Origin of the sequence: Planotetraspora silvatica (assembly GCF_016863315.1) — a bacterium.
GTDB lineage: Bacteria > Actinomycetota > Actinomycetes > Streptosporangiales > Streptosporangiaceae > Planotetraspora > Planotetraspora silvatica.
The window spans coordinates 169,712-227,382 of the sequence record NZ_BOOQ01000013.1; the positions used below are offsets into that span (position 1 = coordinate 169,712).

45 protein-coding genes (2 of these 45 running past the window's edge) are annotated in these 57,671 nt (G+C 68.1%); 14 read left to right on the forward strand and 31 right to left on the reverse strand.

The genetic code is table 11. The features are described from left to right. The 8 genes from prmC to Psi02_RS11740 all read right to left on the reverse strand — a co-directional run. On the reverse strand, nt 1-438 hold the 5' portion of the coding sequence (gene prmC, locus Psi02_RS11705; RefSeq protein WP_203973473.1) for a peptide chain release factor N(5)-glutamine methyltransferase. Its footprint begins 417 nt before the window's first position; 438 of the gene's 855 nt are visible here — the first part of the coding sequence; it begins with the start codon at nt 436-438; the stop codon falls past the left edge of the window. Nucleotides 439-485: 47 nt separating this feature from the next. Continuing rightward, entirely contained in the window at nt 486-1,535 is a 1,050-nt protein-coding gene (prfA, locus tag Psi02_RS11710) for a peptide chain release factor 1 (RefSeq protein WP_203973474.1), read from the reverse strand. A gap of 103 nt (nt 1,536-1,638) precedes the next feature. Further along, the gene (gene rpmE / locus Psi02_RS11715; protein WP_203954945.1) at nt 1,639-1,857 is read right to left on the reverse strand and encodes a 50S ribosomal protein L31; all 219 of its coding nucleotides are present in this window, start codon (nt 1,855-1,857) and stop codon (nt 1,639-1,641) included. Nucleotides 1,858-2,077: 220 nt separating this feature from the next. After that, a complete protein-coding gene (rho, locus tag Psi02_RS11720; RefSeq protein ID WP_203973475.1) occupies nt 2,078-4,111 on the reverse strand; it encodes a transcription termination factor Rho in 2,034 nt (677 codons plus the stop codon). 413 nt (nt 4,112-4,524) lie between these two features. Beyond that, the gene (gene thrB, locus Psi02_RS11725) at nt 4,525-5,484 is read right to left on the reverse strand and encodes a homoserine kinase (RefSeq protein ID WP_203973476.1); all 960 of its coding nucleotides are present in this window, start codon (nt 5,482-5,484) and stop codon (nt 4,525-4,527) included. A 154-nt stretch (nt 5,485-5,638) separates the two neighbouring features. After that, on the reverse strand, nt 5,639-6,697 hold the full coding sequence (thrC, locus tag Psi02_RS11730) for a threonine synthase (RefSeq protein WP_203973477.1): 1,059 nt from the start codon (nt 6,695-6,697) through the stop codon (nt 5,639-5,641). A 540-nt stretch (nt 6,698-7,237) separates the two neighbouring features. Further along, nucleotides 7,238-8,668 carry an asparagine synthetase B family protein gene (locus Psi02_RS11735; RefSeq protein ID WP_203973478.1) on the reverse strand — a complete coding sequence of 477 codons (1,431 nt, stop codon included), beginning with the start codon at nt 8,666-8,668 and terminating at the stop codon, nt 7,238-7,240. Between the two features lie 130 nt (nt 8,669-8,798). Further along, the gene (locus Psi02_RS11740; RefSeq protein WP_203973479.1) at nt 8,799-10,034 is read right to left on the reverse strand and encodes a polysaccharide deacetylase family protein; all 1,236 of its coding nucleotides are present in this window, start codon (nt 10,032-10,034) and stop codon (nt 8,799-8,801) included. A gap of 481 nt (nt 10,035-10,515) precedes the next feature. Between Psi02_RS11740 and Psi02_RS11745 the strand changes: the two genes are divergently transcribed. Then, nucleotides 10,516-13,005 carry a glycosyltransferase family 2 protein gene (locus Psi02_RS11745; RefSeq protein ID WP_203973480.1) on the forward strand — a complete coding sequence of 830 codons (2,490 nt, stop codon included), beginning with the start codon at nt 10,516-10,518 and terminating at the stop codon, nt 13,003-13,005. Between the two features lie 291 nt (nt 13,006-13,296). After that, nucleotides 13,297-14,448: a class I SAM-dependent methyltransferase gene (locus Psi02_RS11750; protein ID WP_203973481.1), complete on the forward strand. Its 1,152-nt coding sequence runs from the start codon at nt 13,297-13,299 to the stop codon at nt 14,446-14,448. Between the two features lie 118 nt (nt 14,449-14,566). Here the strand turns inward: Psi02_RS11750 and Psi02_RS11755 are convergent, their stop codons facing one another. From Psi02_RS11755 to Psi02_RS11775, 5 genes are all read right to left on the reverse strand, one after another. After that, a complete protein-coding gene (locus tag Psi02_RS11755; protein WP_203973482.1) occupies nt 14,567-16,150 on the reverse strand; it encodes a glycosyltransferase family 2 protein in 1,584 nt (527 codons plus the stop codon). Nucleotides 16,151-16,284: 134 nt separating this feature from the next. Next, nucleotides 16,285-17,376, reverse strand: coding sequence for a glycosyltransferase family 2 protein (locus tag Psi02_RS11760; protein ID WP_203973483.1), 1,092 nt, complete (start codon nt 17,374-17,376; stop codon nt 16,285-16,287). A 134-nt stretch (nt 17,377-17,510) separates the two neighbouring features. Next, the gene (locus Psi02_RS11765) at nt 17,511-18,818 is read right to left on the reverse strand and encodes a homoserine dehydrogenase (RefSeq protein ID WP_239094805.1); all 1,308 of its coding nucleotides are present in this window, start codon (nt 18,816-18,818) and stop codon (nt 17,511-17,513) included. Nucleotides 18,819-18,860: 42 nt separating this feature from the next. Further along, nucleotides 18,861-20,243: a diaminopimelate decarboxylase gene (lysA, locus tag Psi02_RS11770; RefSeq protein WP_203973484.1), complete on the reverse strand. Its 1,383-nt coding sequence runs from the start codon at nt 20,241-20,243 to the stop codon at nt 18,861-18,863. An 87-nt stretch (nt 20,244-20,330) separates the two neighbouring features. Continuing rightward, entirely contained in the window at nt 20,331-21,005 is a 675-nt protein-coding gene (locus Psi02_RS11775; protein WP_203973485.1) for an anticodon-binding protein, read from the reverse strand. Between the two features lie 336 nt (nt 21,006-21,341). Between Psi02_RS11775 and treS the strand changes: the two genes are divergently transcribed. Next, nucleotides 21,342-23,012, forward strand: coding sequence for a maltose alpha-D-glucosyltransferase (gene treS / locus Psi02_RS11780; RefSeq protein WP_239094806.1), 1,671 nt, complete (start codon nt 21,342-21,344; stop codon nt 23,010-23,012). Nucleotides 23,013-23,091: 79 nt separating this feature from the next. On the opposite strand, the gene Psi02_RS11785 is transcribed toward treS, so the two are convergent. From Psi02_RS11785 to Psi02_RS11795, 3 genes are all read right to left on the reverse strand, one after another. Beyond that, nucleotides 23,092-25,359: an ABC transporter permease gene (locus tag Psi02_RS11785; protein WP_239094807.1), complete on the reverse strand. Its 2,268-nt coding sequence runs from the start codon at nt 25,357-25,359 to the stop codon at nt 23,092-23,094. 250 nt (nt 25,360-25,609) lie between these two features. After that, entirely contained in the window at nt 25,610-26,356 is a 747-nt protein-coding gene (locus Psi02_RS11790; protein WP_203973487.1) for an ABC transporter ATP-binding protein, read from the reverse strand. Between the two features lie 169 nt (nt 26,357-26,525). Continuing rightward, nucleotides 26,526-27,032, reverse strand: coding sequence for a PadR family transcriptional regulator (locus tag Psi02_RS11795; RefSeq protein ID WP_203954956.1), 507 nt, complete (start codon nt 27,030-27,032; stop codon nt 26,526-26,528). A 180-nt stretch (nt 27,033-27,212) separates the two neighbouring features. On the opposite strand from Psi02_RS11795, the gene Psi02_RS11800 reads away from it, so the two are divergent. The 6 genes from Psi02_RS11800 (at nt 27,213) to Psi02_RS11825 (ending at nt 33,465) form a co-directional block, all read left to right on the forward strand. Continuing rightward, nucleotides 27,213-28,475, forward strand: coding sequence for an ABC transporter substrate-binding protein (locus Psi02_RS11800; protein ID WP_239094808.1), 1,263 nt, complete (start codon nt 27,213-27,215; stop codon nt 28,473-28,475). 3 nt (nt 28,476-28,478) lie between these two features. Next, nucleotides 28,479-29,795: an ABC transporter substrate-binding protein gene (locus tag Psi02_RS11805; protein ID WP_203973488.1), complete on the forward strand. Its 1,317-nt coding sequence runs from the start codon at nt 28,479-28,481 to the stop codon at nt 29,793-29,795. A gap of 12 nt (nt 29,796-29,807) precedes the next feature. After that, nucleotides 29,808-31,214: an ABC transporter permease gene (locus tag Psi02_RS11810; RefSeq protein WP_203973489.1), complete on the forward strand. Its 1,407-nt coding sequence runs from the start codon at nt 29,808-29,810 to the stop codon at nt 31,212-31,214. Further along, a complete protein-coding gene (locus tag Psi02_RS11815) occupies nt 31,211-32,098 on the forward strand; it encodes a carbohydrate ABC transporter permease (protein WP_203954959.1) in 888 nt (295 codons plus the stop codon). The genes Psi02_RS11810 and Psi02_RS11815 overlap by 4 nt, the downstream gene beginning before the upstream one ends. Before the next feature lie 308 nt (nt 32,099-32,406). Next, the gene (locus Psi02_RS11820; protein WP_203973490.1) at nt 32,407-33,084 is read left to right on the forward strand and encodes a uracil-DNA glycosylase; all 678 of its coding nucleotides are present in this window, start codon (nt 32,407-32,409) and stop codon (nt 33,082-33,084) included. Nucleotides 33,085-33,108: 24 nt separating this feature from the next. Next, the gene (locus Psi02_RS11825) at nt 33,109-33,465 is read left to right on the forward strand and encodes a hypothetical protein (protein ID WP_203954961.1); all 357 of its coding nucleotides are present in this window, start codon (nt 33,109-33,111) and stop codon (nt 33,463-33,465) included. Between the two features lie 15 nt (nt 33,466-33,480). On the opposite strand, the gene Psi02_RS11830 is transcribed toward Psi02_RS11825, so the two are convergent. From Psi02_RS11830 to glgX, 8 genes are all read right to left on the reverse strand, one after another. Then, on the reverse strand, nt 33,481-34,029 hold the full coding sequence (locus tag Psi02_RS11830) for an MOSC domain-containing protein (RefSeq protein WP_203973491.1): 549 nt from the start codon (nt 34,027-34,029) through the stop codon (nt 33,481-33,483). A gap of 199 nt (nt 34,030-34,228) precedes the next feature. Next, nucleotides 34,229-35,110, reverse strand: a complete 882-nt coding sequence (locus Psi02_RS11835) for a hypothetical protein (RefSeq protein ID WP_203973492.1) — start codon at nt 35,108-35,110, stop codon at nt 34,229-34,231. Between the two features lie 307 nt (nt 35,111-35,417). Then, a complete protein-coding gene (locus Psi02_RS11840; protein ID WP_203973493.1) occupies nt 35,418-35,768 on the reverse strand; it encodes a hypothetical protein in 351 nt (116 codons plus the stop codon). A 217-nt stretch (nt 35,769-35,985) separates the two neighbouring features. Beyond that, nucleotides 35,986-36,300 carry a hypothetical protein gene (locus Psi02_RS11845; protein ID WP_203973494.1) on the reverse strand — a complete coding sequence of 105 codons (315 nt, stop codon included), beginning with the start codon at nt 36,298-36,300 and terminating at the stop codon, nt 35,986-35,988. 87 nt (nt 36,301-36,387) lie between these two features. Next, nucleotides 36,388-36,945, reverse strand: coding sequence for a GNAT family N-acetyltransferase (locus tag Psi02_RS11850; RefSeq protein ID WP_275415184.1), 558 nt, complete (start codon nt 36,943-36,945; stop codon nt 36,388-36,390). 15 nt (nt 36,946-36,960) lie between these two features. Next, the gene (gene treZ / locus Psi02_RS11855; protein WP_203973496.1) at nt 36,961-38,664 is read right to left on the reverse strand and encodes a malto-oligosyltrehalose trehalohydrolase; all 1,704 of its coding nucleotides are present in this window, start codon (nt 38,662-38,664) and stop codon (nt 36,961-36,963) included. A gap of 70 nt (nt 38,665-38,734) precedes the next feature. Beyond that, on the reverse strand, nt 38,735-40,915 hold the full coding sequence (treY, locus tag Psi02_RS11860; protein ID WP_239094809.1) for a malto-oligosyltrehalose synthase: 2,181 nt from the start codon (nt 40,913-40,915) through the stop codon (nt 38,735-38,737). 188 nt (nt 40,916-41,103) lie between these two features. Continuing rightward, on the reverse strand, nt 41,104-43,248 hold the full coding sequence (gene glgX, locus Psi02_RS11865) for a glycogen debranching protein GlgX (RefSeq protein ID WP_203973498.1): 2,145 nt from the start codon (nt 43,246-43,248) through the stop codon (nt 41,104-41,106). A gap of 590 nt (nt 43,249-43,838) precedes the next feature. Between glgX and mscL the strand changes: the two genes are divergently transcribed. Beyond that, the gene (gene mscL, locus Psi02_RS11870) at nt 43,839-44,273 is read left to right on the forward strand and encodes a large conductance mechanosensitive channel protein MscL (protein WP_203973499.1); all 435 of its coding nucleotides are present in this window, start codon (nt 43,839-43,841) and stop codon (nt 44,271-44,273) included. A gap of 142 nt (nt 44,274-44,415) precedes the next feature. Here the strand turns inward: mscL and Psi02_RS11875 are convergent, their stop codons facing one another. Further along, the gene (locus tag Psi02_RS11875) at nt 44,416-44,745 is read right to left on the reverse strand and encodes a hypothetical protein (protein WP_203973500.1); all 330 of its coding nucleotides are present in this window, start codon (nt 44,743-44,745) and stop codon (nt 44,416-44,418) included. A gap of 342 nt (nt 44,746-45,087) precedes the next feature. On the opposite strand from Psi02_RS11875, the gene Psi02_RS11880 reads away from it, so the two are divergent. The 3 genes from Psi02_RS11880 (at nt 45,088) to Psi02_RS11890 (ending at nt 46,670) form a co-directional block, all read left to right on the forward strand. Further along, complete coding sequence (locus tag Psi02_RS11880; protein WP_203973501.1) at nt 45,088-45,939, forward strand: helix-turn-helix domain-containing protein; 852 nt, start codon at nt 45,088-45,090, stop codon at nt 45,937-45,939. A 46-nt stretch (nt 45,940-45,985) separates the two neighbouring features. Next, complete coding sequence (locus tag Psi02_RS40690; protein WP_203973502.1) at nt 45,986-46,201, forward strand: DUF397 domain-containing protein; 216 nt, start codon at nt 45,986-45,988, stop codon at nt 46,199-46,201. A 259-nt stretch (nt 46,202-46,460) separates the two neighbouring features. Further along, nucleotides 46,461-46,670 carry a DUF397 domain-containing protein gene (locus Psi02_RS11890; RefSeq protein WP_275415185.1) on the forward strand — a complete coding sequence of 70 codons (210 nt, stop codon included), beginning with the start codon at nt 46,461-46,463 and terminating at the stop codon, nt 46,668-46,670. A gap of 216 nt (nt 46,671-46,886) precedes the next feature. Here Psi02_RS11890 and Psi02_RS11895 read toward each other — a convergent pair whose 3' ends face one another. The 6 genes from Psi02_RS11895 to Psi02_RS11920 all read right to left on the reverse strand — a co-directional run bounded on the left by Psi02_RS11895 (nt 46,887) and on the right by Psi02_RS11920 (nt 55,267). Next, nucleotides 46,887-48,875 carry a glycosyl hydrolase family 28-related protein gene (locus Psi02_RS11895; protein WP_239094812.1) on the reverse strand — a complete coding sequence of 663 codons (1,989 nt, stop codon included), beginning with the start codon at nt 48,873-48,875 and terminating at the stop codon, nt 46,887-46,889. Nucleotides 48,876-48,914: 39 nt separating this feature from the next. Beyond that, nucleotides 48,915-50,495, reverse strand: a complete 1,581-nt coding sequence (locus tag Psi02_RS11900) for a glycoside hydrolase family 13 protein (protein ID WP_203973505.1) — start codon at nt 50,493-50,495, stop codon at nt 48,915-48,917. Nucleotides 50,496-50,526: 31 nt separating this feature from the next. After that, nucleotides 50,527-51,510 carry a carbohydrate ABC transporter permease gene (locus tag Psi02_RS11905; protein ID WP_203973506.1) on the reverse strand — a complete coding sequence of 328 codons (984 nt, stop codon included), beginning with the start codon at nt 51,508-51,510 and terminating at the stop codon, nt 50,527-50,529. An 11-nt stretch (nt 51,511-51,521) separates the two neighbouring features. Further along, complete coding sequence (locus Psi02_RS11910; RefSeq protein ID WP_203973507.1) at nt 51,522-52,445, reverse strand: carbohydrate ABC transporter permease; 924 nt, start codon at nt 52,443-52,445, stop codon at nt 51,522-51,524. Between the two features lie 87 nt (nt 52,446-52,532). Then, the gene (locus tag Psi02_RS11915) at nt 52,533-53,912 is read right to left on the reverse strand and encodes an extracellular solute-binding protein (protein WP_203973508.1); all 1,380 of its coding nucleotides are present in this window, start codon (nt 53,910-53,912) and stop codon (nt 52,533-52,535) included. A gap of 254 nt (nt 53,913-54,166) precedes the next feature. Next, entirely contained in the window at nt 54,167-55,267 is a 1,101-nt protein-coding gene (locus Psi02_RS11920; protein WP_203973509.1) for a LacI family DNA-binding transcriptional regulator, read from the reverse strand. A gap of 290 nt (nt 55,268-55,557) precedes the next feature. Between Psi02_RS11920 and Psi02_RS11925 the strand changes: the two genes are divergently transcribed. Further along, nucleotides 55,558-57,671, forward strand: the 5' portion of a protein-coding gene (locus Psi02_RS11925) for a galactose-binding domain-containing protein (RefSeq protein ID WP_203973510.1). 748 nt of this gene lie beyond the right edge of the window; the window shows 2,114 of its 2,862 coding nt (coding positions 1-2,114); the start codon lies at nt 55,558-55,560; the stop codon falls past the right edge of the window.

Sequence of the window (57,671 nt, forward strand, 5' to 3'; positions counted from 1 at the left end):
CACCGGGTCGATCTCGACGGCGTGCACCTGTGCGAGCGCGACCTCCTGGGCTATCGACAGCGCGATCGCCCCCGAACCGGTGCCGAGATCCACGACGACCGGCGAGGTGACGTCCATCTCCCGCAGGCGGTCGATGGCCCAGCCCGCCACGACCTCGGTCTCCGGCCGGGGCACGAAGACCCCTGGACCGACCTCGAGCGACAGGTAGCGGAAGTAGGCGCGGCCGGTGATGTGCTGGAGCGGCTCGCGGGCCTCCCTTCGGGCGATGCCCTCCCAGAAGAGTGCGTCGAAGTCGGCGTCCTTGACCGTGTGCAGCGTTCCACGCGACACACCATGGACAAAAGCCGCAATTTCCTCGGCGTCCGTGCGCGGTGACGGAACGCCCGCCTCAGCGAGCCGGGCGGTGGCGTGGGCGATCTCGTCGAACAGGAAGGTCATGGTCTCTTACGGCATGGGCTCACGGGCGGTCTGGGAACGAGACGCCTCTACGACGAATGAGCAGCGAGCTTCTCCGACAGTTCAGCGTCCAGCAATGCCTGTATCACCGCATCGAGATCGCCGTCCAGGACTTGGTCGAGGTTGTAGGCCTTGAAGCCCACGCGATGATCGGAGATGCGGTTCTCCGGATAGTTGTAGGTCCTGATCCGCTCGGAACGGTCGACCGTGCGGATCTGCGACTTGCGCTCCGCCATGGCGGCGGCCTCGGCCTCCTCCTGGGCGATCGCGAGCAGCCGCGCACGCAGGATGCGCAGCGCCGACTCCTTGTTCTGGAGCTGGCTCTTCTCGTTCTGGCAGGAGACGACCACGCCGGTCGGGAGATGGGTGATCCGGACCGCCGAGTCGGTCGTGTTGACGCTCTGACCGCCGGGACCGCTGGACCTGAAGACGTCGATGCGCAGGTCGTTCGCATCGATCTGGACGTCGACGTCCTCGGCCTCGGGATAGACGAGCACCCCGGCCGCCGACGTGTGGATGCGGCCCTGCGACTCGGTCACCGGCACCCGCTGGACACGATGGACGCCGCCCTCGAACTTGAGCCGGGACCAGACGCCCTCCTTGCCCTTGATCGCGACCGTGACGTCCTTGTAGCCGCCCAGGTCCGAGTGCTGCGCGTCGATGACCTCGGTCTTGTAGCCGACCCGTTCCGCGAACCTCAGGTACATCCGCAGGAGGTCCCCGGCGAACAGCGCGGACTCCTGCCCGCCCTCACCCGCCTTGATCTCCATGATGATGTCCTTGTCATCGTTGGGGTCACGCGGGACGAGCAGGTGCGTCAGCCTCTCCTCCAGAGCCGGGATGCGGCTCTCGAGCTCGGCCGCCTCCTCCGCGAAGGCCTGATCCTCCGCCGCCAGTTCCCGGGCCGCGGACAGGTCCTCCCGGACGCTCTCCAGCTCGCGGTAGGTCCCGACGATGGGCGTCAGGACCGCGTAGCGCTTCCCGTACGTCCTGGCCTTCGCCTGGTCGGCGTGCACGGCGGGATCGGCGAGCCGCTGCTCAAGGTCCGCGTACTCACTGATGATCTCATCGAGGTTCACCGCACACTCCTTCAACTCAGGAATTCGCCCGTAATCGCCAAGGACGCCGGCTCCGGCGCGCTCTTGATCGACCGAGCGCGCCCGAACCGGCGTCCTGAAAGAGCTACTTGCTCTGGGCCTTCTTCCCGAAGCGCGCCTCGAAGCGCGCCACCCGGCCACCGGTGTCGAGGATCTTCTGCTTGCCCGTGTAGAACGGGTGGCAGGCCGAGCAGACGTCAGCGTGGATCACGCCGCTCGTCGCGGTGCTGCGCGTGGTGAAGGAGCTCCCGCAGGCGCAGGTCACGGTGGTGACCACGTACTCCGGGTGGATGTCGGGCTTCATGTCTGTTTCCTAACGCTCAGTGCGGTCGCCGGGTCGCTTTGCCTGGACGGCTTGCGCGCATCGGCACACTCATATGCGCGCGGCGGGAACCGGTACCGCTGCGGTTCGGGTTCCAGTGTGCCAGATCCTGCAACCTTCCCAGGCCATCGGCTATTCCTCGCACGCCGTACGTGACGACGCCCCGGGCGGCGGACCGCCCAGGGCGTCGATCATGTGAGAACTAGTCGCGGTCGTTGCTGACCGTGGTCTTCTGGACCTGGAGCAGGAACTCGGCGTTCGACTTGGTCTCCTTCATCTTCTCGAGAAGGAGTTCCAGAGCCTGCTGCATGTCCAGGGCGTGCAGCACGCGCCGCAGCTTCCAGACGATCGCCAGCTCGTCCCTGCCCATGAGGATCTCTTCCTTACGGGTGCTGGACGCGTCGACGTCCACCGCGGGGAAGATCCGCTTGTCGGCGAGGGACCGGTTGAGCTTGAGCTCCATGTTGCCGGTGCCCTTGAACTCCTCGAAGATGACCTCGTCCATCTTGGACCCGGTCTCGACGAGGGCCGTGGCGAGGATCGTCAGCGAGCCGCCGTTCTCGATGTTGCGGGCGGCGCCGAAGAAGCGCTTCGGCGGGTAGAGCGCCGTGGAGTCGACACCACCGGACAGGATTCGGCCGCTCGCGGGCGCCGCGAGGTTGTAGGCGCGGCCCAGGCGGGTGATCGAGTCGAGCAGGACGACCACGTCGTGACCGAGCTCCACCAGACGCTTGGCGCGCTCGATGGCGAGCTCGGCGACGGTGGTGTGGTCCTCGGCCGGACGGTCGAAGGTCGAGTGGATGACCTCGCCCTTGACCGACCGCTGCATGTCGGTGACCTCTTCCGGACGCTCGTCGACCAGGACGACCATCAGGTGGCACTCGGGGTTGTTGTGCATGATCGCGTTGGCGATCGTCTGCAGCACCATCGTCTTGCCCGCCTTCGGCGGGGAGACGATCAGACCACGCTGGCCCTTGCCGATCGGCGACACCAGGTCGATGATCCGCGTGGTCAGGATGTTCGGCTCGGTCTCCAGACGCAGGCGGTCCTGCGGGTAGAGCGGCGTCAGCTTGTTGAAGTCGGGCCGCTGACGCGCCTGCTCCGGCTCCATGCCGTTGACCGTGTCGAGCCGGACCAGCGCGTTGAACTTCTCGCGGCGCTCGCCGTCGCGCGGCTGGCGGACCGCGCCGGTGACGACGTCGCCCTTGCGCAGGCCGTTGCGGCGGATCTGGGCGAGCGAGACGTAGACGTCGTTGGAGCCCGGCAGGTAGCCGCTCGTCCGGACGAACGCGTAGTTGTCCAGGATGTCGAGGATTCCGGCGATCGGGATGAGGACGTCGTCCTCGCTGAGCACGGGTTCGTTGCTGTCGAAACGGTCGCGCCCGCGACGGTTGCGCTCGCGGAACCGGCCGCGGCGGCCACGGGGGTCGTCACCCTGCTGGTCGCCCCTGTCTCCACCGCGATCCTGCTGGTCGCCACGGTTCCCGCGATCACCGCGGTCACCGCGGCTCTGCTGGTCGCCGCGCTCTCCGCGACCCTGCTGGTCACGGCCGGGCAGGTCGTTGCGGCCCTGCTGGTCACGGCCACGGCTCTGGCCCTCGCCCGCGTCAGCGGCGACGCGCTGGTCGGCACGGCCGTCACGGTCGCCCCTGCGGTCGCCCCGCTCCCCGCGGTCGCGGTTGCGCCGCTCACGGCGGTCGCCCCGCTCACCACGAGCCTCGCGGCCCTCGCCCTGGGCGGCGTCGGCCTGCGGGTCGGCAGCGGAACCGGATGCGTTGTTCAGGGTCTCGGCCGGAGCGACGACGGCCGTGGACGTCGGAGCGCTGTCCACGCGCTCCACCGAAACACGGTCCTCACGGGTCACGACGGCGGGCGCGGCGGCCACGAGGTCGCCGGCCGGGGCCGCGACGGGCTCAGCGGCGGGCGCGGCGGAGCGGGAACGTTCCCGACGACCGCGAGTGGGGCGCTCGGCGACGACGGCGGTCTCCACCGGCGCCTTCGGCTCAGCGGAGGTGTCCCCCGATCCGCCCTGCTTCTCCTGGATGGCCGCGATGAGCTGGCTCTTGCGCATCCGGCCGGTCCCGCTGATCCCGAGGCCGCTGGCCATGGCCTGCAGTTCGGGAAGCACCATGCCGGCCAGGCCGGTGCCGGAGCGACGGCGCTGTCGGGCCGGAGCGGAATTGGGGGTGTCGCCGGCGGTCTTGCCGTCGGAGAGGAGTTCGGTGGTGTCGCTCAACTAAAGGTCCTTCCCAGGGGTCGGGCGCCAGACTTTTGCGTCCATGCGTCCCGGTGGTGCGACCCGGCGGGACAGACCGGGTCGGAATTCGCGAATCTCATGTGTCCATGACCCTCGGGACTCGCGAGCGGTAGGTGCCCGGGGATCAGCCCCCGGATTGTCGCCACCGACCAGGTGTCTTGGTGGTACGAACTCGCATGTCTCCGAGAACCCCGCCTCTGGTCATGCCACCCGGAGGTGTGCCGACTGGAGGTAACGGTTTCAGGGAAATCGCCCTGCCCACGTCGAAGGACGCGAGGCGAAGTGCAGCGATGTGCGAATGACAAGCACGCACCCAACACGGGGGCACCTGGTGCGGCTATCAGCCTAACATCACCAGCGCGCACAGCTATTCCCTGAAGGTCGAAGAGGCATCAGCGTGTCTCGGGAAACAGAACGCCCGCACCAACCGTGTCGATGTTCATTGGCTGGATTAGCCACTCCGTACCCACTTCTGGTGCGATCAAATCCTGCGTATCCCGTGTCGAAAACACGAGGATGGTGGGGCCCGCCCCCGAGACCACGGCGGGCACGCCCGCCGCTCGAAGCCGCCGCACCAGAGCCGCGGTCCGCGGCATCGCGGGAGCACGGTAGTCCTGGTGGAGCCGGTCCTCGGTGGCCGCCATGAGCAGGCCGGATTCCGGTCTCTGGGTGAGCGCCGCCACGAGCAGCGCCGCCCGTCCCGCGTTCGCCGCCGCATCGGAGTGCGGGACGTCCTTCGGAAGCAGGCCCCGCGCCTCCTCCGTCGACAGACGGAACGCGGGGACGAGCACGACCGGCCGCACATCCTCGTGCGGTTCCAGTTTGACCATACGCGCAGGTCCGGACAGCTCCGACCACGCGATCGTCAGCCCACCCGCCAGACACGGGGCGACGTTGTCCGGATGCCCCTCGAGCTCCGTGGCCAGCGCGAAGACGTCGGCGTCCGTCAGATCGCCGGCGCCCGCCGCCCACTCGTCTCGCGGGCCTGCCGTACCGGCCAGGGCCCGGGCCGCGAGGATGCCCGCGCAGATCGCGGCCGAGGAGGACCCGAGGCCGCGGGCGTGCGGGATGCGGTTGAGGCAACGGAGTCCGATGCCCGCCGGCTGCGCGGCGCCCATGCGGTCGAACGCGGCACGCATGGTCCTGACGATCAGGTGACCTTCGCCCTGGTCGAGTTCGCCGGCGCCCTCACCCTCGACGTGGACGCGTACGCCCTCGTCGGCGAGCAACGTGGCCTCCACCTCGTCGTGCAGGTCGAGCGCGAGACCGAGGCTGTCGAAGCCGGGACCGAGGTTGGCGCTGGTCGCCGGGACCCGCACGACGACGCGGGGACGATCGTTGGCTGTTGTCATTCATCACCTGAGCCGATGTGCATGATCACGAGCAGTATCTTGGCTGGCCGGACTGACATTTCACGAACCCGCGCATGATCACGACGAGGATTCCCCGCGGCGCCGGCGGGCCGATGCGAGGACCTGTGCGTGACCACGCGGGATGACGGGCGCGTCAGGCCAGTTCGAGGGCGGAGGCGGCCGCGAAGGCGTCGACGGGGATCGTCACCGGCGTCGGAGCACCGGAGATCGCCCAGTCGGGGTCCTTCAGGCCGTTGCCGGTCACCGTGCACACCACGCGCTGCCCGGGCACGAGCATCCCCTGCTCATGCGCCTGCAGCAGGCCTGCCACGCTCGCGGCCGAGGCGAGCTCCACGAACACGCCCTCCTCCTGGGCCAGCAGCTTGTACGCCGCGGCGATCTGGCGGTCGGTGACGGCCTGGATGGCCCCGCCCGACTCGTCGCGGGCGGCCTCGGCCAGGCGCCACGACGCCGGGTTGCCGATCCTGATGGCGGTGGCGATCGTATGCGGATGGGTGACGGGGGCGCCGCTGACCAGGGGCGCCGCCCCGCTGGCCTGGAATCCCAGCATTCTGGGCCGCCTCGTGGCGATGCCCTCCTCGGCGTACTCCTTGTAGCCCATCCAGTAGGCCGAGATGTTGCCCGCGTTGCCGACGGGGATGCAGTGGACGTCGGGCGCGTCGCCGAGTTGGTCCACGATCTCGAAGGCGGCGGTCTTCTGACCCTGGAGCCGGTGCGGGTTGACCGAGTTCACCAGGGCGATCGGGTAGTTCTCCGCCAGCTTCCTGGTCATCTCCAGGCAGTCGTCGAACGAGCCCTCCACCTGGAGCAGCCGGGCGCCGTGGACCAGCGCCTGGGCCAGCTTGCCCATCGCGATCTTTCCGCGCGGCACGAGGACCGCGCAGGTCAGCCCGGCCCGTACGGCATACGCGGCCGCGGAGGCGCTGGTGTTGCCCGTGGAGGCGCAGATGACCGCCTTGGCGCCTTCCTCGAGTGCCTTGCTGATCGCCACGGTCATGCCGCGGTCCTTGAAGCTCCCTGTCGGGTTGAGGCCCTCGACCTTGAGATGGACGTCGCATCCGGTCATCTGGGAGACGCGCCGGGCCGGCACGAGAGGCGTTCCGCCCTCGAAGAGGGTGACCACCGGCGTCGTCGCGGACACGGGAAGCCGGTCACGGTACTCCTCGATGAGGCCACGCCAAGCCCTGGACATGATTACTCCCTCCACGCGCTGCGTACGCGTGCAACCTGGGGTATTGGCCACCGAGTCTACGGCCTCCCGCTCGCCATGTGGGAAACATTGTCCAATTACTGGACAGATCGAGCGTCCCCGGCCGGACGCGCGCGATCGATGGTCACCGACGACCTCCTGGTGTACTGCCGCCTTGCCCGGATGAGCCCGAGATTCACGGCTCATGGGCGGTCGCTCGCTCAAAGTTGGCACCCAACCTGGTCAAAGGCGGATTGCGATGCGCACGCCCACTCCATCCGATCCTTGGCCGATCATGGGAGACGCCTGTCCTCGACATCGGCCGTGGTCTTGAGGGCTCGGGAGGGCATCGCCGCCGGCCGGGGCACCGAGGCCTGCCTGCGGACACGCCGTATCGACCACGTCGGAAACGAGTCGAGCCAGAACTCGTGGGTGCGTGCAGAATGCGAACCTCGGCGTCAGGAAAGGCCGGGATCACACGGGACGATCCTGATCGGGGACCTGTGCGTCCCCACCTTCACCGGGAGGATGGGGACGCTGCGATCACGCCCGGTTCTGCTCGCGGCCTCGCTCCGCGATGAACCTCGTCAGTGCCTGCTTGTCGCCGCGGTGCTCGAGGTCGGGCCCGAGGAGCGCCTCGATGACGCCGCGCGAGTTGAAGGGCATGAGGGTGCGGTGGGACAGGTCGCACTCCTGCATACGCAGGGACCCCCACTTGATCATTCGGCACTCGATGTAGTACAGATCGTGCCAGTCCAGCTCACCGGCGGCGTCCACGCTGAGGCCCGAGTAGGCGCTGAACCGCTCGAACGCGCTGTGAACCAGGGGAAGCTCCCCGAAGGGTGTGGGCGAGTAAAGATACGTCAGCCGGCCTACATCGGGCACACCGCTGCGCTTCTTGTAGAACCCGGTCCCCGCTTCGGCGACCATCGACTTCAGCTGGATGGTCGCAGGCGGGAGTTGCTCGGCATAGGCAACCGCCAGCCGCCGGAACTGGGGCGTGTAACGCATCGTGCGGAAGTAATCCTTCTCGAACGCCGGCATGGGCGCGAAATCCTCTGGCGCCTTGTCGTGCAGGTCGATGAGGTGGTGGCTCAAGCCATACTCGCGGGCGACGCGCGCGGCCGCCTCGGCGTCGTCCGCCATCACCTTCGTCGGGGCCGGGACGTTCAGGTACGTCCAGGTCCGCGCGAAAGCCGGCGAGAGGTGGGGCCAGGCAGCCGCAAGGGTGGTCCGGGAGTCTCTGCCACCGGTCAAGGACAACCCGATGTGCCGGGAGAGCGTGCACAACAACCGCACGTGCTCGCTGAAGACCTCGCTGAAAACCTTGAACGCACGATCGGGGTCACGCTCGAGAGTCGTGTCGGGGAAGGGGTAGAACCGCTCGTGCCGAGGCGTCTGCCCGGCCCGGACACGCAACACGTGGTTGGGCAGCACGGGCAGCACTCCGATGAAGGGCGTCTCGATGCCGGGCCAGTAGATCGTGCCCTTGGTCTTCATCTCATTGGCTTGCCTCATCAGCGCCCGGTAGGGCTCGTTGACGGGCGCGCCGACCACCTCTCCCGCCAGATGCGCATGGCTGGAGAACACGGTGCCGCTCGCGTCGTGGTGCCAGAAGACGGGCTGGGTCGCGGCGTAGTCGGGCACCACGACCAGCTCGCCGTCACGGTAGAGCAGGACCGTCGCCCGCCCACCCAGGTAGGCCACATAGCGGACCGCGCGGTCCACACCCGACGTCAGAGCCGACAGGACCGACTGGGCGATCTCGGCGGAGTCGGCGGTGCCGGCGTCGATGTCGACGGCGTCACCGAGGATCGCGACCTCGGCGCTCCCGTTGGCGGCGGTGACCCAGCGAGTGACGGGATGACGATGGACGGTGAAGCGCCCCACCCGCCCGGACCGCCACCCGGGCAGGTCCCGCAACTCGATCGCATGGTCGGCGGCGACATACCCGTGGCGAAAGGCGTGCGACATGGTTCATATTGTGGCGGAGTAGCGGAGTCCGTAAGACATCAGACGCCGATAATTCACGGCATATCGGGCGGCGTTCATGCGGGGCGATTTCACCGTCGGATCGCTGACGACCGGGTATGACACCGTGTGATCAGTGGAGGGCGGGCGTGCTCGCGAGCCCGGTCCTGATCACCTCGGAGACCGGCAGCACCTCGATGCCTCGTTCCGCGATGCCATCCATGATCACGTCGAAGTCACCCCGCGTCACCTGTGCCGTGGCCGTCGGCTCGTGGTCGACGATGCGGTGGAAGACGAGGATGAGCCAGGATCCAGGTCGCCGGCAGCGGTCGAGCGCCCCGCCCGCGGTCAGCATGGTGGACGGGTTCGCCTGGCCCGTCGCCAAGGAACTGATCGAGGACAACGCCCGCAACCGGAACGGCAGCGCCGGCGGCGACGTCTCCGCGAGGATGTTCATCTTCGTCCCGACGCCCGAAAGGATGGTGCGGCCGGTGGCGAAGTGACCGGGCACGAGCTGTTCCGCCGGCGTCCCGTCGACCGTGGCGTCGAAACTGCCGCCTGGATAGGCGAACGAGTCGCCCTGGAACTCGTTCGCGACCAGCCACTTCCTCATGTCTCGCAGATCCGCCTCTACATCGGCCGCGGTCAGCTTCGGGTAGCGGGCGTCGTGCGCGACCTTCGCGTACGCGTGTCCGGCGACCTCCCACCCGTACACGTCCTGAAGGTCGTGAAGTTGTCCCAGGGTGACACGGCCGGGGGCCCCGACGGCATCGGCGATCACGTACTGGGTGCCGCGGAATCCGTGTTCGGCCATCTTGTGCCGGGTCATGCTGTACGTCGACTCGTTCCCGTCATCGAACGTGATCGAGACCACACCGCGGGGGAAGAGGGCGGTCACGTCATCGGTGATCTCGATCGACTGCAGGCGCGCCGTGACCTGGCCTGTTCCGTCATCACTCATCTGCATCCGAAGGTCGGTGAATCCGGACGTCACCGAGGGCACGCCGGTCGCTCCGATCTCGTACGCCCCTGCCGCCGCGTTGACCTCAGCCCACGAGAGAGTGACGAACACCCACTCGCCGGCCTGGACGAGCCGCGACGATCGGGTGGTGGCGTTGAAGCGCCATCTGTAGTGGTTGGCCAGCCTGTCCGTACCGACGAGGAAGTCCAGCCGGGACAGATGCGCGACGTCGTCGACCTTCAACTGGAGCCGGATCAGTTTGCCCGTGAGGTCCAGTGGTGCTCCGCCGAAACGCTCGAGACGGGCCGCCCCCTTGCCGCTCCCGTTGCTCGTCCAGCTGACGGCCTGGACACCTCGCACGAAGTCGGTCGAGTCGTCGAGGTTCGAGGAACTGACGGACCCGCTCACCGACCATCCATGACCAGGCTGGAAGGACGTGATGATCGTGTTCACTGGGTTCAATGGCCTACTCATCGAAAATCGTCATCCGGTTTCTGGCGCCTGCCATGTCGCGGTCTGAGGCGTGCTGACGATACATGACCATGCCGACGGCGGATCGAGGCGAGCACCGTCACGATCTAGCAGGCTCAGTGCCTGTGGCGCAGAGAAGCGGAGGGCGCACCGGCGGTGTCCACCGGCCGTCGCGTGCTTCTTATTTCGTGGGGATGTCCACATCCGAGTATCCGAATGACCGTTATATTCGATAACGTACGTGCGCTCGGTTGACACAACCCAGACGAAGCCTTCACCTGTCGTCAGTCATCCGCGATGACCATCTCCCATGAGGATCGCTTCGTCATGTCCGGGCTGGATCGACCTGCTCCCGCCCCATTGAAACCGTCACGAACCCACGAGGCCCCGAACCGTGTCCCCTGCCTCCCCATCGCGGTTGCTCGATGACTATCTCTCCATCGCTCGCCGCCGGGGCCGAGGCGCCCTGCCGGCGACCGCCCTGCGCACGAGATCGCTAGCTTCAAGGGAGCTTCTGGCCCACGCCGCTCTCGGCCCCTCTGGCTCCCTCGCCGAACTGCTCGCTCTGGCACGGCACGAGGTTCACGATCCCGAAGGAGCACGGCCCGACGAGATCGTCCCCGATGCCAGTGCTCTGCCTGATCTGGCGCGAGTGATCGCACTGCAGAACATCCTGCCCTCCGATCTGGCGGATGCTCTGGCCCTGTACGACCTCACCCTCGGGTTGCTCGGACCCGACGCGGTCCCGCCCGACCACCAGGCTCTGCACGCGCAGCTCGCGTACCAGCTCGGCCGCGTTTCCCGCGCATCGAAGCTCCTGGGAACGTACCAGGGTCTCTCGGAGCACGCTCGCGGTGATCTCGTCCTCGACATCGCGAACCCCTTCACCGACAAGCCCGGCGCAGGCGGTGACGACTGGCTGCGATCCTTCCAGGACCTGTTTCCCGAACCACGCCCGAGCCTCGCCGATCGCCCGGGTGAGAGCCCCTTCGACCGTCTGACCGCCACCGTCGAGGAGAAGGTGCACGCTCCGGAGCGGGTGACCATCGTCGTCACCGCGTTCAAACCGGACATCGGCCTGTTCACCGCGGTGCGTTCTCTGATCGAGCAGTCGTGGGCCAACCTGGAGATCCTCATCGTGGACGACGCGTCGCCCGCGGAGTTCGATCCGCTTCTCCACGAGTGCACGCGGCTCGACGAGCGCGTCAGGTTGATCAAGATGGAGAAGAACGGCGGGACCTACGCCGCGCGGAACGCGGCGCTGGACGGGGCGACCGGTGACTTCATCACCTTCCAGGACTCCGACGACTGGTCCCATCCCCGGCGCATCGAGAGGCAGGTCGGCCCGCTACTCGACGACGACTCGCTCGTCGCCACGATCTCCGACGGCATCCGGGTGGGAGACGACCTCGTACTCACGAGTCCCGGGCGGCAGCCCCGGGTCATGAACACCTCTTCGATGATGTTCCGCAGGGAGATGGTCCGGGAGCGCATCGGCTACTTCGACAGCGTGCGGAAGGCCGCTGACAGCGAATATCTGAAGCGAATGGAGACGATCTTCAGCCCCCAGGCGGTGCTGCGGCTGGGATCCGACCTGTACGCCTTGATCCGGCTGTCGCCCAACTCGTTGTCCCGTGCCGAGATCCGCGCCGGCTGGATGTCGCCCGCCAGGGTCGCCTACCGGGGCGCCTACGAGCTGTGGCACCACCAGATCAGGGACGGCAAGACCGACGGACACATGCCGAGAGCGCTCACGTCCCGTCCTTTCCCCGCACCCGTGACCTTGAGGCTCTCCCCCGCGGCCGGCCCCACCCCCGAGCGCTACGACGTGGTCTTCCTCAACGACTGGAAGCAGTTCGGCGTGATCCAGAAGGCCGTTCTCGCCGAGATCAACACACTCACCCATCACGGCATGCGGGTCGGTGTGATGCAGATGGAGTCCCTGCGCTCGATGACCGCGGCCAGGAAATACGTATGCCCGGAGATCCAGCAGCTCATCAATGACGGGGTCGTCGACCAGATCCTGCTGGCCGACCCCGTAGAGACCAAACTGGTCGTGACCCGCCAGCCTTCCGTTCTGCAGTTCGCCGACCGATCGGCCAGCGGCGTCAGGGCGGAAGGCGTACTGATCATCGCCGACGCCGTCCCCTACGGGCCGGGCGGCACCGCCTACCAGTACTCGCCGCAAAGTTGCACGGAGGCCGCCCGCGTCCTCTTCGGGGCCGAACCTCGATGGTGCCCGCAGAAGCGGTCCATCCGCGCCTTCCTCGAGGCCGAACCGAACGTCTCGGTGACGGCGTTCGATTACCCCGAAGGCATGGACGTCGATGAGTGGAGCCTCGCGCGAAACGGCTTCCGCTCCGACCTGCCGGTCGCCGGCCGGCGTTTGAAGGGCGATCCGACCGAGAAACTGAAGGATCATCCCGATCTGCTCCAGGCATATCCCGACTCGCCGAATATCGATCTCCGCATCATGGGTGGGCGGAAATACACGCGGGCGCTCCTCGGGAAGTCCCGCGTCCCCTCGAACTGGCTCGTCTACGAAAACGATGAAGTCGACGCCAGAAGCTTCATGTACCAGATCGACTTCTATATCCATTTTGCGACCGACATGGCGGATGATGCCGACCAGATGATCCTTACGGCTCTGGCGTCCGGTTGCGTGCTGATCCTCCCGAAACACCTTTCCGATGTTTTCGGGAACGCGGCCGTCTACTGCGCGCCCGAGGACGTGGAGAAGACCCTGCGGCACTACTACAAGGCGCCCGCCAAGTTCCTCGAGCAGAGCAGGCGTGGCAGGCGATGGGTCCGGGAGAACCACGGCCAGGAGGCCTACACGCGACTGATCTCGTCGCTGGTCGACCAGCCGGCCACGATCGGGGCGCTGATTCCCTCCCCGGCTTCCTGACGCCGCAAGCACACAATCCCGGTTCGTCCGCCTCGTTCGGCGTGTGCGCGATCCGTCTCGACAGCGGGACGGATGGATCCAGACGCCGACCAGGTGGAAGGATGCAGGGCAATAGGTACATAAAGAGGCCGCGCACTATCCGTACGAGCGGAGTTCGCACGGGCCGCTGGACGGGCGACGCCTCAGAGACACGCGACCGAAGCATGCCACCACATAAGCGACCTTGGAAGGTTGAACCGGGTGTCGAATACCGCTGACCCTCATGAGCAACCGGCGAGCGCGGTCCGGCGCATGAAGGACACGCCGAAGCCGTACATCCTCAAACTGGCGGCCGCCGTGCTGCTGGGGACGGCCATCGCGATCACCGCCGTTCTCGGGTATCCGGAGTTGGCGACCGCGTTGATGGGAGTGGTACTCGGCGCCTTGTGCGTCTCCGTACTGCGAATGGGACCGCGGGTCGGGCAGCAGATCCGCACACAGACGCTCGAGAGCAGGAAGCTCACCCAGCGCATCGAGGCGACGCAGCGGCAGGTACTCGCCGCGGCGAAGGACGAGCGGGCGGCCGAGCGAACCCAGGCGCTCATCACCAAACTGGACGACCGGCTGGACACGAACCTCGCCACCCAGCGCCGCGTGCTCGCCGCCCTGGAGAACGAGCGGCTCGCGGGAGCGGACCGGCAGCAGGAGTTGCTGACCGGACTCGAGAAGACGCAGAGCAAGATCGAGGAATCGATCACGTCGATGGGGAGAATCGGCGACAAGATCGCCTCCGGGCAGCGGCGTATCGACCAGAACCTCATCAATCTCCGCTGGGAGTTGGTGCGCGAGAACGAGGCGCTCCTCCAACTGTTCGACAGGTTCGAGCCGCGCGCGCCCATGCCTCCGTCCGGCGGCTGGGCGCTGAACCCGACCGGGCTGCTGGAACTCCTGTTCCTCGTCGAGCGGAGACAACCCCGGCTCGTCGTCGAACTCGGTGGCGGAACGTCCTCGATCTGGATCGCCTACGCCCTCGAGAAGACCGGCGGTCGTGTCATCTCGATGGACCACGATCATGAGTACGCCGCGCGTACCAGGCTCATGCTGCAGTTGCACGGTCTCGATCACGTGGTGGAGGTCCGGGATGCTCCGCTGTCCCCGTTCGACATCGGCGGCGAGACCTTCAACTGGTACGGCCTGGACGCGTTCCAGGGCGTGGACGACATCGAGCTTCTCCTCGTCGACGGGCCGCCTCGCGCTGTCGGGCCCATCGCGCGGTACCCGGCCCTCCAGGCCCTCGCGCCGAAGCTGGCATCGAGGTCCACCGTCATCCTCGACGACGCGAACAGGCCGGAGGAACAGGAGGTCGCCAGGCGCTGGGCCGAGGAGGTCCCCGGCCTGACACGGGAGACCGCGATCTTCGACCGGCAGGCGATCTTCAGCTACGAGCGGCCGACCGCGGAGTGACCACGCCGTGACGCCGTCGAGCCGCCCCGAAAGCCGGGCGGCCCGGTGGAGCCGGCGGGCACCCGCTCGCCGGCTCCACCATCGGGCCGTGCGGCGTAGGCCGCTCAGGCCCCAATGATCATTTACGCTGGGTCTGGTCGCCGAGAAGGCCCTGGAGGCGACGCAGACTGCCCCGGGCGACCCGCTTGAGAGGACCGCGCTTGAGTGCGCTGACCTGCCTGCGCAGGGTCCCGACCTCGCGGCGCAACTGGACGGCGGTGGCGCGCCAGCGCTTGGACTCCTCACGCCACTCGGTGACCTTGCCCTGGAGCCGCTCGACCTCCTTGGTCAGCCTCTCCAGTTCGCCGCCCTCCTCGGTCTGACGCCGCACACGGTAGGCGGTCCGGCCGTCGACGAGAGGATTCGCGTCGGCCGCCGGGACGATTCCGTAGGTCTCGGCGTCCACCCACATCGACCCGTAGACCTGGTCCACCACCTCGTCACGGTCCTCATCCTCGCCCGCCACCATCTCGGCGCGGGCGAAGGCCGCCGTGCGTTCCAGGCGCGCGGCGAGGACGCCGTCAGACGTCTCCGCCAGCAGCACGGACACCAAGCCGATGCTGCGGGTCATGGCCGCCTCGACCAGCGCGGCCACCGAGTCCTCACCGGGCACCCAGCCCGGCGGCAGGCGCAACACGAACGGCGCCAGGCCCGCCCGGCCGCCGAGACGCACCCGGGGCTCGTGAGTGTAGAGGCCCTTGATCAGAACCTTGTCGAGATGGGGATCCTTGAGCGGCGCACGGCGCTCGGGTTCGAGTGCGTCCCACGACCCCGGGAGCACGACCGACACGTCAGGCAGGGTTCCCCCCAGCACGGCGTCGACGGTCGCGCGGACGTCGTCGTACGTGGCGCCCTCGGTGTCGACCTCCACCTCGACGTACGGCACGAGCCACTGCCGGGCCGGGTGCGGCCGGAGCCACCGGTAGTGCGGGACCCGATCGGGCAGGAACGCGTGGCTGGCGCGGTTGACCGATTCCGATTCCCGCATCCGCATCGTGGGACCGAGGTGGTAGCCGATGGACAGGGGCTCGGGAATGAACACCGCTCCCGCCTGCGACAACCGGTATCCCATCTCGGAGTCCTGTCCGAGGAACAGGTTCTCGTCCATCGGGCCCGCCGCCTCGATCAGCTTGGCGTTGACCGACGTGGACCCGCCGACGTGCAGGCCGAACGCACGCTGCGCCGCGGAACGGAGCCCGTCGGTGCTCTCGACCATCTTGACGATCCACGCGTGCGGCTCGGTCGGCTCGAACAGCTTCGCCCGTTCTCTCACCGTGACGACGTCCGCGGGCGTGGGCAGCGGCACGGTCGTGAACCGCAGGTAGCTGGTGACCGACAGGTAGGGCGCGAGGTGGTGCCAGCGCATGTGGGCCTCGATGGCCACCCGGTCCAGCACGACGTCGGAGTCGAGCCAGTGGATGACGTCTCCCCTGGCCGCTCGCAGGCCCGTGTTGCGGGCGGTGGCCCTTCCCGGGGTCTCGCAAAGGATCAGCCGGGTGTTCGGGTGGCGGATCTCAGGCAGACGGAGGGGCGGCACGCTCCCGTTGTCGACGACGATGACCTCGACCAAGTCGGCCGGATAGGTCTGCTCGGAGAGGCCGGCCAGCGTGAGGTCGAGCTTCTCCTGGCTGTTGTACGCGGGAATGATCACACTCATCCGCATGCTGGGCGTCCACGTCCCCAGCTCGGGCGGCGTCAGGATCGAATAATCGTTCGCACGGACGCGGGGAACCGCGGGAGTTCCGACGGCCGACGCCGGGGTTTCCGCCTGCGTCGCAAGGGTTGTCGGGGGGCGATTCACGATCCCTCCAGGATCTGAGTCGGGCGGAACCCGCGCCACTGGTTGGCCGAAGACCGTAAGAACTGGGAGAGCGGCTGCAGCCACGTGTGCTGTTCGGTCAATCCCCGCAGGAGCATGTAGCCGAGCCCGTGGGTCCGGTAGACGGTGCCACCCGACTCGCCCACGGTCGCGAGCAACGCGCTGTCGACGGCTCGCGGCAGTGGCCGGAAGCCGCCGAGCTCCTTCAGCGCGGTACGCTCCATCATGATCGTCCCGCCGGCCACCAGGTTCGTGGTGATCTCAGAGATGAACTTGGCCCTGCGGATCGTGACGTTCAGCGGTTCGAGGTAGAAGAACTCGGCTGACATGCCGACCAGATCGGCCCCCGAGTACGCCTTGGCGAGCAGCAGGTCCGACAGATGGTCCTGGCCGTACCAGTCGTCGTCGTCCCACTTCGCGACGTAGTCGCCGCCTGCCCGCTCGATCGCCGTGTTGAGGACGTCGCCGAACACCGTCTCGCCGTCGATCTCCATGATCTCGATCGGGAACGGGAACTCCCGTGCGGCCTCCCGTACGGCGTCGGCGGGGAACCCGTGGGCGGCGTAGACGACCTCGAGGTCGACGTCCCGCTGCTGGGCGATCTGCTTCAACGCGAAGGCCGCCATCCACGGCCGCCTGCTGGGCAGGATGACGCTGACCGAACCCGGGCGGCGCGAATGATCCGTGCGCCTGAGTCCGTGGCGGCGGAGCCGTACGCTGTGCTCCTCACGCCGCAGCTCGGCGATCGAGACGCCTGAGCTGTCCTTCTCCGGCTCCAGCCACCGGCCGTCGAGGACCAACGCTCCCAGCGGGTCGTCGGCGAGCCACCTGGGGACCACGGACGAGTGCAGCGGAATGCCGGCGGCCGCGAGTTGCAGGATCACGTCCAAGGGGACGGCGGAGGACGGCCAGAGGACGCGGACCCCGAGGAGGTTGCGCAGGCCGTCCACATCCGTCTCGGTCAACCCCTGCGGAACGGGTGTACTCGCGACGATCCACTGGCTCCCGTCCCACCGGGCCTCCGCCATGCTCGTGCCCGAGGCACGGAGGAAGCCCTTGGGGCTGATCATGAAACCTCCACTGTGCACCACTGTCGAATGCGCCCAACAAAAACCGCATTCTGGCACACCAGGCCCGCAATCCGCTCTTTCCGGATCGACTTACGTGAAGCCGGGCCATATGGCGTCGTTGACCCCCTCGTAGATCAGGGAGTGTCGTCGCCTTCCACGCGCATCACGCTCGCCACCGCCCGCACGATGTCGAGGTCCTGCAGGTCTTCGATCGTCGCGGAAAGGGCGGCGTCGTTCGCCCGATGGGTCACCAGGACGAGCTGGGCGTCGTCCCCCCGGCCCTCCTGCCTGACCGTCTGGATCGAGACGTCGTGCGTGGAGAAGATGTCGGCGACCCGGGCGAGCACGCCGGGCTTGTCCGCCACGTCCAGCGAGACGTGGTACCGCGTGATCGTGTCGCCCATCGGGTGGACCTTCAGGTCGGCGTACGTCGATTCCTCGGGCCCGCGGGTGTCGGCGATGCGGTTGCGGGCGACCGCCACGATGTCCCCGAGGACCGCCGAGGCCGTCGGGGCGCCGCCGGCGCCCGCGCCGTAGAACATCAGCCGTCCGGCCGACTGCGCCTCCACGAACACCGCGTTGTACGCCTCCCGGACGCCCGCGAGGGGATGGGTCCTCGGGATCATCGCGGGATGGACCCTGACGCCGATCGAGCCGCCGTCGTCGGAACGTGCGCAGATGGCCAGGAGCTTGATGACGTACCCCATGCCCTTGGCCGAGGCGACGTCAGCGGCGGTGATCTCCGTGATGCCCTCGCGGTGGACGTCCGCCGCCGTCACCCGGCTGTGGAAGGCGATGCCCGCGAGGATGGCGGCCTTGGCCGCGGCGTCGAAGCCCTCGACGTCGGCCGTGGGATCGGCCTCCGCGTACCCGAGCGCCTGGGCCTCCTCCAGGGCGTCGGTGAACGACGCGCCCGAGGAGTCCATCTTGTCGAGGATGTAGTTGGTCGTGCCGTTCACGATGCCGAGCACGCGGTGGACGTGGTCACCGGCCATCGACTCGCGCAACGGGCGCAGCAGCGGGATCGCGCCCGCCACGCTCGCCTCGAAGTACAGGTCGGCCCCGTTCTTCCTGGCCGCGGCGTGGATGGTCGCACCGTCCTCGGCCAGCAGGGCCTTGTTGGCGGTCACCACGGACTTGCCGTGGGACATCGCGGCGAGGATCAGCGACCTGGCCGGCTCGATCCCGCCGATCACCTCGACGACGATGTCCACGTCGTCGCGGGTCACCAGTGCCTCGGCGTCGGTCGTGAGCAGCGCGGGGTCGATCTCCGTGTCCCGCCTGCGGCCCAGCCGCCGTACGGCGACGCCCGCCAGTTCCAGGGGGGCGCCGACCCGGGCGGCGAGGTCGTCGGCCTGCTCGCCCAGCAGCCGCACGACCTGCGACCCGACGACGCCACAGCCCAGCAGCGCCACCCTGAGCGCCGGTTTGGCGTTAGTCACGAGCCCTCCTCGTCTCGCCGCGTGGTCCCGCGCCGATTCCGGTCACAGCTGCCCCCGCAACAGATCTTCCACGGTCTCCCCACGCACGATCACGCGGGACCGGCCCCCGGACACCGCGACCACCGCGGGCTTGGGGAGGTAGTTGTAGTTGTTCGCGAGGGAGCGGCAGTACGCGCCGGTGGCCGCCACCGCGATCAGATCGCCCGGCACGAGGTCCTCGGGCAGCCACAGGTCACGAACGATCATGTCACCGCTCTCGCAGTGCTTGCCGACCAGGCGGGACAACATCGGCCCCGCCTCGGTGTCACGCGAGGCCATGACGGCCGTGTAGTCCGCTCCGTAGAGCGCGGTCCTGATGTTGTCGCTCATGCCGCCGTCGACGCTCACGTATGTCCGCAGGCCCTCGACGTCCTTGACCGTGCCGACCTCGTAGAGCGTCACACCGGCGAGCCCGGCGATCGCCCGGCCCGGCTCCACCGTGAGGCGCGGCACGGGCAGCCCCGCCGCCTGGCAGGTCTTGGTGACGATCTCGTGCAGGCTGTCGGCGACGACCTTGATGTCCGGCGCGTCGTCCCCCTGGACGTAGGGGATGCCGTAGCCGCCGCCGAGGTCGAGCTCCGGCAGGACCACTCCGTGCTCGTTCTTGACGTCGACGAGGAGCGTGGCCAGGCGGCGGGCGGCGACCTCGAAGCCCGCGGTGTCGGTGATCTGCGATCCGATGTGCGAGTGCAGGCCCACCAGCTCGAGTTGCGGCAGTGCGAGGATGCGCCGCACGGCCTCCGCCGCCGCGCCGCTGCTGAGCGACAGGCCGAACTTCTGATCGTCGTGGGCGGTCGCGATGAACTCGTGGGTGTGCGCCTCGACGCCCACAGTCACCCGGATCATGACCTTGGGCCGCCGGCCGTGCCGTTCCGCGAGGAAGCCGAGCCGGGCGATCTCCTCATAGGAGTCGACCACGATGTGCCCGACTCCCACCTCGACCGCGCGCTCCAGTTCGGCGAGCGACTTGTTGTTGCCGTGCATCGTGATCCGCTCGGGCGGGAACCCGACGCTGAGCGCGACCGCGAGCTCGCCGGCGCTGCACACGTCCAGGCCCAGGCCCTCCTGGTCGATCCAGCGCGCGACCTCGCGGCACAGGAACGCCTTGCCCGCGTAGTGGACCTCGCCGCCGTGGAAGGCGGCCTTGTGGTCGCGGCAACGGGAGCGGAAGTCCTCCTCGTCGATCACGTACAGAGGCGTGCCGTGTTCTTTCGCCAGGTCCCGGACGTCTACACCGCCGATTGTGATCACACCACCGGTCCGGCCGGACGTTCGCGGCCAGATCGCGGGGTCGAGGGCGTTGAGATCGGCCGGCGCATGAGGAGGTCGCTCCTCTGGCAGCACTTCGGCGTGCCTGTCACCGGCGGGATGGGCGAATCGACTCACCCGAACGAGGCTATCCGACCACGCAGCCCCTGCGAGACGGCCGCCCACGTGGCGAGACGGGCTCACAGGACACTCCAGGAGCATCCATCACAATCTGCTCGGCAGCTCACCGTAAAGATCCACCAGAACGGCCTGGACGGCTCTCGCCAGCCAGATCCGGGCGGTGTGCACCTCGCCCGAAGGACTGTCTCCCATCGGGACGGCGGGAGCGTGTTCGTGCGCGTCGTGGTAGGCCAGCGCGAGCCGTTCGGCGTAGACCTCCCACGCCGGGTCGCGGCCGGCCGTACGGCTGGGCAGTTCCGCGAGCACGCGCAGGACCGCCCGGTCACGGGGGTCGTCCAGCGCCTCGGGCCGGAAGCCCTCCCACGGGACGCCGAGATCACCGGCCCACCTGAGCACGGCCGACGCGCGCGCGTGCGCGAACCGCACGACGAAACCGGGGTTCTCCCATGTCCTGGGGAAATCCGGAAGACCGGAGAGGGGAACGCGAGGCGTTCCCGGGGACCCCGCCGTCACGATCTCTCGGGCGATCTCGCCGGGGACGGCCAGCACGATCTCCAGAAAGGCGTTGGGCCGGACCCGCACGCCGGCGACGCCCCCACGACCACGCAACCCCTGCGCGATCTCCTCCGCCACCTCCCCCGGCGGGCGGCCGCGGGCGGCACGCAGGGCGGCCGCGGACACCACGAGGGCCTCGCGTTCCCACGATCCCTGGGGCGCGGGCGGTGTGCCCAGGAGCAGGCCGAGCCGGGCGGGTGTCACGCCGTTCACCCTAGGCCGCCCGGGGCCCGGCGGCACGTTCCCGGGTGGCACTCCGTGATCAGCCGGAAACAGGTAAAAAGTTCCCCTTACCAGGAAGTAAGCAATTACGGTCAGGCGTTATGCAGTGGTAGGTTTGGTCAAATAAGGCCAAACAAGACGGCGTGAGCTTCAAGGCTCGGGCGTGATCTGGCCGCACGCCCCATTCTTTTCCTCAAGTGAGACCAGATGAACGCTGCTTCGCCACGCCCAGAGCCGGTTCCGCCGGTGTCTGCAGCCGATATGGCCGGCGACCTGATGCCGGATGCCGAGATCGATATGTCCAGGGATCTCAAGCCTATGGATGAAATCACGGAGTACACGAAGCAGGACCCCTACTGGTACAAGCAGGCGGTCTTCTACGAAGTGCTGGTCCGCGGATTCCGGGACTCCAACGGTGACGGCACCGGTGACCTGCGCGGGCTGATCGAGAAGCTCGACTACCTCCAGTGGCTGGGGATCGACTGCGTCTGGCTCCTGCCGCTGTACGACTCGCCCCTGCGTGACGGCGGGTACGACATCTCCGACTACCTCAAGATCCTGCCCGAGTTCGGCGACCTGGGCGACTTCGTCGAGATGATCGAGCAGGCGCACACACGCGGCCTTCGGGTCATCACCGACCTGGTCATGAACCACACGAGTGACAGGCACCCGTGGTTCCAGGCTTCCAGGGAGGACCCGGACGGTCCGTACGGCGATTTCTACGTCTGGTCCGACGACCCCACGAAGTACGGCGACGCGCCGATCATCTTCGTCGGGGCCGAGGAGTCGAACTGGACCTACGACCCGGTGCGCGGCCAGTACTACTGGCATCGGTTCTTCCACCACCAGCCGGACCTCAACTACGACAACCCGGCCGTCCAGAACGCGATGATGGAGGTCATCCGGTTCTGGCTGGACCTCGGCGTCGACGGTTTCCGGCTCGACGCCGTGCCGTACCTCTTCGAGCGTGAGGGCACCTCGTGCTCCGGCCTGCCCGAGACGCACGATTACCTGCGGCGCATCCGGGCCGAGGTCGACCGGCTCTACCCCGACCGCGTGCTGCTGGCCGAGGCGAACGGCTGGCCCGAGGACGTGGCGGAGTACTTCGGCGACCCCACGACCGGTGGCGACGAGTGCCACATGGCGTTCCACTTCCCGCTGATGCCGCGCATCTTCATGGCCGTGCGCCGGCAGAGCAGGGAGCCGATCTCGGAGATCATGTCCCGCACGCCGAAGCTGCCCGAGAGCGGGCAGTGGGGAATCTTCCTGCGCAACCACGACGAGCTGACGCTCGAGAGCGTGACCGAGGAAGACCGCGACTACATGCACGCCGAGTACGCCAAGGATCCGCGGATGCGGGCCTACCTCGGCATCCGGCGCCGGCTCGCCCCCCTGCTCGACAACGACCGGGACCAGATCGAGCTGTTCATCGCTCTGCTGCTCAGCATGCCGGGCTCACCGGTCATGTACTACGGCGACGAGATCGGCATGGGCGACAACATCTGGCTGGACGACCGCGACGCGGTCCGCACGCCGATGCAGTGGAGCCCCGACCGGAACGCCGGCTTCTCCGCGGCCGATCCCGGACGGCTCTACCTGCCGGCCGTCATGGACCCCGTCTACGGCTACCAGGCCGTCAACGTCGAGGCGCAGCTGAAGAGCGAGTCGTCGCTGCTCCACTTCACCCGGCGGATGTTGCAGATCCGGCGCGAGCACCCCATCTTCGGCACCGGCGGCTACAGCGAGCTGTGGTCGTCCAACCCCAGCGTGCTGGCCTACATCAGGGAGGAGGGCGACGACCGGGTCCTGTGCGTCAACAACCTCTCCAAGTTCGCGCAGCCGGTCGAGCTCGACCTTCGCCGGTTCAGCGGCCTGACGCCGATCGAGTGCCGCGGCGGCGTGCCCTTCCCCGCGATCGGCGAGCTCCCCTACCTGCTCACCCTTCCCCCGCACGGTTTCTACTGGCTGTCGATCCAGCAGGGGTCGTGAGCCCGCGCTGAGCCGGCCCCTGGGCTCAGCGCGGCCGGTTCCTGCGCTCAGTGGGCCGGCGCCGAGCCGGCCCCTGGGCTCAGCGGGCGGCGACGGGCACCCGCGCCCGGGCGGCCCTTCGCGCGGGGATCAGGGCGACCAGCAGCGTCGCCCCGATCGCCACGAGCAGGGCGCCGGCGAACATCCCCGGTGTGGGGGCGCGGCCGATGCCCGCCCCCACTCCGCTGCCGCGTCCCTCCAGGTCGATCAGCCCCTTCGACAGGAACGCCCCCGCGGAGCCGCCCAGCACCACCCCGGCCATCGCGAGCAGCCCGGTCCCCGTCACGAGCGTGGCCATGACCTGACGCGGGGTCAGCCCCATCGCCTTAAGCACGGCCAGGTCGAGCAGGTGGTCACGCAGGCCGAGCGCGCTCGCCGTCAGCAGATTCGCCAGGCCGATCAGGGCCAGGACGGCGACCAGCGCGACGATGATCACGCGGATGATCGACAGCCGGTCGGCCGGATTGACCGCCTGGTCCACCTCGAGGGACTGCGCCTGCAGCCGCGTGCGCACCTCTCCGGGGTCGGCGCCGGGCCGCAGGACGAGGCTGTAGAACTGCGGCGGCGTCGCGTCCTTGGCCGCCAGGCTGTCGATGCCGAACGAGAGGACCTCGCCGTCCTGCTCCGGCTCGATGACCCTGCCGACGATCTTGACGATGAGCGGCGTGCCGCCGATGGTCATGCGGACCCGGTCGCCGATGCGCAGTCCGAGCAGGTCGAGCAGGCCCTGCCCGGCCACGGCCTCGCCCCGGTCCCGGAACATCCTGCCCTCCGCCACCGGGAACGGATACGGATCGGAGGACATGCCCAGCGCCCGGGTGCGCACCGTCCTGGTCTGCCAGGGCACGAGGGCGTCCAGTTCCACCCCCGGATAGGCGGTGACGACGTCGGGGTCGGCCATCGCCCGGCCGAGCGCCTCATTCGCCGTCAGGTCCCCCGGCCGTACGGACAGGGCGGCGGCCTGGCCGACCTGCTCGGGATGGCGGATGAACCCGTCGAGCGTGGCCCAGCAGCCGAGCCCGATGGTGATCATCATCATGGGGATGGCCACGCCGGTCAGCGTGAGAACGGCGGAGGCCGGACGGGTGAACGCGTCCCTGGCCCCGAGGACGAGCGCGGGCGGGAGCCGTACGAGGAGGGCGACCCTGGCCAGCCGCGACAGGCGGCCGTGCGGAGGCGCCGCCGGAGCCGCGGGGATCGGCGGTGTCCCACCGCCCCGCCAGGCGGGCAGCCAGACCGCGACCAGGACCACCAGCGCCGTGCCCACCACGATCGCCGCGAGCGGCCCGGAGGAGAGCGGCACGACCACGGTGTCGGAGAGCGCGTAGGCCGTGATGACCCGCCCGGCGACGAGGCCCAGCGCGATGCCGACCAGCCCCAGCGTGCCGTGCTCGGCGACGAGCATGCGGGTCACCTGTCCCCGGGTGAACCCGAGCGACTTCAGCGTGGCGATGTCGCGAAGCTGGGTGAGCACCCGCCCGCCGGTGGCGTTGGCGAGGGCGAGGGCGGCGGCGACCAGTCCGGCGAGGCCGAACAGCGCCAGCAGCAGGCCGAGCAGCCGGTTGTCGAGCGCCATGGAGGCCCGGACCTCGCGCCAGGTGGACACTCGCTGGACCTGGTTGCGCAGCGTGATGACGGCCTGCTGGACCACGATGTCGGTGTATCCGGCGTCGGCCAGCCGCAGCCCCGTCACGGTCTCGGTGCGGCCGGGCGCCGGTTCGACCAGGGTGAGGGTCTGGGAGAGGGTCCAGGCGAGCCCAGGGGTCCACTCGGGATAGAAGCCCTGGTCGCCGCTCTCGGCCAGCCCCGCCACGGTGAGCGTGTGCGTGGCGCCGTTCAGTCCTGTGACGGGGAACGAGCTGCCGGGATGGAGCCCGAGCGCCCTGGCGAACGACTGCTCCACCACGACGCCGTCGGGATAGCGCGTGTCGAGCCAGCGGCCCTCTCTCAGGAGGGGCCGGGCGACGGAGGGGAAGGCGGCCGGCGTCTCCTGGAGGGCGATCGGGACCTTCCTGCCGTGGTCCACGAGCGTGGCGGGGGCGCTGCGATAAGGCCCGGCCACGTCGGTGACCCCGCCCAGTGCCCGCAGCGCCGGGACGTTCGGTGTGCCCTTGGTGTGGATCCAGACGTGGGCGCCGCGCCCTCGCTCGAACAGGCCCCGCCAGGGGTTGGTGCCGTCCTCAAGGAGCGTGGCCGCGGTGATCAGTGCCGTGACGATCCCCGCGACCGCGATGACGGTCAGCAGAGCCTGTCCCCGCCGCGCCCGGAGATCGGCCCGCACCCACCTGACCTCAGCCCGCACACCCACCCCAACCTCCCCCGTGATCATGCACGGATTCGTGGATAGGCGCCCGACCTGGGCCTTCCCCGGTCGTGATCATGCATAGATTCGTGGTCATGGCCACCGACCAGCACCTCCACTCGCCGTGATCATGCACAGGTTCGGCGCCGTACGGTCCGACCTGCGGTTGCACGGTTCGTGATCATGCACGCTTTCGGAATCATGCTTCCCGACCTGGAGCGATGCCGTCCGTGATCATGTACGTGCTCATCGGCGTTCATCCGTGCAACTCCACGATGTCGCCTGCCGTACCGGCCGGACGGCGCTGAAGCCGGGCGATGGGCGCGTCGTCGACGATCTGGCCGTCGAGGAGGCTGACGACGCGATCCGCCATGCTCGCGACCCTGGCGTCATGGGTGACCAGCACGATCGTCTGGCCCTGCCGATGGACCTTGCCCAGCAACTTGAGGACGTCGCGGGTGTTGCGGCTGTCGAGGTTGCCGGTCGGTTCGTCGGCGAGGAGCAGCCGCGGGTGGTTCGCGAGGGCCCGGGCGAGCGCGACGCGCTGCTGCTCGCCGCCGGAGAGCTGACCGGGCGCGGCGCCCGCGCGCTCCTCGAGGCCGAGCTCCGCCAGCAGGTATTCGCGCCGTTCCCGAGCATGCCTCGGCGTGGCCCCGCCGAGCAGGGCGGGCAACTCCACGTTGTCGGCCACGGTCATGTTGGCGACGAGATTGAAGAACTGGAAGACGAACCCGACCTTCTGCCGCCGGAGCACCGCCCATCCGCTCTCTGAGAGCGTGTCGGCACGCTTGCCGTCCAGCCAGATCTCGCCACTGGTCCGCGTCTCCAGTCCACCGAGCATGTGGACGAAGGTGGATTTTCCCGACCCCGACGGGCCCATGATCGCGACGAACTCTCCCGGTTCGACGACGAGGTCGACACCCCGTACGGCCGGCACCGGCAGGCCTCCGGTCTGATAGATCTTCACGAGGCCGACCGCCTTGATCACCGGGGTCGTGGTCACCGTACCCCTCCTTCGTGCATGATCACGAAGGGAATCTCCGCAGGTCGAGCGGCATGATCACGAATGTGTGCATGATCACGACCAGAAAAGGCCCAGGTCAGGCGCCTATCCACGAATCCGTGCATGATCACGGCGGAGGTGGGGGTGAGAGTGGGGGGTGGGGGGAGCATCAGGTCAGGTCCTCCTGGCAGCGTTCGAGCCAGTCCAGGTCGGCTTGGAGGTGGAGCATTGCGCCCTCGATGAGAAGGCGGGCGACACGGTTCCCCGGGTCCGTGCGCTCGGCCAGCTCGTCGAGGTCTCTCATCAACGACAAATAGTGCCTGCGCTGCCGGTTGACCAGTGCCATCCGGTCGGCGATGCCCGTCAAGGGGGCCAGGACGAGCTTCATGAAGAACTCGTCCCGCACCCGCGGGCCCTCGGTCGGCTCGTCGACCCAGGCCTCCAGCGCCTCGCGGCCGGCGGCGGTCAGGTAGTAGACCTTCTTGTTGGGCCGGTTCGACTGCTCGACGTCGACGGCCCGGACGAACCCGTCCTTCTCCAGACGCCCCAGCGTCACGTAGATCTGGCCGATGTTGGGTGAGGGGTAGGCGCTGCCGAACGTCACCTCGAGCGCTTGTTTCAGCTCGTACCCGTGGGCAGGTTCCTTTGCCAGAAGTGCCAGCAACGGCAGCCGCACGCGCCCACCCCCATGCCAGTCGAGATGCCGTCGAGATGTTGCCGCGAAGCCCCCCGGGCGGCCACCGAAGCAGTTACCGGAGCGTTACGGACCAAGCCGTTGACTCCCACATTAACGCTATGCATAACATGCATGCACCTACCTAACACGTATGTAACTACGACTTAATACGGAGGTCACGTGATCCGCCGAGCCGTCGCACTCCTGACCACCCTGCTGGTGGCCGGGTGCGCGGGGCTGGCGGACTCCGCCGGCCGCACGTCACAGGGCACGAGCGGCACCGGTCCGATCACCTTCGCCACCGGCCGCGACACCACCGCCTACCTCCGGCCGCTGCTCGACCGGTGGAACCAGACCCATCCGGCGGAGCCGGTGACCCTGCTGGAGCTCCCCGAGGCGGCTGACGAGCAACGCGCCCAGATGGTGGCCAACCTCCAGGCCCACAGCGACGTCTACGACGTCCTCGGGCTCGACGTCGTCTGGACGGCCGAGTTCGCCGACGCCGGGTGGATCGTGCCGCTCGACCGGAGCGTGTTCCCGCTGGACAAGATGCTCAAGGGGGTGGCGGACACCGCGATCTACCGCGACAGGCTGTGGGCCGCGCCGTACACGAGTAACGCCGGGCTGCTCTACTACCGCTCCGACATCCTCAAGAAGGAGCATCTCAAGCCACCGAGAACGTGGGCCGAGCTCCGCGACCAGGCCTCCCGCCTAAGCGCCAAGTACCACATAGGCGGATATGCCGGTCAGTTCCTTCCGTATGAGGGCCTGACCGTCAACTTCGCGGAAGCCGTACAGTCCGCCGGCGGCCAGATCCTCGACCCCGACGGGCGCCGCGTGACGATGGACCTCGGGGCCACGCGCACCGCGCTCGACTTCCTGGTCGGCGGCGTCGAGGAGGGCTGGATCCCGCAGGAGGCGCTCTCCTACAAGGAGGAGGAGTCCCGGCTCGCGTTCCAGGAGGGCCGGCTGGTCTTCGCCCGCAACTGGCCCCACGCGTACGGCCCCGCGACCCATTCCGGCCTCGCGGGCAAGTTCGAGGTGACCCGCCTGCCTGGGCTGACCGGACCGGGATCGAGCTCGCTGGGCGGGCTCAATCTCGCGATCAGCGCCTACTCCAAGCGGCAGAAGACGGCTCTCGACTTCATCCGCTACTTCACGGGTCCCGAGATCCAGCGCCTCGTCCTGACCGAGGGCTCCTTCCCCCCGGTCTGGGCCGAGCTCTACGACGACCCCGCCCTGATCAAGCGCTTCCCCTACCTGCCCGTCCTGAAAGAGGCGATCCTGTCCGCCCGTCCGCGGCCGGTGACCCCCAACTACAACCAGGTCAGCCTGGTGATCTCCAGCGCCGTGTCCGGCGCGCTCAACCTCAGCAAACCCGTCGATGAAACCGTCGCCGATCTGAAACAGCAGCTCGGCGAGGTCGTCCAGCCCGGAGGCTAGATCATGCGCAAACTCCCCCTGACGGTGGCGGTGCTCGCCCTCGCGGCGGCCGCCTGCGGTGGCAACACCACTCCCGAACCCGCGCAGAGCGGCGGCGGCACCACCGCCGCCGCCAAGCCGCTCGACGGCGTCAAGATCGAAGTGGCCGCGAAGTGGACCGGCGACGAGCAGGCCAACTTCGAGAAGGTCCTGAAGGCGTTCCAGGCCAAGACGGGCGCGACCGTCACCTACGCCTCGACCGGTGAGGACACCGGGGCGTACCTGGGTCCGCGCATCGAGGGCGGCAACCCGCCTGACGTCGCGATCCTGCCCCAGCCGGGCCTGGTCCAGCAGTACGCCGACCAGAAGGCGCTCAAGCCCCTGTCGCCCGAGGTCCAGGCGCAGATCGACCAGAACTACACGCCGTACTGGAAGGAACTCGGCTCGGTCGGCGGCCAGGTGTACGGCGTGCTCGTCAAGGCGGCCCACAAGTCGCTCATCTGGTACCGGCAGACCGCCTTCGACGACGCGGGCGCCCAGCCGGCGACGTCGTGGGACGACCTGATCGGCAAGACCGCTCAGACGCTGGCCGACTCGGGCACCGCGCCGTTCGCGTTGTGCGGCGCGTCCGGCTGGACGCTCACCGACCTGTTCGAGAACGTCTACCTCTCCTCCGCGGGACCGGAGAACTACGACAAGCTGGCCAAGCACGAGATCCCGTGGACCGACCCCTCGGTCGCCACCGCGCTGACGAAGATGGGGCAGATCTTCGGCAAGAAGGAGTTCGTGCTCGGCGGCGCGTCCGGCGCGCTGCAGACCGACTTCCCGACCTGCGCCACCCAGGTCTACGGGCAGAAGAAGGCCGCGATGGTCATCGAGGCCGACTTCGTCGCGGTGACCGCCGCCGAGTCCGGCGCGAAGGTCGGCGAGGAGGCCAAGATCATGCCGTTCCCCAAGGCCGGCGACACTGATCCCGTCATCCTCGGCGGCGACACCGCGGTGGTCCTGAAGGACTCCAAGGGCGCGCAGGCGCTGCTGGAGTTCCTGGCCTCCAAGGAGGGCGGCGAGGTCTGGGCCAAGCAGCCCGGCTACCTGTCCCCCAACCGCAACGTGTCCCCCGACAACTACCCCGACGAGCTGACCAAGCAGCTCGCCCAGACGATCATCTCCGCGGGTGAGTCCGTCCGGTACGACATGTCGGACCTCGCGCCCAGCGCCTTCGGCGGCACGGACGGCAAGGGCGAGTGGAAGGACCTGCAGGACTTCCTGCGCAACCCCTCCGACGTGAAGGGCGCCCAGGAGAAGCTCGAGGCGGACGCCGCCAAGGCCTTCACGAAATAGGGAGACGCGGCCGTGACCGAACGGTTGAACGGCCCGCAGGCCCCCGGCGACGACATCCCCGCCGCCGGGGCCACCTCCGGTCCGATTGAGACCCGATCCGCGCCGGCTCCGGCCACGCGCGTGGACAGCAGCACCCCCCATCGGCTCGGACCCTCGCCGAGGATGGCGGTGTTCTTCCTCCTGCCCGCCGTTCTCCTCCTGGGCGCGTGGGTGGTCTACCCGATCATCTACTCGATCTTCAGGAGCCTGTTCGACTCCACCGGGGACCGCTTCGTCGGTCTCGGGAACTACGGCTCGATCTTCACGGACTCCGCCACGCTGACCACGATCAGAAACAACGTGATCTGGGTCGTGGTGGCTCCGCTGATCGTCACCGTCCTCGGCCTGATCTTCGCGGTGCTGACCGAGCGCATCCGCTGGGCGACGGCCTTCAAGCTCATCCTGTTCATGCCGATGGCCGTCTCCCTCCTCGCGGCCGGAGTCATCTTCCGTCTCGTCTACGAGCAGGACCCGGACAAGGGCGTGGCCAACGCGGTGATCACCGCCGTCCACGACACGTTCTCCTCCAGCGCGGGGTATCCCGGAGCACGGCCGCGTGAGAACGACCAGGCGCCCGCGGCCGTCCAGGGCGGCGCCGTCGTGACCAAGCAGCAGGTGCAGGCCGGTCAGCCGGTGCTCATCCCGCTGGTCGGCCTGAGCCCCGACGTCGTCAAGGACGCGGCGCCCGCGAAGGCCGCCCCGGCCGGCGGGGTGAGCGGCACGGTCTGGCTCGACGTCGTGCGCGGAGGCGGCGGCACCCTCAACCAGATCGACCCGCAGGAGAAGGGGCTGGCCGGGATCACCGTCGAGGCGGTCGCCGGCGGCGCGGTCAAGGGCACCGCCGAGACGACCGCCGACGGCAGCTTCCACTTCGCCGGGCTGCCCGCCGGCTCCTATGTCGTACGGCTCCCGCAGTCGAACTTCCAGGCGCCCTTCAACGGCATCACCTGGCTCGGCCCCGGCCTGATCACGCCCGCGATCATCGGCGCGTACATCTGGGTGTGGGCCGGCTTCGCCATGGTGCTGATCGCGGCCGGGTTGTCGGCGATCCCCCGCGACGCGCTGGAGGCGGCCCGGATCGACGGCGCGACCGAGTGGCAGGTGTTCCGGCGAATCACCGTGCCCCTGCTCACCCCGGTGCTGCTCGTCGTCTTCGTCACGATGATCATCAACGTGCTGAAGGTGTTCGACCTGGTGTTCATCATCGCGCCGGGTTCGGTGCAACCGCAGGCCAACGTGATCGCGCTCGAGATGTGGCGGGTGTCGTTCGGCGGCGGCGGCAACCAGGGCATGGGCAGCGCCCTCGCCATCTTCCTGCTGGTGCTGGTCCTGCCGTTCATGATCTTCAACATCCGCCGGTTCAGGAGGGACGAGCGATGACAACCCTGACCGAACCGGGGTCGGCGCAGCGGATCGAGCGCGGCCTCCTCGGGCGAGTGGTCGACCGGCTCGGCGGCGGCGTGGTCCAGGTGCTCCTCGTCCTGGTCGCGGTGTTCTGGCTCGTCCCGACGCTGGGCCTGCTGGTGGTGTCGCTGCGCGGCGAGGTGGAGAACAACGCGTCCGGCTGGTGGACCCTGTTCACCAAACCCGCCCAGGTCACCTTCGAGAATTACGGGAACCTGCTGGCGGCCGGCTTCAGCTCGTCGTTCTGGAACACCGTGTTCATCACGGTCCCCGCGACGTTGCTGGTCATCGGCATCGCGGCGATGGCGGCGTACGCCTTCGCCTGGATAGAGTTCCCCGGCAGGGACGCCGTGTTCCTCGTCGTCGTCGCCCTGCTGGTGGTGCCGGTCCAGATCGCCCTCATCCCAATCGCCAAGATGTACGGATTTCTCGGGATATTTGGATCGATCGCGGCAGTCGTGCTGTTCCACGTGGCGTTCGGCCTGCCGTTCGCCATCTTCCTGCTGCGCAACTTCTTCGCGGGCATCCCCCGGGAACTGCTCGAGGCGGCGCGGATGGACGGCGCTCAGGAGTGGCGGATCTTCGCGACCGTGGTGTTCCCGCTGGCCAAACCAGCGATCGCGTCGCTCGGCATCTTCCAGTTCCTGTGGGTCTGGAACGACCTGCTCGTCTCGCTGGTATTCGCCGACACCGAGAACCAGCCGATGACCAAGGCGCTGCAATCTCAGATGCGACAGTTCGGCACCAACGTGGACATCCTCGCGCCAGGCGCCTTCCTGTCGCTCATCATCCCGCTGGTTCTGTTCTTCGCTTTCCAGCGGTACTTCGTCCAGGGAATGCTCGCGGGATCGGTGAAATAACTCCCGCCGATCGGCGTGGGCGCACAGAAAGGGCCCGGACGCGCGCTTCACGGGGGGAAAAGCGCGCATCCGGGCTAGGCCCCATTCTGTACGGCCAGAGCAGCTGATGTCACCGCATTGGCAAGTTTGTCCTCGATCTCATGCCAACTCCTGATATTTCGCCGACTTCCGCCCACGTTGTGCCGGCGAAGACGTAGGGGACGGCATGGCCCCGGACATCGGATGCCCGCTTCACGGGGGTAAGCGGGCATCCGATCTTTGCCGCCGGATGCCTTGCCCACCCGGGAAAGCCGATAGAGTTCGCGACCATGGCAGGGCGTCCGTTGCACGAAGTAGTGGAAGCCGGATGGGCCACGGCCCTCGAACCCGTCGCCGAGCGGATCACCGCAATGGGCGACTTCCTCCGGCAGGAGATAACGGAAGGGCGACAGTACCTTCCCGCGGGGGGCAACGTCCTCCGCGCGTTCCAGCAGCCTCTCAGCGAGGTCCGTGTGCTGATCGTGGGACAGGACCCCTATCCCACGCCCGGCCACCCGGTCGGCCTGAGCTTCTCGGTCGCGTCGGATGTCCGGCCGCTCCCCGGGAGCCTGGTCAACATCTACAAGGAGTACATGGCCGACCTCGACTACCCCCCGCCGACCAACGGCGACCTCACCCCGTGGACCGAGCAGGGCGTGCTCCTGCTCAACAGGGTCCTGACGGTGATGCCGGGCAAGCCCGCGTCCCATCGGGGCAAGGGCTGGGAGGAAGTCACCGAGCAGGCCATCAAGGCGCTCGTCACCCGGGGCGGCCCCCTCGTGGCCATCCTGTGGGGACGCGACGCCCGCAATCTGCGGCCGATGCTCGGCCAGGTGCCGTGCATCGAGTCGGCCCATCCCAGTCCCCTCTCCGCGCGCAGCGGTTTCTTCGGCTCCCGGCCGTTCAGCAGGGCGAACCAGTTGCTCGCCGAGCAGGGCGCCGCACCCGTCGAGTGGAAGCTGCCCTGACCGGCGGCCGATAGGATCTCCACCATGAGCGATACAACGGACACGGGACGCTATCTGCGTCTCACCGTCGACCTCGTCGTCGAGGTCATGGACGTGGGCGCCCTCCAGGCGGCGGCACTCGCGGAGATCCGCGACCCCGAGACGGAGCTGGACCAGGACGAGCGCCAAGAGCAGATCGAGCTGGTCAACACCGACGACACGGGCGCGGCGGCCCTGCAGTGGCTGATCGAGCCGGACCATGTTCTGGGTCTGGTCGAGCACCTCAACGACATCGAGCCGCGAGAGGCCATGCTCGGCGTCGAGCCGTCCGACGGCGTCCTCGAGGACGAGGGTGACGAGGACGACCACGACCATCACGACCACGACGGTCACCAGCACTGACCCGCCCGCCAGGGCTCACACAGGTTCGAGGCGGTGAAGGGGTCCGGCCGGGAACTCGATGACGATCGGGTCTCCGGGCCGCACCTCACCGCCCTCTATGACGATCCCCATGATCCCGGCCTTCCTGACCAGGCCTCCGTCCTCATCCCGGCCCAGAACCGCTTTCAGCAATCCGTCCTGGAAGCCGTCGAGCTGCAGGCAGGGATTGCGCAGGCCGGTGATCTCCACCACAGCCGTTTCACCGAGATGAAGTCGCGCGCCCACGGGCAGTCCGAGCAGGTCCAGGCCGCGCGTGGTGACGTTCTCCCCCATGTCCCCCGCCCGTACGGCGAAGCCCGCGGAACGCAGCTCGTCGTGCAGCTCCTCATGGACCAGATGCACCTGCCGGAGGTTGGGCAGGCTGGGGTCGCGGGCGACCCGGGACCGGTGCTTGACCGTCACTCCCATGTGCGCGTCGCCCTCCACGCCCAGCCCGGCCAGCAAACGGATGACGTCCTGGTTGGGTTTGCTGAACGTGTGAGTCCCGCTGAGGCTCACCGCCACCACTGCCGCATCGCCCGGCATCCGCTCCTCCTCACGACGAAGACAAGCATCGCCCCCCGGGCCGCCGAGACGCGAACGGATATCGCCCGGTCAGCCGGACAACAGCTGTTCCCGCCGTTCGATGAGCGCATCACGTTCCCGGGTCCGCCGCTCAAGATGCACATCGGGCTCGGAAAGTGCCGCCGGCTTGCAATAGCGTCTGCGAGGCTTCATCCGGGCGTCATGCGGCCCGGAGCCCGGGCGTACGGCACAACCATTCGCTGACGGTCCCCTCGAAATCCGCCGGCGGACCGACCCGCAGGCATGACCTGTCGGCCGCGTCGCGCGTCAGCCGTACGCGAAAGGGCTCACGCCCGAGTTCGGGAGCGCCGGAGACGACGGCGAAATCGGCGCCGTCGACCTGCAGATGATCGTCGATCGTCCGGCACCGGGCGCCCGGATTGCCGCCGACCCAGGCGAGATGGGCGGTGAACAGCCGCTCTGCGACGGTGCGGAGCACGTTGACCGTGCAGAGGCGGTGGGCGCACGCCGCGCCGTCCAGCATGACCTCCGGCAGCCCGAACCGCGCGAGGCCTCGTGTCGTCACCCGCAGGCAGGCGCAGACTTCGGTGCCTGCCGGATCCCAGGGCGGGCACGAGCGGTCGTCGTCGATCTCGATGGCCCAGCCCAGCCAGTCGTCGCCCAGCCGGAAGTCCTGGCGCTCGCCCGGGCATGCGGCGCAGTGGTAGACGGCGGAGCCGGTCAGCCTGTCCACGATCACTCCGTGATAGGCCTCCGCCACACCGCGCGCCGCCGCGCGGGCGACCTGGGCGGCCTCCGGCTGCGCCTCGACCGGCGCGGTGCTGGAGACCACGACATGGTGACGCGCCCTGGCGACCCGTCTCAGGTCGTCGTCCTTGAGGCCCGTCCGCCGCCAGATCGAACGGTCGGCCCTGACCGCCTCCAGTTCCAGCCGCGGCGTGCCGAGCACCTCCATCGCTCTCTTCCGGTGCGGCTTGCCCATGCGCCACGGGACGATCGACGACAACTCCACGGGCGCACGGTCCACGGCCACGACGAACACCGACGTCGTCTCCGCCGGAACGGAATAGGTGATCTGCATGGGTCCTCCTGGGAATCTCGGAAGCCCCACCATGGATGAACGGCCCGCGCCGCCTCCCACCAGAATCTGGTTCTGTGGAAAACGCTCATCGTCCACAGGGGACCGCGGGACTCGATCCCGGACATCACGGCGGCCCCGGTCCTGGGCCGCACGGAGTGCGAACAACAGGACCAGGGCCGCTACCACTGGCGAGTCCCGGGCACGGCTCACCGCCACCAGGCGATGCCGGCGAGGTCGTCACCGTCTCCCAGCTGTCACCGCCCCGCCGCCCCCACAGGACGGTGGAGCCGTGACGGTGAGGACCGGATCAGTTCTCGGCCTCCGCCTCCGACTTGGAGTCGCCGTCCTGCTTCTGCATGGGGGTGGCCTGGGTCTCGCTCTTCTGGAACGGCGTCACCAGCAGGGTGAAGTCGCGCAGCAGGTACTGGCGCTGGTGCTGGTGCTCGCGCTCGTGCTGCCACGCACGGATGTTGTTCCAGTTGCGGTTGTGGTTGCGGTCGCCCCGGCCCCAGCCGCCTCCGCCGCAGCCGCCGCCGCAGCCCATGACGGTGGCGGCGTTCGCGGTGCCGGCGGTGACAGCGGTACCGAGGGCGACGGCCCCGCCGGTCAGCGCGGCGCTGATGGCGAGAACCCCCACGAGGCTCTTGACGTTAGACATTTGCATTTCCCCCCAAGAATGAGCAATTACCCTATGATTCGACTCTTTCCAAATAGCTTGGAAAGTATTCTTCTAGCAGGACCCGACAGCTTATCTCTGCAATGTCTTATTCTCCGCGACAGATAGGGGGCAAACGATGATCGGCGGCTTTTGCCTCCCACCCATGCATTTATTGACGACATTAAGCAAATACTGATCGCCTTATCACGAATGTCTTTTATGTCCCAATCGGAGATATCCCGATATAGGCGCCATTTGCGCCTTTAATCAAGGGGCCGGCAAGAGACACCGGCGCACGACGGCGCCCATCGATCGACAACAGGCGATCAGAAAGGAAGCCGACGGCGTCAGAGCAGGTCACACACCGCCAAAGCGCCTGCGCGCCGGGCGGGAGGTGCGCACCGGGCAGCACTTCCGCGACGACATTCGAATCAGTGCCACGGAGCTTGACACCGCCCGGGAAGGCCGGATCGAGGGACGGCCACCGGAAGACCGCCATCGAAGAAAGGCCGGTCGCGTCACCGATGTCCACGGCCGGCGATCACAGATCCCCTGCCGACATGATTCGACCGTGGTTTCCGGCCGATTACGCGCCCGAATTGAGCGGCTGACGCCCGTCCTACAGTTCGTTGAAGGGCCCGGCGTAGACGAACGCACCGCGAATCGACGGGTGATACGCGGTGAGCGGCCGGACCTGGAAGTGCGGTCCCCACTCGGCCACCGGCGGGACGATCCCGTAGTCCTTCGCCGGTCCGAAGCCGAACCGCGGGTAGTAGTCGGCATGGCCGAGCAGCACCACCAGGGGCTCACCGAGCGCGTCGGCCGCTCCGAGCACGGCGTGCATGAGGGCGTGGCCCACGCCCTGACGCTGGACGCTCGGATGCACGCCCAGCGGTCCTAGACCCAGGACGGGCGTGCCGTCGACATGGGCTCGCGAGCACACCACGTGCCCCACGACGTCGCCGTCCCGTCCGGCCGCGACGAACGACAGCGCGGGCAGCCACGCGTCGCAGGCCCGCAACGCGTCCACCAGGTCCGCCTCGACGACCGGACTGCCGGGGTCGGCCGTCGGCGCGAACGCCGCGGCGTGGACGGCGTGGATGGGCGCGACGTCGGCCGCCGTCTCACATCTGATCAGCATCGGTCCAGACTGTTGCGCGCGATCCAGGCCCGTCAATCGAATAACGCCGAATCAGGTCTGGACGATGGCCAGGGCCTGGGCGGGAAGGTAGACGTCGCCGTCCATCAGCCGGATGGCCTCGTCGGAGGCGAGCAGGATCCTCTTGGCGCCCGGCGTGAGCCGTACGGGCACGGGGAGGCCGCCGAAATTGGCCAGGACGCGCAACGATCCGCGTTCCATGACCAGGAAGTGCCGGTCCTCGTCGTGGCGGACCTTCACGCGGTCGAGCCGGGGATCGGCGAGCTCGGGATACGTCTTGCGCAGCGCGATCAGGTCGCGGTACCAGCCGAGCAGCGAGACGGCGCCGTCCTCGGAGAGCTCGCTCCAGTCCAGTTTCGAGCGGAGGAAGGTGGACTCCTCCTGTGGGTCGGGCGCCTTCCAGTCGTAGCCGAACCTCTCGAACTCGATCCGGCGACGCTCTCCCTCGTTCTCGGCCAGCGAGGACTCGAAGTGGTCGGTGAAGAAGTAGAAGGGCGTTCCCGCCCCCCACTCCTCGCCCATGAAGAGCATCGGCGTGAACGGCGAGGCCAGCAGCAACCCGGCGGCGAGCCACAGGTGCTCGGGCTCCATCCGGTCACCCGACGGCCGATTGCCGATCTGGTCGTGGTTCTGCACGCAGCAGACGAACCGGTAGCCGGGCACGCCCGCCGCCGACCGGCCGTGACTGCGGCCCCGGAAGCTCGAATAGGTGCCGTCGTGGAAATATCCGCGGGTGAGCACCTTGGCCAGCGCCGACAACGAGCCGAAGTCGCGGTAGTAGGCCTGGGTCTCCCCCGTGACGGCGGAGTGCAGCGCGTGGTGGACGTCGTCGTTCCACGTCGCGTTCAGGCCGAAGCCGCCGGACTCCCGGGGCGCCATCAGGCGGGGATCGTTCAGGTCCGACTCGGCGATCAGCGTCAGCGGTCTGCCCAGGCTGGTCGACAAGGCCTCCACCTCGGCCGACAGCTCCTCCAGCAAGTGCGTCGCGCGCGAGTCGTGCAGCGCGTGCACGGCATCGAGGCGCAGCCCGTCGATGTGATAGTCGCCCAGCCACTGCAGCGCGTTCTCGACGAAGTAACGCCGAACCTCGTCCGAGCCCGGGCCGTCGAGGTTGACGGCGTCCCCCCAGTAGGAGCCCTTGAAGTCGTGGAAGTACGGCCCGAACTTGGCCAGGTAGTTCCCCGAAGGGCCCAGGTGGTTGTAGACCACGTCGAGGATCACGCCGAGCCCGGCTCGATGGCACGCGTCGACCAGCATCTTCAGCCCGTCGGGCCCGCCGTACTCCTCGTTCACGGCGTAGAGGTCGACGCCGTCGTACCCCCAGTTGCGCCGTCCGGGAACGGGGGCGACCGGCATGATCTCGACGAAGTCGACACCCAGGTCCACGAGGTGGCGCAACCTGTCGATCACGCCGCTGAAGGTGCCCTCCGGGGTGAAGGTGCCGACGTGCAACTCGTAGATGACCGACCCGCGCAGGTCACGGCCGCGCCAGTCCTGGTCGCCCCAGGTGAACCTCGCGTGATCGCAGACCCGGCTCGGACCCTCGACGCCGTACGGCTGCCGCCGCGTCCTGGGGTCGGGGTAGGGCCCGCCGTCGTCGACGTAGAAGGAGTAGTCGGTGCCGTGCTCGTCCCCGGCGGCGGTCCACCACCCGCCGTCGCCCGGAGACATCTCGTGCCTGGTCCCCCCGAACTCGACCTCGACGCGTGCCGCTTGGGGCGCCCAGACCTCGTACATGCCCCTCCAGGTGTCGGGGCGGCCGCGAGGCCGCCGTCCAGCAAAGAGTCTCCCCGTCCCCCGCCGGGATTCACCGTTCCAGGATCGCGACCGGATACCGGGACAGCAGGTGTCCCAGCGGGATCCGGCCGGTGTGCTGCCGCCCTGTGAGCAGATCACGCCATTGCCCTGGCGGCAACATGAGCGTGTCGGCGCCCCAGCCGCCCCGCCGTTCGAGCCCGGCGGGCAGCCGGGTCGCGACGGCCACCGCCCGCTCTCCGCGGGCGAAGGCCACCGCGTGCTCTCCCGCCTCGATCGGCTCGTACGGCGAAGCCGGGTCGAGCCGTCTCCTCAGGTTGAGCGCGGTGGTGGTGACCAGCATCTTCTGGCCGTCCCAGCTGTCGTCGGGGTGAGCGAGGAGCCCCCGCCGCCGCTCGAAGTCGACCGGTCGCCGGTTGTCCGGGTCGACCAGCGAGAAGTCGGTGATCTCCGTGCCCTGGTAGACGTCCGGGATGCCCGGCATCATCAGCTGGACGAGCTTCTGGCCGAGCGAGTTGACCCGGGCGTACCGGTCGACCACGGCGGTGAACGACGCCACGGAGTGACCGCAGACCTCGACGGCCCGCTCCGCGAACTCCCTGATGCCGGCCTCGTACGCGGGGTCGCGGTTCTGCCACGAGATGGCGGTCTTGGCCTCGCGTGCGGCCTTGAGCAGGTAGCCGGTGAACCGCTCGGTCGTGATGGGCCACGACGCCATGAGCGTTTGCCAGGCGAGGTAGTCCAGCCGCGGGTCGAACGCCACGGACGAGGCCCACGAGGCGACGGCGCGGGACCATTCGGCCGGCATCTCCGACAACACGGCGAGCCTGGCCCGGACGTCCTCCGACCGTTTGGTGTCGTGGGTCGACAGCGTGGTCATCGTCGTGGGCGGCAGGCTCGCGCAGAACGCGTGGAACTCGCCGGCCGAGACTCCGAACCTGTCGGGCTCGCCGCCCACCTCGTTGAGGGCGGCCAGGGGATACCACCGGTAGAGCGCGGTGTCCTCCACGCCCTTGGCCATGACCGGGCCGCAGGTCTGCTGGAACCTGGTCACCGCCTCGGCCGGGCCGTACAGGACGAGGTTGGCGGTCTTCCCGACGGCGTCGGGATCGGCGCGCGTGGCCGCCTGCGACGCGGCCGCCTGGACGATCGCGACCGACTCGGCCGACGGCTGCTCGCCGGGGTTCACATAGGCCCGGTAGACGGGCATCGCGGCGAGCAACTCGACGGCGGCGTCGCGCAGACCCGGGTCGCCGAGAGCTCCCACCAGCCGGTCGACCTCGCCCCGGAAGAACAGCTCGATGACGTGCTTCTTCGCCTCGTAGCGCACCGAATCGTAGGAGGCGGGCACGCCCGTGTGCCGGGTGAACGTCTCGACCAGCGAGTCCCGGCCCGCCGGGTCGACGAACAGCCGCGTGATCATGTTGAGCGCGTCGTAGCCCGTGGTGCCGTCGCACGGCCAGTCGGCGGGCAGCCGTTCGTCGTCGATGAGGATCTTCTCCACCCACAGCGGGCCGGGCACGCGCGGGCGGAGCCGTTCGAGGTAGCCGCGCGGGTCGGCCAGGCCGTCGGGGTGGTCGACCCGCAGCCCCTCGATGATCCCCTCGTCGACCAGCGACAACATCAGGGCGTGGGTGGCCTCGAAGACCTCGGGATCCTCCACCCTCAGGCCGATCAGGGAGGAGACGTCGAAGAACCGCCGGTAGCCGGGGCTCTCGCGCCAGTTCACGAGCCGGTAGTGCTGGGCCTCCAGCAACTCCGGCAGCGGGAGGTCCTCCGTGCCCGGGCGGATCGGGAACGCGTGGTCGTAGTAGCGCAGGACGGACCCGTCGGCCACGAGTCCGCCCGGCTCGTCGCCGAGGACCGGGAGGGCGACGGGCCACTGGACGTCGAACCACCGCGCGTACGGGGAGTCCGGGCCGTCCCGCAACGCCGACCAGAGCGGGGCGTTGCCGGACTCGGGCTGCGGCACGGTCATGTGGTTGGGCACGATGTCGGCGATCAGGGGGATGCCGCGCGCCGCGAGGTCGCGCAGGGCGGCGGCTCCCCCGAACTCGGCCCGGATCCGGCCGTGGTCCACGACGTCGTAGCCGTGCTGGGAATCACGGACCGCCTGCAGGATGGGCGACAGATAGAGCCGGCCCGCTCCCAGCTCCCGGAGGTATCCCGTCAGCCGGGCCACCTCCGGGAAGCCGAGATCAGGTGTGAGCTGCACACGGTAGGTCGAGGTCACGGCACCGCCCTTCAACGGGTCCCCGGGGCATGTCCCATAGTGCCCGCCGCCGGGACATCCCCGCCATACACGACGCCGACCGGGCGGCTCCGGCAGGGCACGACTCCGGACATCCGTTCAGCCGCGTCTCCGGACGTCCGGTCAGGCACGGCTCCGGACATCCGGTCACGCACAGCTTCGGGCACCCCTCAGGCCCGTCGGAGGACCCGCACCGACCTGCCCGCCACGGGAACGCCCTCACCCGCCCGGCACATGCGCGACTCCATCGCGCTCGGCATGGCCGTGTCGAGCTCCGTCGCCCAGATCTCCCCGTAGTCCTTGGGGATCGTGAACCTGATGACCTCGGAGTGGGCGTTGAACAGCAGCAGGAACGACTCGTCGGTGATGGGCCTGCCGCGCCGGTCGGGCTCGGTGATCGCGTCGCCGTTGAGGAAGACCGCCAGCGCCTTGGCGTAACCGTTGTGCCAGTCCGCGTCGGCCATCTCGGTCCCCGACGGGGTGAGCCAGGCGATGTCGCTGAGCTCGTCGTGGGATCCTCGCTCCGGCCTGCCGTAGAAGAAGCGGCGGCGGCGGAAGACCGGGTGGTCGTGGCGGAGCCGGGCGAGCCTCCGGGTGAACTCCAGGAGCTGCCTGCTCTCCCCCTTCCTGACCCCGGCCCCCGGTCTGGTGCCCGGGTCGGTCGCCGCCGACCAGTCGACCCAGCTGATCTCGTTGTCCTGGCAGTAGGCGTTGTTGTTGCCGCTCTGGGTGCGTCCCAGCTCGTCTCCGTGTGACAACATCGGCACGCCCTGGGACAGGAACAGCGTGGCCAGGAAGTTGCGCTTCTGCCGTTCGCGCAGCTGCGCCACCGGGCCGGTCGCCGGGCCCTCGACGCCGCAGTTCCAGGAGCGGTTGTCGTCGGCGCCGTCGCGGTTGTCCTCGCCGTTGGCCTCGTTGTGCTTGCCGTTGTACGACACGAGGTCCTGAAGCGTGAAGCCGTCGTGGCAGGTGACGAAGTTGATCGAGGCCGCGGGGCGGCGGCTGTCGTCCTGGTAGAGGTCGCTCGACCCGGTCAGCCGCGAGGCGAACTCGGGCAGCGCGGCGGGTTCGCCCCGCCACAGGTCGCGGATCGTGTCGCGGTAGCGGCCGTTCCACTCCGTCCATCGGGCGGGGAAGTTGCCCACCTGGTAGCCGCCCGGCCCGACGTCCCACGGCTCGGCGATGAGCTTGACCTGGGACAACACCGGGTCCTGCTGGACGAGGTCGAAGAACACGCTCAGCCGGTCGACGTCGTGCAGCTCTCTGGCGAGTGAGGACGCGAGGTCGAAGCGGAAGCCGTCCACATGCATGTCGCTGACCCAGTAGCGCAGCGAGTCCATGATCAGCTGCAGGGCGTGGGGGCTGCGCATCAGCAGGCTGTTCCCCGTGCCCGTCGTGTCCATGTAGTACCTGCGGTCGTCCTCGACCAGCCGGTAGTAGTTGGCGTTGTCGATGCCCCGCATGGACAGGGTCGGGCCGAGGTGGTTGCCCTCGGCCGTGTGGTTGTAGACCACGTCGAGGATCACCTCGATGCCCGCCTCGTGCAGGGCCTTCACCATGGCCTTGAACTCCAGCACCTGCCCGCCGCGCTCACCCGCGCTCGAGTAGGCGCTGTGCGGCGCGAAGAAGCCGACCGTGTTGTAGCCCCAGTAGTTGGACAGGCCGCGCTTCTGCAGCACGTCGTCGGTCACGAACTGATGGATCGGCATCAGCTCGATCGCGGTGACGCCGAGCCCGGTGAGGTGGTCGATGATCTCGGGGTGGCCCAGGGCGGCGTACGTCCCCCGGATCGACTCGGGGATCTTCGGATGGTTGATCGTCAGCCCCCGGACGTGGGCCTCGTAGATCACCGTGTCGTGGTACGGCGTGGCCGGCGGCCGGTCATGGCCCCAGCCGAAGAAGGGATTGATCACGATCGAGCGCGGCATGTACGGCGCGGAGTCGCTGTCGTCACGGCTGTCGGGCTCGCCGAAGCGATAGCCGTACACGGCCTGGTCCCACCGCACCGAGCCCTCGACCGCCTTGGCGTACGGGTCGAGCAGAAGCTTGGCGGGATTGCAGCGCAACCCCTCCGACGGCGTGTACGGCCCGTCCACGCGGTAGCCGTACCGCTGGCCGGGGCCGACTCCCGGCAGGTAGCAGTGGTAGACGAAGCCCTCGACCTCGGTGAGCGGAACCCGCTCCTCTCCCCCCTCGTCGTCGAACAGGCACAGCTCGACACTCTCCGCCACCTCGGTGAAGAGCGCGAAGTTCGTTCCCGCGCCGTCGTATGTGGCACCGAGGGGATAGGGATCCCCCGGCCAGATCTCCCTCACGCGACCTCCTCGCCCGCCGGTCCGGCAGGCGGCCGTTCACACGACCGTTGGCATGACACTCGTTCACAACACATCGTGCCTGCCCACAGGGGGCTCTGACAGTCCCTCCGCGTTAACGTCGCGTATGGGGTGGGGGTACAACACACCCGCCGTGATCATGCACAGGTTCGCCGGCAACCCGGTTGACCTGGGACGACACAGTTCGTGATCATGCACAGATTCGGCGAAACCCAGCCTGACCAGGCCAGGCACAAGTCGTGATCATGCACGGAGGGTCCGGCCATGCCGGTCTCTGCACGCTCAGGCCGTACCGGTCTCAGTGGGTCCGGCCGCGGCGCAGCAGGCGCCGGGGACGCGACTCGGCGGGTCTGCTCTCGGTCCGGAGCCACAGCTGTCGGCCGACCCCGCCCTACGGCCGGGAGCCGGAGAGCTCGCGACGGCTCTGCGGTCGGCGAGCAAGCTCGCCCGCTGCCGACCTGCGGCGTCAGTCGTGAGGCCTGCCGGTCCGGTCAGCCCCGCTATCGAGCCGTAACCGAGATCTTGCCGTCCAGCTTGCGCAGTGTTGACCAAACCGGATAGGTCATACCCCCATGACCGGATTCAAGAAATTCCTGATGCGCGGCAACCTCGTGGAGCTCGCGGTCGCCGTCGTCATCGGCGCGGCCTTCAGCGGTTTGATCGAGGCCCTCGTGGCCGATGTCATCACCCCCCTCATCGCCGCGGCGACGGGCGGCAGCCAGCCCGACTTCGCGAAGTACACGTTCACGGTGAACGGCTCGGTGTTCAAGTACGGCGACTTCGTCAACCACGCGTTGTCGTTCCTCATCGTCGCCGCCGTCATCTACTGGCTCGTCGTCATGCCGATGACCCGGCTCCTCAGCCTCTTCACGAAGGACAAGGAGGCGACCGAGAAGCAGTGCCCCGAGTGCCTGAGCGACATCCCCGTCGCCGCGCGCCGCTGCGCCTTCTGCACCGCCGAGCTCACCGTCTCCGCCCCCATCCACCCCGGCAGGCACTCCGCCTGATCTCCCCCACCACGGCCGCGCCCGGCTGAACGGGCGAGCCGAGCACCCCCTCGTACGTGCCCCTCATTCGCGCATCTCGCCCAATGCGGTGGGCGCGGACGGCCTCACAACGTTCCCCGTGCTCGGCTCGCTCAGGTCGCTCTCATCTGCGCGCGCTGTCGGGCGACCCCTGGTCCGGGCTGCCGGGTGGTTCGAGCAGGTTCAACCGCCCGATGCCCTCGCAGGTACGGCAGGGCCCGCCCGAACCCGTCGCTCCGGTCGCGGCACAGGAGAAGCAGGCGATGAGGGCGGCGAAGCGCCTGTCGCGATAGGTGTGCGAATGCCAGGCTCGCTCGATCTGCCATCGTTGAACCCAGGCGAACGCGTCGATCTCCGCGAACGCCGCCTCGCTGAGCGCCCAGGTGTATGCGATGACGCGTAACCGCAATCCCACCTCGGGGCGATTGCGGACGCCGCTGCGGTCACGGTTCACGAAGAATCATCCTTTGCCGAGCAGCAGTCGGGGTGGTCTTCTCCGGTGAGCCGGCATCGGCCCAGGGTCAGCTTGAGATTCGCTCGCCGGATTGATTCACGCCCTTCCTCCGGTGACCCCTTCCGGGATCCACAGTGGTGAGGTGCGGCTTCGCTTCCAGTTTCGCCGGGCGGTCACACCTGGACAAGTGTCGCTGGCAATTGCCACCGGAATATACCTATGACGGATACCTCCGTACTTTGCCAAAGGCGGGTACCTTTGGTGCTTACCGTCACCACTCCCAGGACACGTCTGTCTCCTGGGGTGCGAGCCCCGGCGGTGCCAGGAATGAGGTCCGCGTCGATGGCAAGCCCCAACCCCACCTTGCGTCGCCGCCAGCTCGCCAATCGCCTGAGAGAACTCCGTCAGAACAGCGGGCTGACCATCGACGAGGTGGCACAGGAGTTGCTCTGCTCGCCGGCCAAGATCAGCAGACTGGAGACCGCGCAGCGCGGCGTCAGCCAGCGTGACGTGCGCGACCTGTGCCGCATCTACGGGTCGGCCGACCCGGCCCTCATCGACGCCCTGATGACGCTCGCCCGCGAGGCGCGGCAACCGGGCTGGTGGACGGACTACGAAGACCTGGATCTGACGCCCTTCATCGGCCTGGAGGCCGACGCCTCGGCCATCACGGAGCACACGACCTGTCTGATCCCCGGGCTCATGCAGACGGAGGAGTACGCCCGCGCGACCCTTCAGGGACTGCTGCCCCGCATCCGGCGGGAGGTCCTCGAAGAGAGAGTCGACGCCAGGCTGAGAAGGCAGAGACTGGTCATGCAGGAGAACCCGCCCGACTACTGGGTCCTGCTGGACGAGTCGGTCCTGCGGCGTCATGTCGGCGGCCGGGGCGTGATGCGCGCACAACTTGAACGCGCGATCGAAATCGCCGACCTGCCTCATGTCACCCTTCAGGTCATCCCGTTCAGCGTGGGGGCCTATATGGGCCTCGACAATTCCTTCGTCCTTCTGGAAATCGCGGACTCCGCCGTCTCCGATGTGGTGTGCATCGAAGGGGTGATGGGCCTCACCTATCTGGAGAGACCGGCTGAGCTGGAGAAATACCGAGAGGTGCTGGATCACCTACGAGCCTCGGCACTCGACCCACGAGCCTCACTTGCGCTGATCACGGAAGCGGCCAAGATGTACGCAGAGTGATTACGGTTGCCGGCCTTTTATGGGCCGGCCCAGCCAAGGAGAGACAATGAGGTCCTCGCGCCCTGCGCACTTCTCTGGCCTTGATTGGCGTGCCGCCAGCAAGTGCACCGGCGGAAATTGCGTTGAAGTCGCCACGATGGGCGAGATGATCGCCGTCCGGGACTCCAAGAACCCCGAGGGGGCTGTGCTCGTGTACACGGCCACCGAGTGGAACGAGTTCGCGGCGAACGTGCGGAAGGGTCAGTACGACCACCTCGTGTGATCGGCTGCCTCGGAGATTCTGAGATGCATCTCCGGTGCATCTCAGAGTCTCATTTTGAAATCCCCCAAAAATCGCAAATATGGATTTTTCCCCCAAAATACAGCAGTCGGCATCCCCCGAAATTGTGATCTAAAGCACCTACTGGAATAAGTGACCCAGACTCGCCAAGATAGTCAAATCAGGACACAAGATTTACAATCGGGCGTGATGACATCTCGCGAGGGACCTCGTCGGCCTCCCGGAGAGGATGCACATGGGGATGGAGCCCACTTTCCACCGCGCCGTATGGCACTCCAATTGCACAGGCGGCAGCTGTGTCGAGGTGGCTTTCCAGAACGGCTCGATCGGCGTGCGGGACGGCAAGAGCGGCGATGAGAGCGCCGTTCTCGTGTTCACCGTCGCCGAATGGGAGAGCTTCCTGGAAGGCGTACAGAAGGGCGACTTCTCGGTCGCCAGTCTCACCGGCTGATCAACGTTCAGGCGCCAACGGGGGCACCGGCGTGGACGCCATCTCATGACCGATCCGCCTGCCCTGGGCGACCCAGGCGGGCCGTAGACAGCGGAAAGGCGCATCCCGGCCGGGATGCGCCTTCGGCGTGCGCCGACCTGACGCCCGCTGAGCGTGGCGTCCGGGAGGCGGGTGGTGACCCGCCCCCCGGAGCTCAGAGGGCTCCGTCCCAGTGGGTCATGACCACGGGGACGGGGCCGGAGGCGCGATGACCGGCGGGCGGTCGTCGCAGGTGATGGTGTTCGGCAGCTCCCAGGGGGCGAGCCAGGGGCCGGTGGTGCCGCCGCCGTCGTTGCCGCCGAAGTCCGTCAGCGAGAACTCCGAGCCGGCGGGGGTGAAGTTGAACGACCCGCAGTTGTTGACGCCCACCGCGCCGACGTTGCGGGCGTCCACGTTCTGGAAGGTCGCCGTCCCCTTCACGCGGGCGCTGACCACCGAGGTGCCGGTGCCGTCGACCCTGATGTCCTTGAAGTGGACGTTCGTGATCGAGTACAGGTCCTTCACCGGGAAGTCGCTGACGAGCATGATCGCGTTGTAGGTGTTGTCGAGGAAGTGGTCCCCCACGACCTGGATGTCCGCGTCGATGTTCTTCTCCAGCGCGTACAGCCAGATCGCCCCGAGGCCGACGTTCCAGTTCAGCTCGTACGTGCCGGCGCGGACCGTGGTGTTGTCGGTGATCCACAGGTGCCCGGCGAACGCCTCGGCGCCGAAGCGGGAGCCCGCGTGGATGGCGCTGCCCTCGCGGATCGGGTCGGCGATCAGGTTGCCCGAGACTGTGTTGTCCGTGCCGCCGTAGATGGCGATGCCGTTCGCTAGCACCGGCGTCTGCACGGTGTTGTGGTCGAACGTGTTGTTGGCGTCGGAGGTCTTCTCCGACCACATGGCGAGGGCGTCGTCACCCGTGTTGCGGATGAAGTTGTTCTTCACGAGCGAGTTCGTGACGCCGGTGTGGAAGTTCAGGCCGTCGGCGATCTGGTCGACGATGACGTTGTTCGTGACCTTCGTGTTCTTCATCGGACCGTCGAACCACAGGCCCACCTTGGTGTGGCGGATGTAGAGGCCGTCGATGGTCGAGTCGCTCATCGCGCCGCCGATGCCGTTCACCTGGTCGGTGTCGATGCGCTCGCGGACGTCGCCCTCGATCGCGAAGCCGGACAGGTGGACGTTCCTGCTGCCGCCGGCCGACGCGTCCTTGCCGTAGAACCCGACACCGGTGTGCACGGAACCGTCGGGGGCCGGCGTGCTCAGCGCCACCTCACGGCCCTTGATGATCGTGTACCAGCTGCCGGCGCCCTCGATCGTCACGTCGTCGACGATGATGTGGCGATTCACCTGGTAGGTGCCCGGCGGGACGTAGACCTTCAGGTGGGTGCGCTTCGCGAACGCGATCGCCTTGTCGAACGCGCCGGCGGAGTCGCGCTTGCCGAACGGGTCGGCGCCGAACGCCAGCACGTTCGCCGCGACCAGGCTGACCTTCGGCGCGCCGACGAGCTGCGAGTCGAACACGTCGATGACCGTCCACGCGGCCTTCGCTCCGGCGGGAACCGACAGCCGCACCTTGTCGCCCGCGCGGTACTTCTGGCCGAGCAGCAGACGCTGCTCGTCGTAGAAGTGGTTCGGGCGGAACGGCTTGGTGATCGTCGGGGTGGGCGTCGTGGCGTTGGGCACGCACGCGCACTCGGTGATCCACCAGTCGGGGTGCAGCAGGTCCGCGTTCGGGTCGTTCGTGAACGGATACTGGTTGTACAGCCACGCGTACTGCGACGTCAGGGTCATGGTGGTGCGGTTCTTGCCGTTCACCGTGACGTCGAGCGGCGAGGTGATGCCGCCGCCCCCCGGCGCGTCGGGGATGCTGTACCGCACGTTGATCGCGTTGGCCGCGCTCGGCAACGTGAACTCGACGTACTGCCCGGGCGTGAGTTTGACCGCTTTACGGCCGGACGCCTCCGCGGGCAACGTGTACGCGGTGCGATCCGGGCCGATGACCGAGCCGTTCGTCGTGGCGTTCTCCGCCTCCTGCTCGGCGAAGTCGACGCTCGCGCCCCGGCCCGCGACGAGCGACGGGGCGAGGGCGGCGCGCGTCACGACGGGGGACGCCGAGGCGGAGGCGGGAGCCGACAGTGCTACGAGACCGGTGGCCGCGAGGGCCCCCGACAAGAGCGACACGGATAAGAGGGATCTGAGCATGGGGGGTGTGACCTACCTTCAGGAGGAAAGCCAGGCGGTGGTGTCGGTGGGCAGAAGATCACCGTCAAGGGGTCCGCTCGTCAGCAGGATCGACTCGTGCGGCGGGAGCCGTACCGGCTGGGAGCCGAGGTTGACCACGCAGATCAGGCCGGAGTCGCGAGTGAAGGCCAGGACGCCGTCCCCCAGGGGCAGCCAGGCCATCACACCGTCTCCGAGCCGCTCGCGGCGGATGCCCAGAGCAGCGCGGTAGAGGGACAACATCGATTCGGGGTCGGCCAGCTGGTCCTCGACCGTCATCGTGCTCCAGCCCGCGGGCTGCGGCAGCCAGGACACACCCGTGCTGAAGCCGAACGGCGGCTCGCCGCCCGACCACGGCAGCGGGACCCGGCAACCGTCGCGGCCGGGATCGGTGTGTCCCGATCGGGCCCAGATCGGGTCCTCGCGCAGGTCGTCGGGGATGTCCTCGACCTCCCACAGGCCGAGTTCCTCACCCTGGTAGACGTAGACGCTGCCCGGCAGGGCCATCGCCAGGAGCGCGGCCGCCCGTGCCCGCCGGGTGCCCAGCTCGAAGTCGGACGGCATGCCGTGCTTGCGGTCGCCGTGGTCGAAGGACGTGTCCGCCCTGCCGAACCGGGTCGCGGGCCGGGTCACGTCGTGGTTCGACAACACCCAGGTCGCCGGGGCGCCGATCGGCACGTGGGTGGCCAGCGTCATGTCGATGACGTCGCGCAGGGCGGCCGGCTCCCAGGGGCTCGCCAGGAACGCGAAGTTGAACGCGGTGTGCATCTCGTCGGGACGCAGGTAGAGGGCGAACCGCTCCTGGTCGGGCAGCCAGACCTCGCCGATCAGGACCCGCTGTCCGTACTCGTCCGCGATGCGGCGCCACTCACGGTAGATCTCGTGGACGCCGTCGTGGTCGGTGTAGGACTCCTCGACGCTGTCCAGGTCCTTGACGAGCACGGCCGCGGAATCGATGCGGATGCCGTCGACGCCCCGGTCGAACCAGAAGCGCAGCACGTCGAGGAACTCCTCCCGCACGGCGGGGTTGTTCCAGTTGAAGTCGGGCTGCTCGGGCGCGAACAGGTGGAGGTACCACTCGCCGTCGGGGACCTGGGTCCACGCCGGCCCACCGAAGATCGACTTCCAGCCGTTCGGCGGGCCGTCGCCGTTTCCAGGACGGAACCAGAACCGCTCCCGAGCCTCCGAACCGGGACCGGCCTCCAGCGCCTCCTGGAACCAGACCATCTGGTCGGAGCCGTGGTTGGGGACGACGTCGACGATGGTGCGGATGCCGAGGTCGTGCGCCTCCTCGATGAGCTTCTCCGCCTCGGCCAGCGTGCCGAAGACCGGCTCGATGTTCCGGTAGTCGGCCACGTCGTAGCCGCCGTCGGCCATCGGCGACGGGTACCACGGATTCAGCCAGATGGCGTCCACACCGAGCTTGGAAAGATACGGGAGACGTGCCCGCAGCCCTGCCAGGTCACCTGTGCCGTCGCCGTTACCGTCGGCGAAACTGCGCAGGTAGACCTGGTAGATCGAGGCACCCCTCCACCATCCGTCGGGATTCTGGATCGTCCCCGGGGACGTGCTGCCGGGCATGCTGAATACAGCTCCTTACGGGTGAAGGGCGTCAGCCCTTGAGGCTTCCGGCGGTGAGACCGGCCATGATGTGGCGCTGGAAGATGAAGAAGACGACGATGGTCGGGATGCTCGCGATCACCAGCGAGGCGACCAGCACGTTCTGCGGCATCTGCGAGGACAGCGAGGCGATGCCGATGCTGATGGACATCTTGTCGCTGTCCGGCAGGACCAGCAGCGGCCAGACGAAGTCCCGCCAGACGTTCACCACGGTGAGGATGGAGACCACGCCGAGGATCGGGCGGGAGATCGGCATCACCACCGACCACAGGATGCGGCCGGGCGACGCGCCGTCGATCTCGGCGGCTTCCAGCAGTTCTCTGGGGATCGAGTCGAAGAACCGCTTGAGCAGGAAGACGTTGAACCCGTTCGCCGCGGCCGGCAGCCAGATCGCCCACGGGGTGTTGAGCAGGTCCCAGTGGAAGAACGGCACGTCCTTCACGGTGAGGTATGCCGGCAGCATGATGACCAGCGGCGGGATCATCAGCGTCGCCAGCATCAGGGCCAGGACGACCTTGCCGAGCACCGGGCGGAGCTTGGACAGGGCGTAGGCCGCCGAGACGTCGAACGCGAGGGTCAGCAGCCAGGCGCCGCCCGCGTAGAGAGCCGTGTTGCCGAGCAGCCTGCCCAGTTCCAGCAGATCCCATGCCTGCCGGTAGCCGTCCAGCGAGAAGTGGGTCGGCAGGAAGGTCGGCGGGATGGCGTTGAGTTCCTCCGTCGACTTCATCGCGCCGGTGATCATCCAGTAGAGCGGGAAGACGAACGCGGCGGTGAAGCTGACGACCGTGATCACCAGCACGATCCAGTAGATGATCCGGCCGTGGGTCGTGTTGAGCTGGTGTGGCGAGACGGCGGTGCGGAACTGCGTGTTGATCGGCTTACGCGGGCGCCGTTGCCGGCCTCCGCCGCGCTCCTCCCCGCCGGGAGTGAGCGGCGATTGCGCGGAACGACCCGGCGTGACGATGGCGTTGGACATGGTCGCTCCCCTCACACCGTGTTGTCGCGCGAGATGCGCAGGTAGATGGCGGAGAACACCATGAGCACGAGCATCAGCATCAGGCCGAGGGCGTTGCCCGCGTTCAGGCTGCCGAAGTTGAAGGCGTACTGATACATGAGATAGACGACGGTGACCGTCGAGTTCTCGGGGCCGCCGCCGGTGAGCAGATAGGGCTCGATGAAGACCTGCATGGTCGCCACGATCTGCAGCAGCAGCATCACCAGCAGGATCAGCTTGGTCTGCGGGATCGTGATGTGTCTGATCCGCTTGAAGAGGCCGGCGCCGTCCAACTCGGCGGCCTCGTACAGTTCGCTCGGGATGGTCTGCAGGGCGGCGAGGTAGATCAGGGTGCCGCTGCCCATGTTCATCCAGGTGGAGACGATGACCAGCGAGATCAGGGCGGTGCCGCTCGAGTTGAGCCACTGGAGCCCGGGCAGGTGGAAGAAGCTGAGGACCTGGTTGAACAGTCCGTAGTCAGGGTTGTAGAACCACTGGAACAGCAGGACGCCCACCGCGGGCGGCAGCATGACCGGCAGGTAGACGACGAAGCGCAGGTAGGCGCGCGCGTGGCGTAATTCGTTGAGGACGATCGCGGTGATGAAGGGAATCACGTAGCCGCACAGCAGTGCGAGCAGCGTGAACATCGCGGTGTTGATCCACGCGGGCGCGAAGGCCGGGTCGCTGAAGACGGTGCGGAAGTTCTTCAGCCCCACCCATTCGGGCGCGTCCACGAAGTTCGTCTTCTGGAAGCTGAGGATGACCTGCCGGACCATCGGATACCAGGAGAAGAACGCGAAACAGATCAGAGCGCCGCAGAGGAATCCATAGGCGGTCAGATTGCGTCGCACGGCACGCCGCAGCTTCGTGGGCTGCCGCCGCCTGCGGTTCGTTACCGGGATACTCGCTGTGGTCATCGTTGTGATTCCGATCTCGACGTGCTTGCCGGGGCGCCGGCCGTGGCCAGATGACGGCCACGGGCGGCGCCCCGGATTATCGAACGGTCAGCTCTTCGAGGCGAGCATGGAGTTGACCTTCGCCTCGGCGTCGGACAGGAGCTGGTCGACGTTGGCGTCCTTCCTGGTGAGGACGGCCGACATCGGGGTGTCGAGAATCGCGTAGATCTCCTGGGCGTACGGCCCCGGCTCCGGCTTCGGCGCGATGCCCTTGGAGCCTTCGACCCATCCGGCGAACTGTGCGGCGTCGATGTTGGCGTTGGCCGCGCGCAGGTCGGTGACCGCCTTGCCCGATGCCGTGTCCGCGCCGTAGAGGTCGGGGTAGGGCTGACCGACGGTCAGGTCCTGGCTCTTGGCCCGCACGTAGTCGAGCTGGCCCTTGCCCGGGGTGAGGAACTCGAACTCGATCCACTTGAGCCCGGCCCTGATCTGGTCCGGGGTGGCCTTCGGGTTGATCATGTAGCCGGCGCCGCCGTTGAGCAGGGCCGTGGCCTCGGGCTGAGCGGTGACGGAGTAGTTCTCGAACTTGCCGCCGAAGTCGTTGCGGAGCGAGATGAGCACGTCGGGCGCGCCCAGCATCATGCCCATCTTGCCGCCGGCCATGGCCTTCATGAGCGCCGGCCACTCGATGTACAGCTGGGAACCCATGCTGTTGTCGGTCCAGCGCATCTGCTGGAGGTTCTGCAGCACGGCCTTGCCTTCGGGCGTGTTGAAGGCGGCCTTCTTGCCGTCGTCGCTGATGACCGAGCCGCCGCGACCGTAGAGCGAGGCGGTGAAGTGCCAGCCACCGGTGTTGCCGCCGCTGTACTCGCCGTACCCGACGTAACCGGGACCGAGCGCCGCGATCTTCTTGGCGGCGGCCTGCACCTCGGCCCAGGTCTTGGGCGGGTTGTTCGGGTCGAGGCCGGCCTTGGTGAAGACGTCCTTGTTGTAGACCAGGCCCATGCCGTAACCGTCGGTCGGCAGGCCGTAGACCTTGCCGTCCTTCTTGAACAGGTCGAGCGAGCTGTTGTAGTCCGGGTACGTCTTCAGCTCGTTGACGTACGAGGAGATGTCGGCGGCCTGCCCGCTCTCGATGAGGCGGCCCACGTTGGGGAAGTTGACGTAGAAGACCGTCTCGAGGTCGCCGCTGGCCAGCTTGGGCTCGAAGGTCTTCGGCTCGTAGCAGGGGAAGGCGTCGGTGACCTTGGAGATCGTGATGTTCGGGTACAGCTTCTGGAAGGCGGCCACGTCCTCTTCGAAGGTCGTGCGCTGCACCTTGTTCGTCTTCGGCGGCTCACAGTTGACGCTGATCGACACCGGGGCGTTGGGGTTGGCGGACGGCGCGGCGGACTTGCTTGGGCCAGCGCCGTCGTCGCTACTGCCACAGCCCGCCGCCGTCAGGGCCAAGCCCGCGGCCAGAACTATTGAGAGGTTGCGGGGTTTCATGATTGTTCCCTCCTGGAACGGCGAACCACGACCCGTTTTGGAGCTAGCCGTCTCGGGGGCATGGGGGGCGCCTCCGATCCAGCTCGGTTGCGAGAAACATACAGAGACATGCAGAACGCAGCAATACTCTGTCATTCATGATGCAAAAAAGTGACAGTGAACCCAGCGAAACCTCAACGCATGATCGTTGTCACACTCCGTGAAACGACGGAGCCCCTGGACACAAGGGGTCCAGGGGCTCCGAAAGGGTACGTCTACTCGATCACGGGGGCCAGACGCTGCGGGGATCTGCCTGCCGCCGAGGCCGGGGACGACGCGGTTCGCCCGGCCGGCAAGCCCGACAAGTCCGTACGCGGCACGGGCGCGGTCGAGGACCTGACCACCAGCTCAGGCTCGAAGAGCAACTCGGTCGCGGGGACGCTTGCGGCGTCGATCTGCGCCACCAGCAGCTCGACGGCCGCCCTGCCCATGGCGTCGATCGGCTGGCGGACCGTGGTCAGCGGCGGATCGATGCAGTTCATGAGCGCCGAGTCGTCGTAGCCGATGACCGAGAACTCCTCGGGTACGGCACGGCCCGCGCGGCGGGCGGCCCGGATGGCCCCGAGGGCCAGGACGTCGCTCGCGCAGATCACGCCGGTGACGCCCGCCCGGATGAGCTTGGCCGCTCCCGCGTGCCCGCCCTCGACGGAGAACATGGTGTGTTCGACCTGGTCAGCGAGCAGTTCGAGGTCGTTGGCGTCGGCGAACGCGCGAAAGGCGGCCAGCTTGCGCCGCGACGGCTCGTGGTCGGGAGTGCCGAGGAGCATGCCGATCCGGCGATGGCCGAGAGCGAGCAGGTGCCCGAGCGCCATCTCGGCGGCCGCGGCGTCGTCGCAGGACACCTGGGGGAAACCGAGGTGGTCCACGGCCGCGTTGACCAGCACCGTTGGCAGCTTCCGCTCCAGTACGCGCTCGTAGTGGTCGTGGGGCGCGTCGCCCTGGGCGTACTGGCCGCCGGCGAAGACGATGCCCGAGACGTGCTGCTGGAGGAGCAGGTCGACGTAGTCCGACTCCGACACCCCGCCGACCGTCCGGGTGCACAACACCGCGGTGAACCCCTGCTGGGCGAGGGCGCCGCCGACGATCTCGGCGAAGGCGGGGAAGATCGGGTTCTGCAGCTCGGGAAGGACCAGGCCGACCAGACGGCCCCTGTCCCCGCGCAGTTGGGTCGGCCGCTCGTATCCGAGCACGTCGAGCGCGGTCAGCACGGCCTCGCGAGTGGTCTCGGAGACGCCGGGCTTGCCGTTGAGCACGCGGCTCACGGTCGCCTCGCTCACGCCGACCTTCTTGGCCACTTCCGCAAGCCGTCGAGTCATAGGCGCAACTATACGACAAATCGCGCAAGCATTTTCATGAGCTTGCGCAGCCGATCAGGACCCCTCACCAGCAGTCAAGAAAATCTGACCTGCGGAGGATCGTTCCATCAGGCCGTTCACCTGCAGGTTGGTCACCGACGTAACTGTGGTGTGATATTGCGACTTCTCGTCGAAATATTGCAGTTGCGTGTTCGTGAACCTAATGTGTGGGCCACCTCACCATGTTGCAGAGGTCGACGGTTCAGCGTCCCCGTCGTCCCTCGCGGATCTTCATGCAGAAAGGGTCACTCATGAAACGATCCGGAGCCGCCATCGCGGTGGCCGGGGCGCTGATCGCCCTTGGGAGCGTGGTCACGTTCCCGAGTTCCTCCTCGGCGGCGGTGTCGCCCTCGCCCTTCTCCGTTCCCGGCCGCGGCGCGACCGTGCCCTTCACCGAGATCGAAGCCGAGTCCGCCACGACGAACGGTGAAGTGATCGGTTCCGACCGGGTGTACACGCGCCTGCCGTCGGAGGCGTCGGGCCGCCGCGCCGTACGGCTCGACGCGGCGGGCGAGTACGTCGAGTTCACCCTGCCCAAGGCCGCCAACGCGATGACGGTGCGGTACAGCGTGCCGGACAGTTCGGCCGGCACGGGCATCACCGCCCCCGTCGACCTGCGCGTCAACGGGACCAAGCTGAAGGACCTGTCGTTCACCTCGAAGTACGGCTGGTACTACGGCGGCTACCCGTTCGGCAACCAGCCGGGCAACCAGCCCCACCACTTCTACGACGAGACCCGCACCATGTTCGGCTCGACCCTGGCGGCCGGCACCAAGGTCAGGATCCAGGTGGTCTCCACCTCGGCCTCCCCCTGGTTCGTGGTGGACCTCGCCGACTTCGAGTTGGTGCCCGACCCGATCCCCCAGCCCGCCGGATCGTTGTCGGTCGACGACTTCGGCGCCGTCCGCAACGGCACGACCGACTCCACCGCCGCGTTCCAGGCGGCCGTCGACGCCGGAAAGGCCCAGGGCAAGGCCGTCTACATCCCCGCGGGCACCTACACGCTCTGGGACCACGTGGTCGTGGACGGCGTGACGCTCCGCGGCGCCGGCCCCTGGTACAGCGTGCTCACCGGCCGCAACCCCACCCAGCGCAACCGCGCCGCCGGCATCTACGGCAAGTACGTCAGCGGCGGCGGATACACCGGTCCCATCCGGTCCCACGAGGCGGGCGGCCCGAGCCGGGGCGTCACCCTGAGGGACTTCGCCATCATCGGTGAGATCACCGAGCGGGTGGACGACGACCAGGTGAACGCCCTCGGCGGCGCGATGACCGACTCCGTGGTGGACAACCTCTGGATCCAGCACACCAAGGTCGGGGCCTGGATGGACGGCCCGATGAACAACTTCACCATCAAGAACAGTCGCATCCTCGACCAGACCGCCGACGGCGTGAACTTCCACACCGGCGTCACGAACTCCACGGTGACCAACACCTTCGTGCGCAACAGCGGCGACGACGGCCTGGCGATGTGGCCCGACCGGGTGGCGAACGTCAACAACTCCTTCACCTTCAACACCGTGGTCGCGCCGGTCCTCGCCAACAACATCGTCACCTACGGCGGCAGGGACATAAAGATCACCGACAACGTGGTGAGCGACACGGTCACCAACGGCGGCGGCATCCACATCGCCAACCGCTATCCGGGCGTCAACTCCGGCCAGGGCACCGCGGTCGCCGGCACCATCACGGCCGCGCGCAACACCCTGATCCGGGCCGGCAACAGCGACTTCAACTGGAACTTCGGCGTCGGCGCCATCTGGTTCGACGGGCTCAACGAACCCGTCAACGCGACCATCAACGTGACCGACACCGACATCATCGACAGCTCGTACGAGGCCATCCAGTTCATCGAGGGCACCACCAGCACCGTCAACTTCTCCAATGTGAAGATCGACGGCACCGGGACCTACATGATCCAGGCGCAGTCGGGCGCGACGACCACGTTCAACAACGTGACGGCCGCCCACATCGGCGCGGGGACCGCGATCCACAACTGCGTGGGCACCGCGTTCTCCCCCGGGTACGGCACGGGCAACTCCGGCTGGAGTCCGTCCTCGACCACCTGCACCGGTCAGTGGCCGACGCCGAACTACATCTACGACGGCACCGGCACCCCGCCGCCGGACACCCCCACCCCGACTCCCCCGGTGACCCCGACCCCCACGCCGACTCCGACTCCGACTCCGCCCACCTGTTCCGTCGGGACCGGTGACCTGGCCCGGGGCAAGCCCGCCACCGCGTCCACCAGCACTCAGTCGTTCGGCCCGGCGAACGCGGTGGACGGCGACGCGAACAGCTACTGGGAGTCGGCAAACAACAGCTTCCCGCAGTCGATCACCGTCGACCTGTGCGGCGTCGCGTC

Bases quoted from the DNA above. Each gene is read 5' to 3' on its own strand.
- rpmE (WP_203954945.1), bottom strand. From the start codon at position 1,857: ATGAAGCCCGACATCCACCCGGAGTACGTGGTCACCACCGTGACCTGC.
- thrB (WP_203973476.1), bottom strand. From the start codon at position 5,484: ATGACAACAGCCAACGATCGTCCCCGCGTCGTCGTGCGGGTCCCGGCG.
- thrC (WP_203973477.1), bottom strand. From the start codon at position 6,697: ATGTCCAGGGCTTGGCGTGGCCTCATCGAGGAGTACCGTGACCGGCTT.
- Psi02_RS11735 (WP_203973478.1), bottom strand. From the start codon at position 8,668: ATGTCGCACGCCTTTCGCCACGGGTATGTCGCCGCCGACCATGCGATC.
- Psi02_RS11750 (WP_203973481.1), top strand. From the start codon at position 13,297: ATGAAGGACACGCCGAAGCCGTACATCCTCAAACTGGCGGCCGCCGTG.
- Psi02_RS11755 (WP_203973482.1), bottom strand. From the start codon at position 16,150: ATGCGGATGAGTGTGATCATTCCCGCGTACAACAGCCAGGAGAAGCTC.
- Psi02_RS11760 (WP_203973483.1), bottom strand. From the start codon at position 17,376: ATGATCAGCCCCAAGGGCTTCCTCCGTGCCTCGGGCACGAGCATGGCG.
- treS (WP_239094806.1), top strand. From the start codon at position 21,342: ATGGATGAAATCACGGAGTACACGAAGCAGGACCCCTACTGGTACAAG.
- Psi02_RS11805 (WP_203973488.1), top strand. From the start codon at position 28,479: ATGCGCAAACTCCCCCTGACGGTGGCGGTGCTCGCCCTCGCGGCGGCC.
- Psi02_RS11815 (WP_203954959.1), top strand. From the start codon at position 31,211: ATGACAACCCTGACCGAACCGGGGTCGGCGCAGCGGATCGAGCGCGGC.
- Psi02_RS11820 (WP_203973490.1), top strand. From the start codon at position 32,407: ATGGCAGGGCGTCCGTTGCACGAAGTAGTGGAAGCCGGATGGGCCACG.
- Psi02_RS11825 (WP_203954961.1), top strand. From the start codon at position 33,109: ATGAGCGATACAACGGACACGGGACGCTATCTGCGTCTCACCGTCGAC.
- Psi02_RS11830 (WP_203973491.1), bottom strand. From the start codon at position 34,029: ATGCCGGGCGATGCGGCAGTGGTGGCGGTGAGCCTCAGCGGGACTCAC.
- Psi02_RS11835 (WP_203973492.1), bottom strand. From the start codon at position 35,110: ATGCAGATCACCTATTCCGTTCCGGCGGAGACGACGTCGGTGTTCGTC.
- Psi02_RS11840 (WP_203973493.1), bottom strand. From the start codon at position 35,768: ATGTCTAACGTCAAGAGCCTCGTGGGGGTTCTCGCCATCAGCGCCGCG.
- treZ (WP_203973496.1), bottom strand. From the start codon at position 38,664: ATGTACGAGGTCTGGGCGCCCCAAGCGGCACGCGTCGAGGTCGAGTTC.
- mscL (WP_203973499.1), top strand. From the start codon at position 43,839: ATGACCGGATTCAAGAAATTCCTGATGCGCGGCAACCTCGTGGAGCTC.
- Psi02_RS11880 (WP_203973501.1), top strand. From the start codon at position 45,088: ATGGCAAGCCCCAACCCCACCTTGCGTCGCCGCCAGCTCGCCAATCGC.
- Psi02_RS40690 (WP_203973502.1), top strand. From the start codon at position 45,986: ATGAGGTCCTCGCGCCCTGCGCACTTCTCTGGCCTTGATTGGCGTGCC.
- Psi02_RS11890 (WP_275415185.1), top strand. From the start codon at position 46,461: ATGGAGCCCACTTTCCACCGCGCCGTATGGCACTCCAATTGCACAGGC.
- Psi02_RS11900 (WP_203973505.1), bottom strand. From the start codon at position 50,495: ATGCCCGGCAGCACGTCCCCGGGGACGATCCAGAATCCCGACGGATGG.
- Psi02_RS11905 (WP_203973506.1), bottom strand. From the start codon at position 51,510: ATGTCCAACGCCATCGTCACGCCGGGTCGTTCCGCGCAATCGCCGCTC.
- Psi02_RS11910 (WP_203973507.1), bottom strand. From the start codon at position 52,445: ATGACCACAGCGAGTATCCCGGTAACGAACCGCAGGCGGCGGCAGCCC.
- Psi02_RS11915 (WP_203973508.1), bottom strand. From the start codon at position 53,912: ATGAAACCCCGCAACCTCTCAATAGTTCTGGCCGCGGGCTTGGCCCTG.
- Psi02_RS11920 (WP_203973509.1), bottom strand. From the start codon at position 55,267: ATGACTCGACGGCTTGCGGAAGTGGCCAAGAAGGTCGGCGTGAGCGAG.